General features: G+C 60.4%; 51 protein-coding genes and 1 tRNA gene (2 of these 52 running past the window's edge). 10 read left to right on the forward strand and 42 right to left on the reverse strand.

What is annotated here, in order from left to right; all coding sequences use genetic code 11:
* The 9 genes from AAAX72_RS04785 to AAAX72_RS04825 all read right to left on the reverse strand — a co-directional run.
* Window positions 1-588, reverse strand: partial view of an FctA domain-containing protein gene (locus AAAX72_RS04785; protein ID WP_349129313.1) — the beginning only. 5,706 nt of this gene lie to the left of the window's left edge; only the first 588 of its 6,294 coding nucleotides appear in the window; the start codon lies at window positions 586-588; its stop codon lies off the left edge, out of view.
* Window positions 589-1,307: 719 nt separating this feature from the next.
* Window positions 1,308-1,649, reverse strand: coding sequence for a 4Fe-4S dicluster domain-containing protein (locus tag AAAX72_RS04790; protein WP_349129314.1), 342 nt, complete (start codon window positions 1,647-1,649; stop codon window positions 1,308-1,310).
* A gap of 7 nt (window positions 1,650-1,656) precedes the next feature.
* Window positions 1,657-2,745, reverse strand: a complete 1,089-nt coding sequence (locus tag AAAX72_RS04795; protein ID WP_349129315.1) for a nickel-dependent hydrogenase large subunit — start codon at window positions 2,743-2,745, stop codon at window positions 1,657-1,659.
* Between the two features lie 5 nt (window positions 2,746-2,750).
* Window positions 2,751-3,470, reverse strand: coding sequence for an NADH-quinone oxidoreductase subunit C (locus AAAX72_RS04800; RefSeq protein ID WP_349129316.1), 720 nt, complete (start codon window positions 3,468-3,470; stop codon window positions 2,751-2,753).
* Window positions 3,470-4,045, reverse strand: a complete 576-nt coding sequence (gene nuoB / locus AAAX72_RS04805; protein WP_349129317.1) for an NADH-quinone oxidoreductase subunit NuoB — start codon at window positions 4,043-4,045, stop codon at window positions 3,470-3,472. Before nuoB ends, AAAX72_RS04800 begins: the two co-directional genes overlap by 1 nt.
* A 12-nt stretch (window positions 4,046-4,057) precedes the next feature.
* On the reverse strand, window positions 4,058-6,940 hold the full coding sequence (locus AAAX72_RS04810; RefSeq protein ID WP_349129319.1) for a proton-conducting transporter membrane subunit: 2,883 nt from the start codon (window positions 6,938-6,940) through the stop codon (window positions 4,058-4,060).
* A 286-nt stretch (window positions 6,941-7,226) separates the two neighbouring features.
* Window positions 7,227-7,622: a helix-turn-helix domain-containing protein gene (locus AAAX72_RS04815; RefSeq protein ID WP_035136573.1), complete on the reverse strand. Its 396-nt coding sequence runs from the start codon at window positions 7,620-7,622 to the stop codon at window positions 7,227-7,229.
* Between the two features lie 448 nt (window positions 7,623-8,070).
* Window positions 8,071-10,101, reverse strand: coding sequence for a bilirubin reductase, long form (gene bilR, locus AAAX72_RS04820; RefSeq protein WP_349129321.1), 2,031 nt, complete (start codon window positions 10,099-10,101; stop codon window positions 8,071-8,073).
* 528 nt (window positions 10,102-10,629) lie between these two features.
* Window positions 10,630-10,706: transfer RNA gene (locus AAAX72_RS04825), tRNA-Met, on the reverse strand.
* A 196-nt stretch (window positions 10,707-10,902) separates the two neighbouring features.
* Here AAAX72_RS04825 and AAAX72_RS04830 point away from each other — a divergent pair.
* Complete coding sequence (locus AAAX72_RS04830; protein WP_349129323.1) at window positions 10,903-11,676, forward strand: type III pantothenate kinase; 774 nt, start codon at window positions 10,903-10,905, stop codon at window positions 11,674-11,676.
* Window positions 11,677-11,863: 187 nt separating this feature from the next.
* Here the strand turns inward: AAAX72_RS04830 and AAAX72_RS04835 are convergent, their stop codons facing one another.
* From AAAX72_RS04835 to AAAX72_RS04845, 3 genes are all read right to left on the reverse strand, one after another.
* Window positions 11,864-12,565, reverse strand: a complete 702-nt coding sequence (locus tag AAAX72_RS04835; protein ID WP_349129325.1) for a hypothetical protein — start codon at window positions 12,563-12,565, stop codon at window positions 11,864-11,866.
* Window positions 12,566-14,308, reverse strand: a complete 1,743-nt coding sequence (gene folP / locus AAAX72_RS04840; protein ID WP_349129327.1) for a dihydropteroate synthase — start codon at window positions 14,306-14,308, stop codon at window positions 12,566-12,568.
* Between the two features lie 95 nt (window positions 14,309-14,403).
* Window positions 14,404-15,156, reverse strand: a complete 753-nt coding sequence (locus tag AAAX72_RS04845) for an NAD-dependent protein deacylase (RefSeq protein WP_238022987.1) — start codon at window positions 15,154-15,156, stop codon at window positions 14,404-14,406.
* Window positions 15,157-15,269: 113 nt separating this feature from the next.
* Between AAAX72_RS04845 and AAAX72_RS04850 the strand changes: the two genes are divergently transcribed.
* Entirely contained in the window at window positions 15,270-16,088 is an 819-nt protein-coding gene (locus tag AAAX72_RS04850) for an exodeoxyribonuclease III (protein WP_346964965.1), read from the forward strand.
* A gap of 149 nt (window positions 16,089-16,237) precedes the next feature.
* Here the strand turns inward: AAAX72_RS04850 and AAAX72_RS04855 are convergent, their stop codons facing one another.
* From AAAX72_RS04855 to AAAX72_RS04865, 3 genes are read right to left on the reverse strand one after another with little or no spacing between them, the layout of a single operon-like run.
* On the reverse strand, window positions 16,238-16,951 hold the full coding sequence (locus AAAX72_RS04855) for a DUF6580 family putative transport protein (protein WP_349129329.1): 714 nt from the start codon (window positions 16,949-16,951) through the stop codon (window positions 16,238-16,240).
* Between the two features lie 4 nt (window positions 16,952-16,955).
* Window positions 16,956-18,599 (reverse strand): ATP-binding cassette domain-containing protein, encoded by a 1,644-nt coding sequence (locus AAAX72_RS04860; RefSeq protein WP_349129331.1) that lies wholly within the window; start codon window positions 18,597-18,599, stop codon window positions 16,956-16,958.
* Entirely contained in the window at window positions 18,599-19,588 is a 990-nt protein-coding gene (locus tag AAAX72_RS04865; protein WP_349129333.1) for an energy-coupling factor transporter transmembrane component T, read from the reverse strand. Before AAAX72_RS04865 ends, AAAX72_RS04860 begins: the two co-directional genes overlap by 1 nt.
* 96 nt (window positions 19,589-19,684) lie before the next feature.
* On the opposite strand from AAAX72_RS04865, the gene glmU reads away from it, so the two are divergent.
* The 6 genes from glmU to gltA all read left to right on the forward strand — a co-directional run bounded on the left by glmU (window position 19,685) and on the right by gltA (window position 27,437).
* Window positions 19,685-21,097 (forward strand): bifunctional UDP-N-acetylglucosamine diphosphorylase/glucosamine-1-phosphate N-acetyltransferase GlmU, encoded by a 1,413-nt coding sequence (gene glmU, locus AAAX72_RS04870; protein WP_349129334.1) that lies wholly within the window; start codon window positions 19,685-19,687, stop codon window positions 21,095-21,097.
* Window positions 21,098-21,290: 193 nt separating this feature from the next.
* Window positions 21,291-22,277: a ribose-phosphate pyrophosphokinase gene (locus AAAX72_RS04875; RefSeq protein WP_022094252.1), complete on the forward strand. Its 987-nt coding sequence runs from the start codon at window positions 21,291-21,293 to the stop codon at window positions 22,275-22,277.
* Between the two features lie 437 nt (window positions 22,278-22,714).
* On the forward strand, window positions 22,715-23,842 hold the full coding sequence (locus tag AAAX72_RS04880) for a hypothetical protein (protein WP_349129336.1): 1,128 nt from the start codon (window positions 22,715-22,717) through the stop codon (window positions 23,840-23,842).
* Window positions 23,843-24,193: 351 nt separating this feature from the next.
* Window positions 24,194-24,823, forward strand: coding sequence for an aminoacyl-tRNA hydrolase (gene pth, locus AAAX72_RS04885; RefSeq protein WP_260699060.1), 630 nt, complete (start codon window positions 24,194-24,196; stop codon window positions 24,821-24,823).
* Between the two features lie 374 nt (window positions 24,824-25,197).
* The gene (locus tag AAAX72_RS04890) at window positions 25,198-26,037 is read left to right on the forward strand and encodes a sulfide/dihydroorotate dehydrogenase-like FAD/NAD-binding protein (RefSeq protein ID WP_349129338.1); all 840 of its coding nucleotides are present in this window, start codon (window positions 25,198-25,200) and stop codon (window positions 26,035-26,037) included.
* Complete coding sequence (gene gltA / locus AAAX72_RS04895) at window positions 26,028-27,437, forward strand: NADPH-dependent glutamate synthase (RefSeq protein ID WP_006235794.1); 1,410 nt, start codon at window positions 26,028-26,030, stop codon at window positions 27,435-27,437. The genes AAAX72_RS04890 and gltA overlap by 10 nt, the downstream gene beginning before the upstream one ends.
* 126 nt (window positions 27,438-27,563) lie before the next feature.
* On the opposite strand, the gene AAAX72_RS04900 is transcribed toward gltA, so the two are convergent.
* The 11 genes from AAAX72_RS04900 to purF form a co-directional block, all read right to left on the reverse strand.
* On the reverse strand, window positions 27,564-28,187 hold the full coding sequence (locus AAAX72_RS04900) for a cytidylate kinase-like family protein (RefSeq protein ID WP_195239942.1): 624 nt from the start codon (window positions 28,185-28,187) through the stop codon (window positions 27,564-27,566).
* A 48-nt stretch (window positions 28,188-28,235) separates the two neighbouring features.
* Window positions 28,236-28,874, reverse strand: a complete 639-nt coding sequence (locus AAAX72_RS04905; RefSeq protein ID WP_006235796.1) for an amino acid ABC transporter permease — start codon at window positions 28,872-28,874, stop codon at window positions 28,236-28,238.
* Window positions 28,875-28,877: 3 nt separating this feature from the next.
* Window positions 28,878-29,624, reverse strand: a complete 747-nt coding sequence (locus AAAX72_RS04910) for an amino acid ABC transporter permease (RefSeq protein ID WP_035136546.1) — start codon at window positions 29,622-29,624, stop codon at window positions 28,878-28,880.
* A gap of 25 nt (window positions 29,625-29,649) precedes the next feature.
* Complete coding sequence (locus AAAX72_RS04915) at window positions 29,650-30,525, reverse strand: transporter substrate-binding domain-containing protein (RefSeq protein ID WP_349104358.1); 876 nt, start codon at window positions 30,523-30,525, stop codon at window positions 29,650-29,652.
* A gap of 8 nt (window positions 30,526-30,533) precedes the next feature.
* Window positions 30,534-31,265 carry an amino acid ABC transporter ATP-binding protein gene (locus AAAX72_RS04920; RefSeq protein ID WP_349087578.1) on the reverse strand — a complete coding sequence of 244 codons (732 nt, stop codon included), beginning with the start codon at window positions 31,263-31,265 and terminating at the stop codon, window positions 30,534-30,536.
* Window positions 31,266-31,511: 246 nt separating this feature from the next.
* Window positions 31,512-31,955 carry a GatB/YqeY domain-containing protein gene (locus AAAX72_RS04925; protein ID WP_349104360.1) on the reverse strand — a complete coding sequence of 148 codons (444 nt, stop codon included), beginning with the start codon at window positions 31,953-31,955 and terminating at the stop codon, window positions 31,512-31,514.
* A gap of 54 nt (window positions 31,956-32,009) precedes the next feature.
* Window positions 32,010-33,230, reverse strand: coding sequence for a peptidylprolyl isomerase (locus AAAX72_RS04930; RefSeq protein WP_349104363.1), 1,221 nt, complete (start codon window positions 33,228-33,230; stop codon window positions 32,010-32,012).
* 226 nt (window positions 33,231-33,456) lie between these two features.
* Window positions 33,457-33,921, reverse strand: a complete 465-nt coding sequence (locus tag AAAX72_RS04935; RefSeq protein ID WP_195193289.1) for a PTS sugar transporter subunit IIA — start codon at window positions 33,919-33,921, stop codon at window positions 33,457-33,459.
* A gap of 154 nt (window positions 33,922-34,075) precedes the next feature.
* Entirely contained in the window at window positions 34,076-34,777 is a 702-nt protein-coding gene (purN, locus tag AAAX72_RS04940; protein WP_349104366.1) for a phosphoribosylglycinamide formyltransferase, read from the reverse strand.
* A complete protein-coding gene (gene purM, locus AAAX72_RS04945; RefSeq protein WP_055251557.1) occupies window positions 34,767-35,870 on the reverse strand; it encodes a phosphoribosylformylglycinamidine cyclo-ligase in 1,104 nt (367 codons plus the stop codon). Before purM ends, purN begins: the two co-directional genes overlap by 11 nt.
* 156 nt (window positions 35,871-36,026) lie before the next feature.
* Window positions 36,027-37,697 carry an amidophosphoribosyltransferase gene (gene purF / locus AAAX72_RS04950; RefSeq protein ID WP_349104369.1) on the reverse strand — a complete coding sequence of 557 codons (1,671 nt, stop codon included), beginning with the start codon at window positions 37,695-37,697 and terminating at the stop codon, window positions 36,027-36,029.
* Window positions 37,698-37,991: 294 nt separating this feature from the next.
* On the opposite strand from purF, the gene AAAX72_RS04955 reads away from it, so the two are divergent.
* Window positions 37,992-39,221, forward strand: coding sequence for a putative ABC transporter permease (locus AAAX72_RS04955; RefSeq protein ID WP_349104372.1), 1,230 nt, complete (start codon window positions 37,992-37,994; stop codon window positions 39,219-39,221).
* Window positions 39,222-39,311: 90 nt separating this feature from the next.
* Here the strand turns inward: AAAX72_RS04955 and AAAX72_RS04960 are convergent, their stop codons facing one another.
* From AAAX72_RS04960 to AAAX72_RS04985, 6 genes are all read right to left on the reverse strand, one after another.
* Window positions 39,312-39,728: a molybdenum cofactor biosynthesis protein MoaE gene (locus AAAX72_RS04960; RefSeq protein ID WP_055285387.1), complete on the reverse strand. Its 417-nt coding sequence runs from the start codon at window positions 39,726-39,728 to the stop codon at window positions 39,312-39,314.
* A gap of 66 nt (window positions 39,729-39,794) precedes the next feature.
* Entirely contained in the window at window positions 39,795-40,793 is a 999-nt protein-coding gene (locus AAAX72_RS04965; protein ID WP_349104374.1) for a sortase, read from the reverse strand.
* A 35-nt stretch (window positions 40,794-40,828) separates the two neighbouring features.
* Window positions 40,829-41,293 (reverse strand): 5-(carboxyamino)imidazole ribonucleotide mutase, encoded by a 465-nt coding sequence (gene purE, locus AAAX72_RS04970; protein ID WP_006235810.1) that lies wholly within the window; start codon window positions 41,291-41,293, stop codon window positions 40,829-40,831.
* Between the two features lie 336 nt (window positions 41,294-41,629).
* Window positions 41,630-41,980, reverse strand: a complete 351-nt coding sequence (locus AAAX72_RS04975) for a toxin RelE (RefSeq protein ID WP_006235811.1) — start codon at window positions 41,978-41,980, stop codon at window positions 41,630-41,632.
* The gene (locus AAAX72_RS04980; protein WP_055287606.1) at window positions 41,977-42,297 is read right to left on the reverse strand and encodes a type II toxin-antitoxin system prevent-host-death family antitoxin; all 321 of its coding nucleotides are present in this window, start codon (window positions 42,295-42,297) and stop codon (window positions 41,977-41,979) included. The genes AAAX72_RS04975 and AAAX72_RS04980 overlap by 4 nt, the downstream gene beginning before the upstream one ends.
* A 332-nt stretch (window positions 42,298-42,629) precedes the next feature.
* A complete protein-coding gene (locus AAAX72_RS04985) occupies window positions 42,630-43,697 on the reverse strand; it encodes an alpha/beta hydrolase (RefSeq protein ID WP_055287608.1) in 1,068 nt (355 codons plus the stop codon).
* Window positions 43,698-43,821: 124 nt separating this feature from the next.
* On the opposite strand from AAAX72_RS04985, the gene AAAX72_RS04990 reads away from it, so the two are divergent.
* Window positions 43,822-44,577, forward strand: a complete 756-nt coding sequence (locus tag AAAX72_RS04990; RefSeq protein ID WP_055287610.1) for a GntR family transcriptional regulator — start codon at window positions 43,822-43,824, stop codon at window positions 44,575-44,577.
* Here AAAX72_RS04990 and AAAX72_RS04995 read toward each other — a convergent pair.
* The 10 genes from AAAX72_RS04995 to AAAX72_RS05040 all read right to left on the reverse strand — a co-directional run.
* A complete protein-coding gene (locus AAAX72_RS04995) occupies window positions 44,574-45,434 on the reverse strand; it encodes a PTS system mannose/fructose/sorbose family transporter subunit IID (protein ID WP_349129340.1) in 861 nt (286 codons plus the stop codon). The two genes, AAAX72_RS04990 and AAAX72_RS04995, sit on opposite strands and share 4 nt — an antisense overlap.
* Window positions 45,418-46,194, reverse strand: a complete 777-nt coding sequence (locus AAAX72_RS05000; RefSeq protein ID WP_006235817.1) for a PTS sugar transporter subunit IIC — start codon at window positions 46,192-46,194, stop codon at window positions 45,418-45,420. The genes AAAX72_RS04995 and AAAX72_RS05000 overlap by 17 nt, the downstream gene beginning before the upstream one ends.
* A gap of 14 nt (window positions 46,195-46,208) precedes the next feature.
* Complete coding sequence (locus tag AAAX72_RS05005; RefSeq protein ID WP_006235818.1) at window positions 46,209-46,685, reverse strand: PTS sugar transporter subunit IIB; 477 nt, start codon at window positions 46,683-46,685, stop codon at window positions 46,209-46,211.
* A gap of 267 nt (window positions 46,686-46,952) precedes the next feature.
* The gene (carB, locus tag AAAX72_RS05010) at window positions 46,953-50,267 is read right to left on the reverse strand and encodes a carbamoyl-phosphate synthase large subunit (RefSeq protein ID WP_349129342.1); all 3,315 of its coding nucleotides are present in this window, start codon (window positions 50,265-50,267) and stop codon (window positions 46,953-46,955) included.
* Window position 50,268: 1 nt separating this feature from the next.
* Window positions 50,269-51,708: a glutamine-hydrolyzing carbamoyl-phosphate synthase small subunit gene (gene carA, locus AAAX72_RS05015; RefSeq protein ID WP_349129343.1), complete on the reverse strand. Its 1,440-nt coding sequence runs from the start codon at window positions 51,706-51,708 to the stop codon at window positions 50,269-50,271.
* Between the two features lie 206 nt (window positions 51,709-51,914).
* Complete coding sequence (locus AAAX72_RS05020; RefSeq protein ID WP_117817445.1) at window positions 51,915-52,880, reverse strand: hypothetical protein; 966 nt, start codon at window positions 52,878-52,880, stop codon at window positions 51,915-51,917.
* A 19-nt stretch (window positions 52,881-52,899) separates the two neighbouring features.
* Window positions 52,900-54,672 (reverse strand): ABC transporter ATP-binding protein, encoded by a 1,773-nt coding sequence (locus tag AAAX72_RS05025; RefSeq protein WP_349129345.1) that lies wholly within the window; start codon window positions 54,670-54,672, stop codon window positions 52,900-52,902.
* An 82-nt stretch (window positions 54,673-54,754) separates the two neighbouring features.
* Window positions 54,755-55,450: an NUDIX hydrolase gene (locus AAAX72_RS05030; RefSeq protein ID WP_349129346.1), complete on the reverse strand. Its 696-nt coding sequence runs from the start codon at window positions 55,448-55,450 to the stop codon at window positions 54,755-54,757.
* 21 nt (window positions 55,451-55,471) lie between these two features.
* Window positions 55,472-56,776 (reverse strand): phosphoribosylamine--glycine ligase, encoded by a 1,305-nt coding sequence (gene purD, locus AAAX72_RS05035; RefSeq protein ID WP_035136518.1) that lies wholly within the window; start codon window positions 56,774-56,776, stop codon window positions 55,472-55,474.
* A gap of 118 nt (window positions 56,777-56,894) precedes the next feature.
* Window positions 56,895-57,671, reverse strand: partial view of an adenylosuccinate synthase gene (locus tag AAAX72_RS05040; RefSeq protein ID WP_349129347.1) — the 3' portion only. 510 nt of this gene lie beyond the right edge of the window; the window shows 777 of its 1,287 coding nt (coding positions 511-1,287); its start codon lies off the right edge, out of view — the gene reads right to left on this strand; the stop codon is at window positions 56,895-56,897.

Genomic DNA, 57,671 nt, shown 5'->3' on the forward strand with positions numbered 1-57,671 from the left:
ATTAGTTCTACCAAATTCGCGTTTATCGTACGTGTTATTGCCGACCTTATCAGTCTTATCACCCGCAAACTTAACAATGGCAACCCTATGCTGCCTATCAACACCCTCGATAGCCTCGTTTTGTTTGGCGATGGTATCGATAAAGCTGTTCGCAGCGCCCTTCAGTGCATCGATACGCTTGGTGCGATCTCCGCCACCCATAGGATCATCCATCGAGCCGGAGGCATCCAACACCATCACGATGTCGAGTGGCGTGGTGACCGTCACGGTCGAATTAGACGTTGAGGACATCGCCGAAAGCGTAGTCACAAAATCTGACGCTTTGTTTTCTCCAGTTTCCTTAACCGTCTTGTCGGTCCAGATTCGACCGACGTTTTGGGTCGTTACCTTATTGCCACCGTGGCCTGCCGCCCAGATTTCCCAGCGACCGCTGGTGTCGGGGTCGACGACCTTTCCGGTCATTATCGGTCCGTCCATTCCTGTGCTGGACCTGGCGTTGGCCTCGGGCAGCATGGCGAATGCTGCGGCTGGCAACACCAGCACTACGGCCAGTATCACCGCCAAGAGACCCCTCGTGTACTTACTCATCGCGTCTCCCTTCTCGCAGGCTCAGACCTTGCATCAGCCTAAAGTTACGGAATGAGACACAATTTGGGCAGGTGACACACGTTCCAGATTCGGTTTTGGGCGTGAGACAAATGTCTCACCAAAGTTGAGACACGAGGGTTTTCGCAGGAAAACGGGTGCGACTCGGAGCCAACAGGTCAAAATGATCCGTTTTCCTCCGTCCCCGGGGGATCAGTTGGTAACGCTCGCCACGAAACCGGCCCATCTACTACGTTTAACCCGATACCCCTGACCATAACCGTGTTTTACGAAAAATCGCAGGCGTTCTACCTGCGGTTTTCTTTTCGCATTTTTTGCCGTGGTTGAGGGACGCCGCCCAAACGTAGTAGATAGGCCCATTTCATGGCGAACGGGCCACACGGATGTCCTCGCGAGGCCAAAATGATCCGTTTCCCTCTGTCCACGGGAGATCAAGTGCTGTTACGAATATGGTGTCATTTCAAAACTATGCCGGTTTACTACGATAAAAACGAGATTCCCGACCACGCGTGATTTTTTCGCAAAACTACAAGCCGTCTACCTGCGGTTTTGATTTTGCCAAATGCGGTGTGGTTGGAGGTGGGCGATTTATCGTAGTAATCCGGCATAGTTTTGTTCGCGACGGCACAACCGCACGTTTAAGCGCGGGGCCGGTGGGGCAAAATTGCCCCACCGGCCCCTATTCCAGTTCTATCCCAGCGTTACTCCGGCTTGGTTTCTACCGTGGGAGTCTTATCCGCCGCAACTGGAGTACGGGCGGTGTCCATAGTCAGGCAGTGCTTGGGGCAGCTCTCGATGCACTCGCCGCACACCACGCAGGCATACGGGTCGATCGACCACGTTCCGCCCTTGCGATCGACCACGAGCGCGCCCGCCGGGCAGCGGCGCGCGCACATGCCACAGCAAATGCACACGTCCATGTCGTTAACGATATGCCCGCGCAGGCGTTCGGGCGCCGTCAGCTTCTCCTGCGGATAGCACACCGTGACCGGCTGCTTGACCATAGAGCCCAAGGCCGTCTTGGCAAATGTCAGCAAACTCATGCCGCGCCTACCTTTCCGTGCAGCTAATGCAGGGGTCGATGGTCAGGATAATCATGGGCACGTTGGCAAGGAGCACGCCCTGCAGCGCATGCGTCAGACCCGCCAGGTTTTGCGACGTCGGCGTGCGCACGCGAAAACGGTCCAGATTCTTGGTGCCGTTACCGCGCACATAGTAATACGCCTCGCCGCGCGGCTGCTCAATCACAACCTCGCCGCGTGCGCCGTCGGCCGGTGTAAGCTTGGTGCGCCCGCCTATCCCGTCGTGCGGAATCTTGCCCACAAGCTCCTTAATGATGTCCATGGCCTGCGCGACCTCGGCACAGCGCACCTGGCAGCGGGCATAGCAATCGCCATCGGTAGCAACGATGGGCTCAAACGCAGCCAGATCCGCATAGGCACCGTCGTCAAACATGCGCACGTCGTAATCCACGCCCGATGCGCGCCCAAACGGACCGACCATCGAAAGCTCCAGCGCGTCTTTCTTGCTAATCACGCCCACGCCATGCAGGCGCTCGCCGCAGCTGTTGTCGTCCAAAAACGTATGCAGCAGGGCCTCGTAGTCAGGACGCATGGCATCGAGCGTCTGGACAATGCCCGCCAGCTCGGAGTCCTCGATATCGTGCTTAAGGCCGCCGATCTCGTTAATCGACAGAATCACGCGCCCGCCGCAAGTGCTCTCAAAAATCTTGAGTATCTGCTCGCGCAGGGTCCATGACCGATAGAACAGCGCCTCGAAGCCAAAGGCGTCGGCGAGCAGGCCCAGCCACAGCAGATGCGAGTGGATGCGCGAAAGCTCGTGCAAAATGGTGCGGATATACTGCACGCGGCCGGGCACCTCGATGTCGAGCATGCGCTCGCAGGCGCTGGCATAGCCGCAGCTGTGGCCCACGGCGCAAATGCCGCAGATGCGCTCGGCGATGTAGCCAAACTGATGCATGTCGCGCTTTTCGGTGAGCTTCTCGAGTCCGCGGTGCACAAAGCCGATCTGCGGAATTGCCTCGAGAACGCGGTCGTCCTCGATCACCAGGTCCAGATGAAGCGGCTCGGGCAGCACCGGGTGCTGTGGGCCAAACGGAATAACGGAGCGATATGCCATGGACCTTACGCCTCCTTTTTCTGCTTGTCGCGGGCGGCCTTTGCGGCAAGCGCCGCGCGGACCTTGGCCGCCTTCTCGGGATCCATGGCGGCGAGCTTTGCCTCCATCTCGGCGGCCTTGAGCGCGGCCTTCGCAGCAGCCTCATCGTGCTGAGCATCGGAGCCGGCAGCCGCAGCGGGCTGGGCGGCATCAGCGCTCGCAGCATCGCCGGCACCCGCGGCGCCCTCCCCCGCAGCGGGTGCGGCAGCGACGGCCTTCTCGGCCGCGGCCTTGCGCGCCTTGGCCTCGGCAGCGGCACGCACCTTCATGGCCTTCTCGCGTGCGGCCTTCACCTCGGGCGTGATAACGCTCATGGGTTCGGCAGTCGAGACCTGGTAGAAAAAGCCCTTAAAGTCAATCTGCATATCGGTGATGGCAAGACCGAATAGGTCGTGCGCTTCGTTTTCAAACGGAAATACCGCCGGATAGTACGAGCTGATGGACGGAATCTCCTGATACTGATCAATTCCCTCAACCATCAGGTTCTCGATCGCATAGCTGCCGTCCTGCGCAATATGCTCCTGAGTAGCACGAACGTCGATAAACGTATAGACCAGGCGATACGATCCGTCGTCCACACAGCGCTCGGCGTGCATCTGCACAAAGCGCGCGCCGACGCCCTTGAGCGCTTGGACATGCGACAGGAGCTCGTCAATCCCGACGGTGGTATAGATAGCCTTTTGCATTACTCGGCCTCCTTTGCAGCGGCGGGCACGACGGGCGTCCCAGCGGCCGTGTCGCCGGCCCCCGCAGCAGCCACAAACCCGTCCTCGCCCAGCTCAACGCCACCGTCCCAGGTAGCAGCGCCGCCTACGGTGAGCGGATCGCCGCCGGCGCGCATCACGGCCTCCTTCTGGTCCAGGATGCCGCATGCCTCCACGATGGCATCGATCACCGTCTCGGGGCGAATGGCGCACCCGGGCGCGTACACGTCCACGGGAATCGCGCGGTCCACGCCGCCGATCACGTTATAGGCATCGCGGAACACGCCGCCCGAGCACGCGCAAATGCCGCACGCCACCACGCACTTGGGCTCGAGCATCTGATTGTAGATCTGGCGCACGACGGGCAGGTTCTGGGCATTGACCGACCCCGTCACCAAAAAGATGTCCGCATGCTTGGGGTTGCCGGTGTTGACCACGCCAAAGCGTTCCGCATCGAACAGCGGCGTGAGCGAGGCCAGCACCTCGATATCGCATCCGTTGCAGCTCGAGCCGTCGTAATGAATAACCCACGGCGAGCGCGACATTTTATGATCCATGGATGCCGCCTCCTAAATAAACACGTCGACGAGGATGGGCATAAGGTTGAGCAGGCCAAACACCAGCGCCACACCCCATCCGAGCCTAAAGCAGCTGCGCCAGGTGCTGCGTGCGAAGGTGTTGTCGATCAGAACCTCGACAAAATACGCCACAGCCATCACGACCAGGGCGACCACCCAGCTCACCGGGTTGTCCCAGACAAAGAACATGCCCACCCACATCAAAAACAGCACGGTCTCGCACCAGTGCATAAGGGTCATCTTGGCCAGCGTGCCGCCGCTCATCTCGGTGGCGACACCCTGGACAATCTCCTGATGCGCGTGATGCGAGTACGAAAGGTCAAACGGCGACTTGCGCAGCTTGATGGTAAGCACCGCGAGCAACGCGAGGAAAATGGGTGCGCTGTACACGATGATGGGGGCCGACTGCCCCGTCACGGCGATGGAATCAAAGCTATCGGTGGCGAGATACAGGCCCACGCTCATCAGCAGAACGGCGGGCTCGTAGCTCATAACCTGCAGCAACTCACGATCGGCGCCGACCTGCGCAAACGGGCTTTGCGTCGAGGCGGACGCCAGCACCACAAAGATCGCGGCGAGCGTCACCATAAAAGCGCACAGCAGCGTGTTGGAGCCCGACACAAAGATGCCACCGCCCACCACGGTAAAGATGAGCGCGCACGCCATATAGGTATCGTCCATGGTGTTTACGCTGGCAGGGGCTTTGCGCAGCAGCTTGGCAACGTCGTAGAATGGCTGGAGCAGGCGCGGGCCCACGCGGCCCTGCATGCGGGCCGAAAGTTTGCGGTCGAGGCCGTCGATCAGGCCGCCCACAAGCGGCGCCAGCAGGGCAAACGCCACGGTGCCAATAAAAATGCCCACGACACCCGAACCTTCAAAATACTTGCCGCGCAGCACCGAGGGCGCACTCATGGCAAGTCTCTCGGGCCCAATCCACGCGCAACACAGCAGCGCAAACAAGATAATGCTGCAGCACACGACGCTACCCGCGGGGCCAATACGCTTCTCGCCAAGGGCATCCTCCGAATACCAATTGCGCTTTTCGGCCTTCACCTCGCGTCCCATCGAGCCGCGGAAATGGCGATATTTGTCGGTTCCCACGCCCGAAAGGTACACGTTGACGTGCGGCTTATTGCTCACGCGGAATGAAGTCAGCAGCACCACGGCGATAAAAGCCACGATAACGACCATCAGATACATGGCATCCTTGCCGATAACGTATGGCACGCGGCCAAACACCATGGCCAAGTAAGGCGACACCAGACCACTCGAGATGAGCGGGAACGCCACGCAGCACAGAATCAGCAGCGCGGCGATGGTGTTGAGCGCCATCCATTCGGTCTTATGGACATTGACCTCAACGTTTTGAGCCGTGGGGTCGACACCCGAAAGCTTGGCGAGCCACTTACCCCAGAAGAAGAACGTCGCGGCAGAGCCAAAGGCCAGCACCATGATCATGAGCACGTTGCCGGTCTGCGCAAACGCCACCAGGGCGCCCCACTTGGACACGAGCATGCCAAATGGCGCCACAAACATGCCCATGATGCCCAGCATCATCAGGCGCGTCAGGTGCGGCATGCGGCTGAACATACCGTCCATGTCCTCGATATTGCGGCTGCCGATATGATGCTCGGCCGTGCCCACGCACAGGAACAGCAGCGACTTTGCCACCGTGTGGAACAGGATCAGAAAGATGGCCGCCCATACGGCCTCGGGCGCGCCGACACCCAGGCAGGCACTGATAAGGCCCAAGTTGGAAATGGTGGAGAATGCGAGCACGCGTTTGGCGTTGCTCTGCGAGATGGCCATGAGGGCAGCGAGCAAAAACGTGATGGCACCCACACTCGTGACCATAAAGCCCGTCACGGGATAGATGGCATAGAGCGGGCTCAGCTTGACCATTAGGAACACGCCGGCTTTAACCATGGTTGACGAGTGCAGCAGGGCGCTCGTGGGAGTGGGGGCAACCATGGCACCCAACAGCCAAGTGTGGAACGGCATCTGTGCGGCCTTGGTGAGTGCGGCGAGCGACAACAGGATGACCGGCATCACCAGCAGTGCGGATTGCGCGGTACCGGCGCCGGAAAGCTCGATCATGCCCGAGATGGTCAGCGGCATGCCGTTAACGTGCAAGAACATAAGGCCCGCCAAAAACGCGATACCGCCCAGCATGTTGAGGATGATCTGGGTAAAGGCGTTCTTGATGGCCTCGGGCGTGCGCGTGTAGCCAATCATAAGGAACGAGCACACGGTGGTGATTTCCCAGCCGCAGAACAGCCACTCAAGGTTATCGCTCGTCACGATGACGAACATGGCCGAGAGGAACAGAAACATAAGTGCCAGGAACTGCGGGCGACGGTCGGGCGCGGTCTGCCCGCGCAGCGCGGCCTCGTGCTCGTCATGAGCCTGGAAGTCCTTCATGTAGCCCAGGGCATACACGCAGATTAGGCTGCCGACGATACCGACGGCGAGGACCATGATCACACTCATGTAGTCCAGGTAGAGCGGCGTCGCCGTGACGGCTTCGGCCGCGGGCAACGTCATGGCTGCAAAGGCGAGCGAGCCCACCAGCTGGACTATGCCGAGCACCGTGGTGAGCGCGTTCCTGTATTTGTACGCGTTGTACAGGATGACGGCGCACAGAATTACGTCGATGACGGAGCTGACGATCGAGAGCACATGCGAGGTGCCGGGGGCAACCTCAAAGCTCTGCGGACCCGTGCCAAAAAACATGACGGCGACTACAACTGTCACCGCCATAATAATGCCGGAGCCTATGAGCCCTACCGCATCGCGGGCTCGCTCACCGCGCGCGAGCAGCATACCCAGCGCCGGTACCAGCGGAAACAGGGTAAGGAAATACAGTAGCGTCATACCATCACTCCCCCGTGCAAAAACGCTGCAATTGTTTAACGTTATAGCTCAATTGAGGAGTAGCGACGGCAGGTTTTCGGTCAACTGGGGAGTTTTAGGCGTACGGGGTAAGGAGTCTGTCCGCATTGGAGTAGAGGGGTGACGTTCCCTTACCGCAGCGACGGACGCGCGGGCCACTGCGCGCGGTTTATTGGCCACGTTGGAGGATGTCCCGATAGGCTCGCGCCGGTCCAAAAAGTTGGCGCGGCAAGAAAAATGCGCCCCTGTGGGCGCACCATCCCGTTTGCTATTCCGCCTTTTTAACGCGCGGCTTGCGACCGCGCGGCTTATCGACCAGTGCGGCCTCACCGCTCTCGCGGTACTGACGGCACCAAGCCTTGACCGAAGACTCGCTGGGAATCTTGTGCTTGATCATGGCCTCGCGAACCGTCAAGCCGTTTTCCAGACGGTCCTTAACCACAGCGAGCTTTACGTCGTACGAATAGGTGTGATGATGCGAACCGGCATTGAGAACGGCGTCGGCACCGCCCACGGCATACGCGCGGGCCCACTGACGAGCCGTGGCCTGGGGAATGCCAAGCTCCGCAGCGAGGGCGCGATGACCGACCCCCTCTTGGAGGATCTCGACGGCGCGCTGCCTAACCTCGGGCGCATGCGTGCGAGTCCTAGTTGCTTCCGACATACCTGCCACTTCTTAGCCTTAACCGTTAATCTGCTTTCTTACGTGCAAGTTAGATAGTAGCATTTTACTGTTTGCTCAAAGCAGTTAATTAAAATAGACGCGGCGTTATCTGGGCATTTGGCACCAAATTACGACATTTCTTTATCGATTATTTACGCTGGTAGCCGACTCGCAGCTAATCGTCATTCGCTTGTCAACAAAATTGGCATCTCTTTATGTCCTTTGGTATAGAGGATATAGTTATTAACCCCTCCCCCAATAATTTTGAGTGATCTGCAAGGCAGTAGACGTCCTCACTCCTCATGATTACCGCGCATTGCCATCCACCGGAGCAAAACAAAAGGGCGGGACCTGCTGCGCTTGCAGGCCCCGCACCGATTGACACCCGACGGGACACAGCCGGGCGAAACGGATCCGTGCTACCGTCCCGCCTGGCCGCGATGTTCAACTACAGCTCGTTGGCCGCGTGATACGCCGTGCGAATGGCGCTCGCAATGTCGGCGGTGCGCTCGCCCGAGCAGTCGCCCACGCAGGTCACGGGCACCGTCACGCCGTCCAGGTCAAACGCGTTGGCCTTGGAGCCCACGGCCATCACCACGTAATCGCAGGCGATCTTCACCGGCTCCTCGGCGCCGTCCTCGGTGGTGCGCACGGCCTCCACGCCCTCGTCGGTAATGGCGGTCAGGCGGGTCTTCACGTGCTGCTCCACGTTGTGCTCGGCAAAGTCGCTCATAATCAGCGGCAGAATGGTCTCGGACTCGCCCGCGGCAATCTTGTCGAGCATCTCCACAATCGCCACCTCGCAGCCGTGCTGCAGCAGGTACTCGGCAGTCTCGGTGCCCACCAGGCCACCGCCAATAACGGCGACGCGCCCGCTGAGCTCTACCTTGCCGGCCAGCACGTCCCAGCTCGAGACGACCTTGTCCGAGTCGGCGCCCGGAACGGGGATGACCACGTCGTGTGCGCCCACGGCCACAATCGCAGCGTCGGCGGCGTTGAGGTCCTCAGCGGTAGCGGCATGGCTGAGCTCAACCTTCACGCCCAGGCCAGGCAGAATCTTCTCGTAGTACTCGACCGAGCGCATGATCTCGTCCTTGCGCGGAGGCGCAGCCGCCAGCACAATCTGGCCGCCCAAGTGATCGCTCGCCTCGTAGATGGTCACGTCGTAGCCGCGCTTGGCCGCCACGCGTGCGGCCTCCAGGCCGGCGATGCCACCGCCCACCACGGCGATCTTCTTGTCGCCCTCGCCCGGCTTGATGGCGATGGTCGCCTCGTCACCGTTCTCGGCATTAAGCACGCACGAGATGTACTTGCGGTTTTGAATCGCGTCGACGCAACCTTTGTTGCAGTTGAGGCACTCGCGGATGGGTTCGCCCGTGGCGGCCTTCAGCGCAATGTCGGGGTCGCACATGAGCGAGCGGCCATAGGCGATGATGTCGGCGGCGCCGTCTTCCAGAATCTTCTCGCCGGCCTCGACCGAGACAACACGGCCGACGGTTGCCACCGGCACGGAGACCAGGGCCTTGACGCGCTCGGCCACGGGCAGCGTCCAGTTGTAGGGCATGGCGCCCATGGGCGGAATGGTGTCGCCCATGTTGCCGGTGTGGTTGGCCTGTGCGACCTGGATCATATCGATGCCCGCGCCCTCGAGCAGCTTGGCGAACTCGCAGGCCTCGTCGGGCCGCAGGCCGCCCTTGCCGCGCGGCGTGCCGTCGGGGTTCTCCATGATCACGGGGAGCTTGTACTCCACCATCAGCTGCGGCGCAGCCTCCTTAATGGCGGCGACGACCTCCAGCGCATAACGGACGCGGTTCTCGAACGAGCCACCATACTCGTCGGTGCGCTGGTTGAGGATGGCCGAGCACAGCGAACCCACCAGGCGGTCGCCGTGGACCTCGATGGCATCGATTCCGGCCTGCTGCGCGCGGGCGGCCGAGGCGGCGATGGCCTCCTTAATCTGGGTGAGCTGCTCTACGCTCGCCTCGTTCACAAAGTGCTGCATGTCGTGATGCAGCTTGGCGTAGGCCTGGTTGCGGATCTCGTTGGACTCGGCCATCTTGGCGGCAAAGGTCTCCTCGTCGCCGGCGGCCTTGGCCTCCTGCGCGGCCTTGGCAGCGGCCATGGAGCCCATGACCATGCGGCCGACACCGGGCACGTCGTACTCGGGGTGGAACAGCTGCAGCGCGACCTTGGCGCCGTGCTTGTGGACGGCGTCGGCCAGCGCCTTAAACGTGGGGATCTGGGCGTCGGTTGCCAGCTTGGGCGTGGGGCTTGCGGTCATGACGGGAGCTACGTCGCCGATGACGATGTAGCTCACGCCGCCACGGGCCAGGCGCTCGTAAAAAGCCAGGCTGCGGTCGCCAATGGAACCGTCGCGCTCCTCGTAACCGGTGGTAAGCGGCGGGAACATAATGCGGTTCTTGAGCTCAAGGGGGCCAACCGTAATGGGCTGGAGCAGCTTGCATGCAGGTGCGGTCATGGATATTCCTCTCTTGTAGGCGCGGCGGCGATGATGCCGCGTAGTTGTCTAGAGGATATGGCATGGGAATACAACAGCGCAACGGAAATCGGCGGACAGCAGGTGGCGGCAGGTGGATGGGGCGAGGCGGCCCGTCGGTTTGTCTCAATCTGTAACAGTTACGCGACAAAACCGGGTCTTACTGTTACAGATCGAGACATTCCTCTTGGCCCATCCTCAACAGTCTAGATCTGTAACAGCTAGGCCCACTTTTGGCCCCTATCTGTTACAGATCGAGACAAACCAAACCCTCCTGCTAGAAAATCTAAATCTGTAACAACAACTCGGCAAAATCCGTCCCTCGTGTTACAGATTTAGACAAACACGACCCAAACCACCGGTATATCTCGATCTGTAACACCTAGCCGCCCAAATCGGGTCTAGATGTTACAGATCGAGATTTTGATTGAGAGGCCGAGAATTGGACCGAAAACACGATCCCGAAATAACAAAAAAGCTCGCCGGCTAGGCCGACGAGCTGCAAGTTCTTGGTCGCGGGGGCAGGATTTGAACCTACGACCTCCGGGTTATGAGCCCGGCGAGCTACCAGACTGCTCCACCCCGCAATGTCTGGGCGCCTCATGTGCGCAAGAAAGGATATTACGCGGGAGTTCGGTAAACGGCAAGGAAAATCTCGTAGAGCATAATTCCTTCATATTTAAACCCCTCAGCCCCTATCACCGTAAACGAATCGCAGCCGAGCGCCGTCGACGGCACGTATACAATGGTGCGCGTCCTTTTATGCCAACACTGGGAGTAGACATGCTGCTCGCTATCGATATGGGAAACACGCAGACGGCCATGGGCCTGTTTGACGGAGACGAGCTGGTGCAGTCGTGGCGCATGCCCACCGACCGCTCCTATACCGCCGACGAGATCCACGTGCGCCTGATGGGCTTCTTTAAGATGTACGACCTCTCGCTCGGCGCGGTCGACGCGATCGCCTTTGCCGGCGTGGTGCCGCAGCTCTCGCGCGAATGGCACGCCGTGGCCGACCGCATTGCCGCAGACGCCATCGTCATCGGGCCGCAGACGGCCGCCGTGACCAAGCTGCGTGCGGCGCGACCCCAGGCCGTGGGCGCCGACCGCGTAGCTAACGCCGTCGCAGCCGAAGCTTTCTACGGCGCGCCGGCGATCGTGGTGGACTTTGGTACCGCGACCAATATCGACGTCATCGATGAGGACGGCTATTACATTGGCGGAGCGATCGCGCCGGGCATCCGCATCTCCATGGACGCGCTTGCCGCCCGTGCCGCCAAGCTCGCCAGCGTGCCGCTCGAGGCACCCGAGCATGCCATCGGCCGCGACACCGAGGAATGCATCAAAGTCGGCGCCGTGATGGGCGCCGCCGCCATGGCCGAAGGCCTGGTCGCGCGCATGAAGCGCGAGCTGGGGCGCGAGGACGCCACCGTTATCGCCACGGGCGGCCTCGCCAGCATCGTCGCCGATTCGACCGATGCCTTCGACGTGGTCGACGGACAGCTCACCATCAAGGGCATCTGCGAAATCTTCCGCCGCATGCAGGAGCTGGGATAGAGCAGGGGCTAAAGTCGAGCGCGAGCGGCGAACTAGGCAATGCATCGGTCCTATTCCTCAAAAACGAAAATTTTTCAGTTTTGAGGAATAGGATTAAGGCAGCTCGGCAGTCACGCAAAAGCCCTCCCCGGCACAGGCCGAAGAGGGCTTCGTTGTCATCGTTATCTTTGAGTGCGGGCGCTACGCGTTACAGTCCGCGAATTCGTACAGCCTCGGGCGGAAACTCTTGCTCGCCGGCATCGGTCTTGATAGTCGCACGACCCCAGATATCCAGGCCCGCAAACACACCGACCGCAAGCGGCAAACCGTTGGGCGACACCGCCGCAACTTGGCGGCCCAGCAGCGGCACCATGTCGAAGTACTCGCCCAGCACGGGAGCCAGCGGCCCTGCGGCGCCTTGCGGCGTGTTGGCAACAACCGCCCAGGCGTCCACGCGGGCCAGCACGGCGGCGGCCAGCGTCTCGACCAGCGCTTCGTCAGCCACGTCCACACCAAGCTCGCTCAACGCCGAATGCTCAATATCAACCGTCACCGCGGCAAACATGCCCGCAGCACCGGCACCGCCGTTCACGGCAACACGCGCGAGCGACGTCTCAAACGCAGGCGCACCGCACACGATATCGCTCGGCCACTGGATGCCCACTTTGCCGGCAAGCCCCAGGCCCGGCGTTGCGGCCGTGCCCGCGAGCGCGTCCATCATACCCATTGCGGCCACAAACGGCAGGCCGTGGAAGGCGTGCATGTTCACATCGGGGCGCACGACCAGCGAAAACATCAGCGATGCATCGCCCGCGCTCCACGCGCACCAGCCCGCGGACATGCCCTCGCGGCCCGCGTCGCGCGCCGCGTCGAGCTCGGTGCCAGCGGCAACAGCATTCATCTCGATCATCTACATACGCCCCAATTCGCCCACGATATGGCCCACGCGGTCCTCGGGCTCCTTGACCTCGACGCCGTTGTAGCGGAAGAACCGCGCCGGGTCGTGCATCAGGTCCTCGAGCGGCACCAGCACAAAATCGCGTTCGCCGATCAGCGGATGCGGCAGGCGCAGCTTTTTGCCGCCGTGGGTCTCGCCGTCCATCCACAGCAGGTCCAGGTCGATGGTGCGCGGACCGTTGGCCTTGGCCTTTTTGGAGCGGTCGCGTCCCAGCTCGGCCTCGATCTTCATGAGCTCGTCGAGCAGCACCAGCGGCGCAAGCTCGGTCTTGATCTCGATGACGGCGTTGGCAAACGCGTCCTGGCGCGTCTCGTAGGCAGGCTCGCTCTCGTAAATCTTGGAGGAGTTAGACACGCAGGTGAGTGGAATCTCGGCGATCATCTCGCGTGCGGCGCGGATGTTGTCGCAGCGATGCCCCAGGTTGGAGCCCACGGCCACAAACGCGCGGCGCGGCTGTGGCTTGGCAACCGCCCAGTAGCCGCTCAGGAACTGCGCAAAACCCGCGGCGTCGTGCACGCGCACGATGTTGGCACCGGCCTGGATAGCGCCCAGGCACACGCCAAACGTAGCGGCATCGCGCTCGGCGGCCTCGGTCACGCCCGAGACGGCGCCCACAAAGCGCTTGCGCGACACGGCGCACATGAGCGGATAGCCCAGTGACGCCATCTTGGCAGTCTCGCGCTGGATGACGATGTCCTCGTTAGCCGACTTACCAAAGCCCGGACCAGGATCGATGCAGATACGGTCGCGCGACACGCCGGCATGGATGAGTGTGCGGGCCTGGTCGGATAGAAAGCCCATGACGCGGCGCATGATGGGCGCAGAATCGGGCAGGGTAAAGCGGCGGAGCTGCGAGGTGGGCACGTAGGCCTCCTCGCGGCGGGCGCTGCGGCGCATCATGGCGGCCAGGCGGTCATTGGACTCCGATGCGGCCTCGGTGGCCTCGGGCGCAGCCTCGGGCGCGGGCGCAACGGTCTCGGCGGCAGCAGCCCGCTCGGCGGCGGGCGTCTCCTGCTCGCTTGCAGGCTCGGACGTGGGCTCCGGTTCGCCAAACGGCAACGAGGGCTGCACCACGCCGCCCGGAAGCTTGGCCTCCGACTTAGGCTCACCCAGCAACTTGCCGCGACGGCGGCGAGCCGGCTTCTCGGCCTCACGCGCGGCCTCGGCAGCCGCCTCGCGCGCCTTCTCGGCAACAAACGCCGCTGCCGAGGTATCGAGCTGCACCGTTGCGTGCGTGCGGGTGGGCGCGGCGACCTCGCCGGCATGCATCACGATGACGCCGCAGGTGCTCGTCTTAACAAACTCGACCATCTTGGGATCGGTGAAGCCGGTCACGTCGTTGACGATCGAGGCGCCGCAGCGCACGGCCGCCTTGGCAACCGCCACATGACGCGTGTCGATCGAGACGATGGCGCCCTCCTTGGCCAGCGCGCGCACCACGGGCAGCACGCGGCGAGCCTCCTCGTCGGGGTTGACCGGGGTAAAACCAGGGCGCGTGGACTCGCCGCCCACGTCGATGATGTCGGCGCCGGCGTCGAGCATCGCTAGGCCGTACTCGATGGCGGCATCCGGGTCGAAGTGCTCCCCGCCATCGCTAAACGAATCGGGCGTCACGTTGAGGACGCCCATGATGCGCGGACGGTCAAAGCTGAGCTCGTACTTTCCGCACCGCCATGTCTTGCTGTCGTTCGCCATGAACATCCTCCTAAAATGCCCACGCCGCCGAGCTTGGGGAGCTGGCGGCGGGGTCGCTTTGCACTCAGTCTTTCTATTGTATCCGCGCGCGCGGGCTAGAACGCAAACGCGGCCGCGATGTCGCAAGAAATCAGCAGGTCGGCATTTGCATCCTGATCGGTGGGAGCAAGGTTGCATATGGCCAGCGTATCGCCGGTAAAGTAACGCGTAAGGCCTGCCGCCGGATACACCACGAGCGAGGTCCCGCCCACAATGAGGGCATCGGCCGCGGCGATGGCGGCAACGGCACCGGTCAGCACGTGCTCGTCGAGCGGCTCCTCGTAGAGCACCACATCGGGCTTAATGCGCCCGCCGCACGCGGGGCACACGGGCACGCCCGCGGCGTCCTCGTGCTCGCGCGAGCGAATCCACTCGGCGCTATAGACCGCGCCGCACGACTGGCAAATGTTGCGATGGACCGATCCGTGCAGCTCGAACACGCGCTGTGAGCCGGCCATCTGATGCAGACCGTCGATATTTTGCGTCACCACGGCATCAAGCTTGCCGGCGCGCTCCAGCTCGGCCAGCTTGGTGTGGCAGCGGTTGGGCTTGGCGCCAAGCGCGATCATCTTGGTGCGGTAAAAGTCGAAGAACTCCGCAGGATGCGCCTCGTAAAAGCTATGCGACAGCATGGTCTCGGGCGGATAGGCAAACTGCTGGTGATACAGGCCGTCCACGCTGCGGAAATCGGGGATGCCGCTCGCCGTGGAAACACCCGCGCCGCCAAAGAAGACCACGCGCTTGTGGGTGTCAAACAGATCCGCCAGCGCGGCGGAGGCCTGTTTGGAGTCCGTTATCGCCTGCGTCATATGAGTCCTCCGTCCTTGTCTCCGGGACGGCGGCGTTCGCACTATCACTCGCGGACTCCGCCCCGCTCTTGTTGCGTTAATCTTAAGCCTGCCAACCCCGTCGAAAGGACACCATGCCTCAGACTTACACTTTCGCCTCGTGGAACGTCAACGGCCTGCGCGCCGTGCTCAAAAAGGACCCGAGCTTTATCCAGATCGCGCAAGAACTCGACGTCGATATCCTGGCGCTGCAAGAGACCAAGCTGCAGGAGGGCCAGGTCGATATCGACCTGCCCGGCTATCACCAAACCTGGAGCTACGCCGAGCGCAAGGGCTACTCGGGCACCGCGGTCTTTAGCCGCCAGGAACCGCTGCGCGTACTGCGCGCCGATGCGCTGCTGCCCTACGCCGGCGAGGGCGAGGCGGCCGAGCTCGTCGCCCAAGCCGCGACCGAGGGCCGCGTCTGCGCGCTGGAGTTCGACAAGTTCTGGTTTGTGGATGTCTACACTCCCAACGCGCAAAACGAACTCGCCCGCATCGACGTGCGCATGGCCTGGGACGATGCCTACCGCGGCTTTTTGAACGCGCTCGAGTGCGAGACCGGCAAACCCGTCGTAACTTGCGGCGACTTTAACGTGGCGCACGAGGAGATCGACCTTAAGAACCCCAAGTCCAACCGCGGCAATGCAGGCTTTTCGGACGAGGAGCGCGGCAAGTTTACCGAGCTGCTCAACGGCGGGTTTACCGATACCTGGCGCGCGGCAAACCCCGACGTCGAGGGCGTCTACAGCTGGTGGAGCTACCGCTTTAATGCCCGTAAGAACAACGCAGGCTGGCGCATCGATTACTTTCTGGTAAGCGATTCGATCGCCGCCAACGTTCGCGACACCGGTATCCGTGGCGATATCTTCGGCAGCGACCACTGCCCCGTCACCCTCACGCTAGAGCTCTAGCCCCAAGTAATTTCCTGGGGGACAGAGGAAAACAGATCATGTGACCCCTCTCCCCCTATAAGTTGCAGTGGAATAGTTCCTGTTTGGGCAGCAAATTGCCAAAAACGAGAACTATTCCACCGCAAGTTCGTGAGGGAACGCAAAATGCCTTACAGCCCGTATTTCACGACGACACGGTTAATGCGACGGCACCAAGGCTTGTACAAGGCGGCCAAGAACACGCAGGTCGCAAGGCCGTGCGTAATGTCGAACGGCACCGCCGTGGCAAGACGCGCCACGGCGCCCGCCCACGTGAGCGGCTGCACAAAACCGATGATATCGTAGGCGTTGATCACCACGCCGTAGAGCAGGCCCGATGCAAAGCCGTACGCCATCAGCGACGGCATGCGCACGGTTCCATCCGCACGGTCGAACGCGCCCGCATGCGCCAACTCACCGCCAACATAGCCAACCAGACCCCAGGCATACATCTGCCATGGCGTCCACATGCCCTGCCCAAAAAAGAAGTTGCTGGTCAGCGCCGCCAGCGCGCCGACCATAAAGCCGTTACGACGACCGAGTGTCGCCCCGGCGATAATGGCGATGGCGCTCACGGGTTTAAAGTCAGGAATGGGTCCAAACAAGATGCGCCCCGCTGCGGCCAACGCCGCCAGAACCAGCGTTGGCATAATCTGGCGCAGGCCCGGTCGCGACGCCTCGTAGCCCGCAAAGAACAACGCAAGCACCAGCGCCACCACGACAAGCATGGCAAGCGCCGCCTGCTCAACGCCCGCCAGCAACGCCGCAGCCATCACTGCGGGAACCGCCAGCAGCAGCGGGATCTCCAGTTTTGCGAGTAGGCGCGCGACGCGATAATCCGTCATCCCATCACGCCCTATAAAACACATTGTCGGCAAAGAAGTCGGACGGCGGCTCCATGCAGGCAATCTCGCCGTCGAACATCATGGCAATGTCATCGGCAACCTGCTCGGCAAAATCCAGATCGTGCGTGGCCATGATGACGGTGCCGCCAGCCTTCGCATGGTCACGCAGGGCGCGAGCGATGATACGGCGGCTGGCCAGGTCCAAGCCCTTGGTGGGCTCATCGAGCAACAGCAGCTCGGGGCCAATCAGAAGCAGTTTTGCCAACGCAAGCAGTTGACGCTGCCCGCCCGAAAGATCGTACGGGTGGCGCCCATCCAGGCCGTCCAATCCCAGCTGCGCCGCGCGCTCCTGGGCCGCGCCCTCGTCATACCCGCAGGTCGAAGCCCATTCCATCAGCTCATCGCGCACTGTCTCGGCAACCAGCAACGCCTTGGGATTCTGAGGCAGCAGTGCCGCCGAGGCAGCCCCGCGCTCCATATGCCCACGCTGCAACTTGACCGTCTTGGCCAGCACCGAAAGCATTGTCGACTTACCACAGCCGTTACCGCCCACAACCGCATGCACCGCGCCTGCCGAAAACGACGCATCGAGCCCGCGCAGCACCCAGCCGGACGCCCGATCGTAGCGAAACCAGCTCCCTGCCAGGGTGGTAGCCGACCCAGCGTGCATTTTTGGGAGAATTCGGCATCCACCGGCGCGCGATGGCGCCCCCGAGTCGTCTTGCGGCGGTATTTGCGCTTCAAATTCACCAGATTTGTCCGATTTCAGCCATTTTTCTGCACCCGGAGCGCCCGCGCGCGGGTCCAAAGAGCCCAGCTGGCCACTGGCGCTGCTGAAAACTCCGTTTTTTGCACGCCGCGAGGCACCCCACCCTGACGCCTCGCCAGAAAACAGCTCTTCACGATGCCCCAGGGAGGCAATGTCGGCCACCTCGCACACGCGTCCGTCTTCAATCCGATACGCGCACGTCGCGTATTCGAGCATCGGACGTGGCTGATGCGTTGCCACGACAACCGTGCAGCCCAGCTCGCGATTCACGCGGAACAGCGCATGCAGAAAACTCTTCTCGGCAACGGGATCCAGTTGGGACGTGGGCTCGTCGAGCAGCAGCACGCGTGGGCGCAGCGCCAGCACAGCCGCCAGCGACAGCAGCTGTTTGCGTCCACCCGAAAGCGTATCGGTATCGCGGTGGAGCCAATCCTCCAACCCAAAGAAATAGCTGGTCTCGGCCACGCGACGGCGCATCTCGTCGCGCGACATGCCTAAGTTTTCCAGACCAAACGCCATCTCGTGCCACACGGTTTCGCACACGATCTGGTTCTCGGGGTCCTGAAACACATAGCCCACGCGCTCCGCGGACGCCCGAACATCCATGTCGGCAACGCTCTCGCCCAGCACGCGCAGCTCGCCAGCGCATTCGCCCGTCGGCGAAATCTCGGGTTTGAGCAGCGAGAGCAGCGTTGACTTACCCGACCCCGTACCACCTACCAGCAGTGCAAACGCCCCTTGGGGAACAGACCAGTCGAGCCCGTCGAGCACCGGCGCCTCGGCCCCGGGGTAGGCAAAGCGCAGACCCCGCGCTTCAATCGCCGGCGTATCCGAGCCGCACACCATGCCCGCCATCATGCTTCCGTCCAACCGGGTCATCAGCCAAACCTCTTCTCGTCAATCGCGTGCAGCACACAGGGCGGCGCCATCCAGGCCGCGTATACAACATAGCCCGGCCACGGCGCCGGCGCCGATAGCTGCGGGTAAAACGAATACTGCGTCGTCGCGGTCCATGCCACCGCCACCGCGGCGGCACCAAACAGCGCAAGCCCAACCAGCGCGGCAATATCGCCGCGCCCCAGCCGATACCGCGCATACGTCGTGCGACGCGTCACGGCGCCCCACCCACGGGAGCGCATGGCGTCCGCGCGCTCCAGCGAATCCTCCATGCCCCAGCCCATCAACACACTCGATGCGCGCAAACGCGAGCGCACGGGGTCGGCCGGCGCGCGGCCAGGCACATCAATCGCATCCTGCACCGCCAGCACCGTACGACCGCGGCGCAAAAACTGCGGGATAAGCCGCATGCACATCGAGATCATGAGCGCGATCACCGGCGCGGCGTTACCCAAAAGCGCAAGCACCTTGTCGTAGCCAAGCATCGATGCCGCCGCCTCAAACCACAGCACGCTCGCCACAAACAGCCCACCCATGCACAGGCCGTAAACCATGCTCTCTAGATACACCGCACGCATGCCAATACGGAACAGCTCCGTCGAGCCCGAGGCGCTAAACAGCGGATTGAGCACCGCGATGATCAAAATCACCGGCAGCTGCCAGCGAAGCGCCCCCAACGCGCGCGCGACGCCGCGCGTCGCAAACCCGTACGCCAACCCGCCCGCAAGCGACAGCGCAATCAGCACCGGTTGCATCGAGAACATGGTGAGTCCCAGCGTCAGCACCGTGTAGAGCGCCGGCACCGCCGGATGCGACATCGAAAATGCCGCGACGGGTTCGTTGCCCGATTCCTCTCGCATGATATCCACGGGCACCTCCCATCCCCTCGTGCAAAACGCCAACGCCGCAGCGCCGCCGCCATGCACAACCAGCGCAAACACCACGCCGGCGGCAGCGACACCGGCCGTCACGCGTCAATCGTTACGCGCTCATCATATGCCTGCGGTATCATATTGTGCCGTGTATCGTTTCCAAACACACGTCTCTATAACGTAACAGGAGATCACATGGACGCAACCGCAATTATCCTCGCCGCCGGCGAGGGCACCCGCATGAAGTCGAACCACTGCAAGGTTTCGCACAAGATCCTGGGCAAGCCCATGGTCCAGTGGATCGTCGACGCCACCATCAAGGCCGGCTGCAGCCGCGTCGTGGTCGTCATCGGCAGCCACGCCGACGAGATGCGCGCCCTTATCAACGGCGCCTACGCCAACAGCGCCACCAAGGTCGAGTGCGTCGAGCAGACCGAGCGCCTGGGCACCGGCCACGCCGTCAAGGTCGCGCTCGAGGCCTGCGGCATCACGCAAGGCCCCGTCGTCGTGCTCAACGGCGACCTGCCGCTCATTACCGCCGACACCGTCGCCAAGTTCGCGCAGACCGTCGCCACCGGCGAGCTCGCCTGCACCGTCATGACCATGACCCCGCCCGACCCCTTCGGCTACGGCCGCATCAAGCTGGGCGCCGACGGCCAGATCGAGCGCATCATCGAGCAGAAGGACTGCACGCCCGAGCAGGCCGCCACGCTGCTGGAGTGCAACGCCGGCTGCTACGCCTTCGACGGCGCGCAGCTCGCCGCCCACATTGACGAGATCGGCAACGACAACGCGCAGTCCGAGTACTATCTGCCCGACATGCTCGAGATCCTCAAGGGCCACGGCCAGGCAGTCTCCATCTTCCACTGCGACGACTACCGCGACGGCCTGGGCGTCAACAGCCGCATCCAGCTCGCGCAGCTCACCGCCATCGCGCGCGACCGCATCAACGAGCACTGGATGGCCGAGGGCGTTACCTTCATCGATCCCACGCAGGCCTGGATCGGCCCCGATGCCGTTATCGGCCGCGATACCGTCGTGTGGCCGCAGACGCACCTGATCGGCCACGTCACCGTGGGCGAGGAGTGCCAGCTCGGCCCCAACAGCCGCCTCACCGACACCACCGTCGGCAGTGGCTGCACCATCGATGAGACCATCGCCATCGAGGCCGTCATCGAGAACGGCGTCGACTGCGGCCCGCGCGCCTACCTGCGCCCGGGCACTCATATGCTCGACGGTTCCAAGGCCGGCACGCACGTGGAGATCAAGAAGTCCACGATCGGTGAGGGCTCCAAGGTGCCCCACCTGTCCTACATCGGCGATACCACCATGGGCTCCGGCGTCAACGTGGGCGCGGGCTCCATCACCTGCAACTATGACGGCGTGCACAAGCACAAGACCGTCATCGGCAAGGATGCCTTCATCGGTTCCGACACCATGATGGTCGCGCCCGCTCAGATCGGCGACGGCGCGCTCGTTGCCGCCGGCTCCGTCATCACCGAGCCGGTTCCGGCCGACGCACTCGGTCTGGGCCGCGCCCGTCAGGTAAATATTGAGGGCTGGGCCGCCGATTACCGCCGCCGCCTGCACGAGGACGACGAGGTATAACGTTTTACCAAGCATCTAAGGAGCTGTTCCCATGGGGACGGCTCCTTTTTCTATGCTGACCTGCGTGACAGAATGAGTGGTCGGTTCGTGTCCGTTGACGGTAAAGACGTTATCAAGACCCGATTAACCCCGCCGCGCGGTTACAATGCAAAAAGGCATCTATATGGCATTCGATGTATAAAGGAGAAGGGTAATGCCGATTAATGATCCCGAGAAGTCGGAGAATATGCGCAAGTCCATCCGCGTGTATTCCGGTTCCTCCAACCGTCCCCTCGCTCAGAAGATCGCTGAGTACCTTGGGGTCGAGCTTTCGGGCCTTACGCTAAAGCAGTTCGCCAATGGTGAGATTTACGCCCGCTACGACGAGACCGTCCGCGGCGCCGACGTCTTCCTGATTCAGTCCGTGGCCGGCGGCAACGTCAACGACATGCTCATGGAGCTGCTCATCGCCACCGACGCTGCCAAGCGCGCATCCGCCCGCTCCATCACCGCCGTCATCACCCACTACGGCTATGCCCGCCAGGACCGCAAGGCCGGCCCGCGCGAGCCCATCACCGCCCGCCTCGTCGCCAACCTGCTCGAGCGCGCCGGCGTCAACCGTATCATCACCCTCGACCTGCACCAGGGTCAGATCCAGGGCTTCTTCGATATCCCGGTTAACCACCTGTCCGCGCTGCCGCTGTTTGGCCAGTACTACAACGACATGCACTTCGACACCGACAACCTGGTTGTCGTCTCCCCCGACGTGGGTCGCGCCAAGGCCGCCAAGAAGCTGTCCGACATGCTCGGCTGCGACCTGGCCATCGCCCACAAGGGCCGTCCGCGCCACAACGCCGCCGAGGTCATGGGCATCATCGGTGACATCAAGGGCAAGACCTGCATCATCAACGACGACATGATCGACACCGCTGGCACCCTGTGCGCCAACGTCAAGGAGCTCAAGGCTATGGGCGCTGGCGACATCTACGTCTGCGCCACCCACGGCATCTTCTCCGGTCCGGCCATCGAGCGTCTGAACGACGCCCCGATCGTCGAGTGCCTCGTCACCGACGCCATTCCCGTCGAGGTCGGCGGCAAGATCAAGACCATCTCGGTCGCCGAGGAGTTCGCTCAGGCCATCTCCGCCGTTTACCACGAGGAGCCCGTCTCCACGCTCGTCGGCGGCGATTTCGCGCTGTAGCCTGCCGCGCATCATCTTTGATGCTTTTAAAGGGTCGGAAGCGAGCTTCCGACCCTTTTTCTATCCCTCGCCAACCTTCCCTGGACAATTAGTTCAGATACGTATTTTTTTAAAGCTCCAAAGGACCGTTCGGAGCCTTCTGAGCTCCCCAGCGGATGCCATGCCGTCCAAATCTCATCGTTCTCGAGTACAACCGCTGCATATTTACCCTCAAATCGCCCTCAAGGGCCTTAGGCACGCCTCGAACGCCCGCCGCCTTATACGTATCTGAATTAACCGTCCAGTAGCTATCGTCAACCTTCGCGGCAGAGCTCAATTTCCTGCAATCCCCTCAACCGATTTCATAACACCCAGCCGTTCATGGCGCGCAGCGCCCCGCTGAGCGAAAAGAACGGTATGGGGGTCGCATTCTGCCGCCAACTTAGTACGTTATAGCTATGACGACCGTGATTTCACATTTCTCCGCCCTCCGCGCAATTCGTCGCGCACGACGGGCGTACTCTGCCCCATCCTGGGACTCCGTTGATAGTGAACAGCAAGCACAGGCCTTGGCTAGCTGCATTCCCAATAATGACGCGATAGACTTTGGCGCACTTTCGATACTCGATGCCTGGAATGAAGATGATTCCGAACTACTCGATCTTCTCGTTTCAGACGAAGACAACAGACGCCCCGACAAGCGGCTTCTTCAGCATATTCTCACCGCTCCGCTTCCTGAAGGTGCAATTATGCACGTCGAGGCCGACATCTACGCAACGTCTCCTGCCGTGACAGCCATGCTTTGTTCCAAAAATGAATCAGTCGCCAAAACCTTGATGCTTCTCATGGAACTGCTCGGAACCTACTCCCTTCCTCCCGGGGCAACATACCCCATTGCCCATGACGACATCTGGCCCAAGGGCGATGGCTGCGCAGCGACGGGCGATCTTGATTGCTTGGGCAACCAGTCGGTGGTCGAGCAACAGAACGAAACCCGCTATGAACAGGCACACTACAAATGCGAGCCCGCCACAACTATCGAAGAGCTTGAGGCGGTTGCACGCTTCGCCAAAAGTAGCTCATACACATCGTTTCGCACGGCAGTCAAACTTGCCCGACCCGGATCTGCATCCCCAGCCGAATCCCTAATGTTTGCCGTTCTCGGAGCGCCCATGCGCTTTGGAGGATTCGGATGTTGCAGTCTGCCCATGGGAGGCCTGCTACTCAACTATCGAATCGACTTCGACACTCTTGCGGTCAATATGTCCTCGGGCATCCCCTATGCCATCTGCGACCTATATTGCCCGGCAGCCGGAGTCGACAACGAATACAACGGAATTGGGCATGAGCTTCAAAACGCTCGCATCCACGATGGCAATCGAAATAATGGCCTCAAGGCAATGGGCATCCACGTCCTGGTTATCAATCGCGACCAAATGAAAGACCTTGTTGCACTCGAAGCCTTCGCCCAAACGATGCATCGACTCGCGGGAGTCCGATTCCGATACCGTATCAAGGGCTATCGCAAGCGTCAGGCCGCTTGGCTCAACGCTCTGCGGGCCGGAATCGGCCTTGCGCCGGTCTAAACGGCGAATCACCCGCGCGCCGCCGAACAGGACTGGACAGTTAGTTTAAATACGTATAAATGGACACATTGAATTAGGCTGTTTTGCAGCTATCTCTATACCATTCGCCCTATTTGAAGGCAGGGTAGACTTCAAAACAGCGCCATATGGACTAACTAAAGCTCCAAAACAACGTATCGGCATTGAATTGAGCACTTCGAGTCCTCAGAACTTATACGTATCTGAACTAACTGTCCACCTCTGATTTCGACGGCCGTCCAAACGCCCCTAAACGCCCTCAATTACCCTCCATTTGACAGCGGCAGCAGGGTCGCTCACCATAGCAGGCGACAAATCAACGAAAGGATAAACATGGCAGCTGCACAGCCGCTTAAGATTCGCATGGTTGCCGGGCTTGGCAACCCGGGCGAGGAATATGCCGAGACCCGCCACAACGCCGGCTTTAAGGCAATCGACGAGCTGGCCCGTCAGGCCGGCGTCACGTACTGGAAAAACCAAGCAGGCGCCGAGGTCGCGCTCATCAATATCAACGATGCTGAGGAAGAGGGTGGCAAGCGCCAGATTGTGCTGGTCAAGCCGCAGTCGTACATGAATACCTCGGGCGGCCCCATCTCCAAGCTCTGTCGCGAGTACAAGATCAAGGCCGAGGAGCTGCTCGTAATCCACGACGAGCTCGATATTCCCGCCGGCGACGTGCGTGTTAAGGTGGGCGGCGGCCATGCCGGTCACAACGGCCTGCGTTCCATCATCGACAAGATGGGCAGCCGCGACTTCAGCCGCATCCGCACCGGCATCGGCAACCCTCCCGGCAAGATGGCCGTCGCCGACTACGTTCTTAAGCAGCTGCGCGCCCGCGAGGCCGAAGATTTCCAGGACACCTGCGCCCGCGCGGCCGACGCCGCCGGCCTGGCGATCGTGCACGGCGTGGTCTATGCCCGCGACCATGTCAACGGCGCCGCCTCCGCCAACGGCAAGCACTAAAACCTATCATTTAGGAACAGGTTTATTTTGGCAGGTTTTACCTGCGGAAACGCCCCAGTTGCGGCATCGCAATCAACCGCGCGCCGACATACATGCATAGCACCCCAAAGGGGGCCGGCCTCATCACAACCCGAGGCCGGCCCCATTTGCCGTTTTACCTGATAAAACCGACCAAAATAAACCTCTCCCCCTTTGGTAGGCCAAAGTGGATAAACCCTGCTCCCAACAGCCGAAGACACACGTAAGTGACATGTCCATGAGGGTATAATTTGCACCGTATGTCTGCACAACGCCTGTGCGCGTACGGTTTTATTCGGGCTACCGTCCATTTCCGTGGAGGCACGGTTCGGCGGCCCTAACAAGAGAGGGGTTCTATGTATAAAATCCTGGAGAAGACGCAGTTCTCGGAGAAGGTGTTCAAGTTCCGCATCGAGGCGCCTGTAATCGCCAAGCATGCGCACGCTGGACAGTTCCTCATGGTTCGCGCCAACGAGACGGGCGAGCGCGTCCCGTTTACCCTGGCCGGCTGGAACGGTGACGAGGGCTGGGTCGAGTTCATCTTCATGGTGATCGGCAAGACCACCGAAATGCTTTCCACCTACGAGGCCGGCGAGTCGCTGCGCGACGTCGTGGGCCCGCTGGGCGTTCCCACCGAGATGGCCGAGGGCCCCTGCGCCGTCATTGGCGGCGGCGTCGGCCTGGCAATTGCCTTCCCGGTCGCCAAGCACCTGGTCGAGACCGGCCACGAGGTGCACGCCATCATGGGCGCCCGCACCAAGGACCTCCTGCTCATGGAGGACCAGTTCCGCGAGCTCCTCGACGAGGACCACATCCACATCACCACCGACGACGGCTCCTACGGCGAGCAGGGCGTTGTCACCGCTCCGCTGGAGCGCTTGCTGCAGGACAAGGCCGTGAGCCAGGTCTTCTGCGTCGGCCCCGTTCCGATGATGAAGTTCTCGACCCTCACCGCCCAGAAGTACGACACCCCCATCACCGCGTCGCTCAACCCCATCATGGTTGACGGCACCGGCATGTGCGGCTGCTGCCGCGTCGAGGTGGGCGGCGTGACCAAGTTCGCTTGCGTCGACGGCCCCGACTTCGATGCCACCCTGGTCGACTGGGATGACCTTCGTGCCCGCCAGGCCGCTTACCGTTCCGAAGAGGGCGAGTCCCTCAAGGCCTATGAGGAAAAGAGCTGCGCATGCCACTAGTTAACGGTCGTTTCGTTGCCGATATGAAGTCGCCCCGCACCCCCGATAACGAGGAGCCGGCTGCCGAGCGCGCCTGCGACTTCCGCCCCGTCGACAAGGGCTTCACCGAGGAGATGGCGCTGGCCGAGGCCGAGCGCTGCCTCAACTGCAAGAAGCCGTTCTGTGTTGAGGGCTGCCCCGTCAACATCAACATCCCCCGCTTTATCGAGCAGATCCGCGAGAAGGACTTCGGCGGCGCTCTCGATACCATCCGCGAGGACTCCATGCTTCCCGCCATCTGCGGCCGCGTCTGCCCGCAGGAGAACCAGTGCGAGGGCAAGTGCATCCGTGGTAAGAAGTCCGAGCCCGTGGCCATCGGCCAGCTCGAGCGCTTCCTGGGTGACCGCCCCGAGCTCGCCTCCACGCCCAAGATGGCCCCCAAGAACGGCAAGAAGGTCGCTGTCGTCGGCTCCGGTCCGTCCGGCATCACCTGCGCCGGCGAGCTCGCCCGCAACGGCTTTGACGTCACCGTCTTTGAGGCCTTCTTCACCGGCGGCGGCGTGCTGGTCTACGGCATCCCCGAGTTCCGTCTGCCCAAGGCAGTCGTCAAGCGCGAGATTGACGGCCTGGAGGACATGGGCGTCAAGTTTGAGTACAACTCCGTCGTGGGCAACATGGCCACGGCCGAGGAGCTGTTCGAGCAGGGCTTCGACGCCATCTACGTGGCGACCGGCGCTGGCCTGCCCAAGTTCCTCAACGTCCCCGGCGAGAACCTGCCCAACGTCTTCTTCGCTAACGAGTACCTCACCCGCGTGAACCTGATGAAGGCCAACAAGTTCCCCGAGTACGACACCCCCACCAAGCACGGCAAGAACGTCGTCGTCTTTGGTGGCGGCAACGTGGCTATGGACGCCGTCCGTACCGCCAAGCGTCTGGGCGCCGAGCACGCCATCATCGCTTACCGCCGTACCGAGGACGAGATGCCCTGCCGTCGCGCCGAGCTGCACCATGCCAAGGCCGAGGGCGTCGAGGTTCTGCCGCTCGTCTCCCCGCTCGAGTTTGTCGCTGGCGAGGACGGCTCCGTGTGCGCCGTCAAGGTCCAGAAGATGGAGCTCGGCGAGCCCGACGAGTCCGGCCGTCGTCGCCCGGTGCCCATCGAGGGCGCCATCGAGGAGATTCCCTGCGACGTCGCGATCTCGGCTATCGGTACCAACGCCAACCCCTTCGCAAAGAAGATCGGCGGCAAGATGGAGCTCAACAAGTGGGGCTACATCGTCGCCGACGAGGAGACCGGCCAGACCACCGATCCCCGCATCTGGGCCGGCGGCGACATCGTCACCGGTGCCGCTACGGTCATTCTGGCGATGGGCGCCGGCAAGAAGGCCGCCGCTTCCATCACCAAGAGCCTGCTGGGCGAGTAATCACCTACAGCGCTAGCTACCAAACGGCAAAGTCCCCGTCGAGCACACGCCCGGCGGGGACTTTTTCTATGCCGATCGCCCGACCACCACGATGGGGACAGGCACCTTTGTGATGGTTTTGATCGGCTAGCCTTCGAGCTGCGCTGCCTTGTAGCGGTAGGCTGCGGCGATGACATCCTTGCAGCCCTCGCGGCCCAGCTTGGCGCGGTTGACGACGATATCCTTGCCGCTCGTCATCTTCCACTTGCCGGCACTGTAGCGCTTATAGAACGCCTCGCGCGCCTTCTGCTGCTGCTTGACCAGCTTGGCACCCTTCTTTTTGTTGAGGCCGCGCTTCTTGCGCACGATCTCGACGCGGTCCTCAAAGGGTGCGGTCACCAGCACGGCAATGTGGTTGGGGTTGTTACGCAACAGGTAATCGGACAGGCGACCTTCGATAATGCAGCTCTCGGTCTCACCCAGATCCAAAATCACCTGGCTCATCTTTTGGAACAACTTGTCCGAGTACGAGCGTGCATCGTAACGGTCGGGCAGAAACGCCATGTTCTCCACGGCCAGGCGCTCGTCGTAGGCGGCCATCTTATCGAGCGACTCGCCCGCGCGCAGCGACGCACGCACCAGCAGCTCGTTATCGTACAGCGGAATCCCCAACTCGTCGGCAAGCATGCGACCAATCTCGTGGCCCTCGGCGCCAAAGTCGCGCGCGATGGTAATGACCACAGGATTCTTCTTGTTCTCCAGATCGCTCATCGCGATTCCTTTCTCTATGTGACAAAGGGGCTGTCCCTTTGCCACATTCTACGCTGCCACCATTCGCCTCTGATAAGCTCTCACCAGCAGCGAGATACCAAAGTTGAGCACAAAGTACATCGCAAACACCAGGCCGTAGAGCATAAGAACCTGCGACAGGTCGATCGCGTGGGCCATCACGACATTTGCCGTGTACATGAGCTCGGCCACGTTAATGCCCGAAAGATACGAGCTGTCCTTAATGACGGTCGTGCACTGGCTAAACAGCGCCGGAATGATCGTCTTAAACGTCTGCGGCAGAATGATGTAGCGCATGGTGGCAAAGAAGCCAAAGCCCTGGCTCTGCGCTGCCTCAAACTGGCCACGCGGAATCGAGTTGAGGCCGCCGCGCACAATCTCGGCCATAACAGCGCTGGTAAACAGCGTAAAGGCGATGGTCGAAATCACAATGTCCAAACCCTGCACCGTAAAGTAGATAAACAGGATCCACAGCAGGTTTGGCGTGCAACGGAACAGCTCGATATAGGCGCTCACCAAAATACGGAACGGGCGGGGCGCATAGCTCTTAACGAGCGCCAGCACCGTGCCAAAGATGAGCGAGAAAAAGATCGACAGCGCCGAGATCTCGATTGTCTTAACAAAGCCGCCCCAAATGTAGAGCAGGTTGGTCGCGTTGAAGATTTCCATGCGCTAGGCCTCCTCTACGTTGTCGAGCCCCAGCTCGGCCAGGCTCACGCCGCGCGGACGCTCCTTGGAGCGGCGCTCGAGCCACTGCACCAGCATGGCGAGCGGAAAGCAGATGATGAAGTACATAAGGCAGCAGACGATGTATCCCTGCAGGTAACCGTACAGACTCACAAAGTTGTCGGAACGGTACATAAGGTCGCCGCCGGCCACGAGCGCCAGCACCGACGTGTTCTTGACCAGGTTGAGCGCCTGGTTACACAGCGGCGGCAGAATGATCTTGAATGTCTGGGGCAGCACGATGTACCAGTATGCCTGCGCACGGGTGAAGCCCTGGCTCTGGGCCGCCTCCATCTGGCCGCGCGGAACTGCCTCGATACCAGTGCGGATGACCTCCGAAATGTAGGCCGCGTGATACAGGCCCACACCCAAGAAGCCCAGCACGAACGGCGCAATGCGCACCGGCTGGTCGGCACCGGTTATGGCCTGCAAAAACTGCGGACCGGCCATGTACATAAAGAGCACCTGCACGGGCAACGGGGTGTTCTGGTAAAACTCCACGTACACGCGGCTTATGGCGCGCAGCACGCGCGAGCGAGTGGTAGAGAACACGCCCAGTAGCGTGCCCAGCACCAGCGACAGCAGCAGACCGGCAACGACTACCTGTAGCGTCACGCCAAAGCCCTCCCAGAAGGGCCCCATGTTTTGAAATGTCGTCGACCAACGGTCGGCGTCAAATAATCCTTCGAGCATTTGATTCCTTCCTTGGACGATGCGCCTATACAAGACCCCAGGTCTTGACCTCTTGGTCGAGCCAGCCGTCGGCCAGGCGATCGCAAATCACCTGATCGACCACGGCCGAAAGGTCGCAGCCCTTCTTGGTCGCCACGCCGTAGCCCTGCTCGCCAAACTTGACCTCGGGCTGCAGCAGCTCAACGGTCTCGTTCATGTAACCGGCCAGCGTGGAGCGGTCCATGGCAAAGACGTCGATATTGCCGGCGTCGAGCGAACTCTTGATGATGGGATAGCCGCTAAAGGCCCTAAACTCGGGCTTGCAGCTAAAGCCGTTGTCCTTGATCATCTGCTCGATCAGGCCCTGCGTGGTGGCACCCTGGCTCACACCAATGACCTTGCCATCCAGATCCTCAATCGAGGTAAAGCCCGAACGCTTCTTGACCATGAGTCCCACGTAGTCGGTGCGGTACGGCGTCGAGAAATCCCAGCTCTTCTTGCGCTCGTCGGTGATGGTGTAAGTCGCCGCGACAACGTCAAGTTGGCCGTTATCGATCAGCGGGCCGCGCGTCTTGGGCGTTACGTCGGTAAACTCGACAAGCTCCTGGGCGCGGGCCTCCTTGTAGCTCACGCCAAAGACGGCAGCGGCGATCTGGTAGCACAAATCGACTTCCATGCCCTCAAAGCGGCCCTTGGCGGTGTCGTAATAGCCATAGCCGGGAACGTCCTTCTTAACGCCGGCATTCAGATGGCCACGCGACTTGATGGCCGCAAGCTTGGACCCCTTGTCGGAGCCCTCGCCGCTGGTGGAGTTGCCGCAACCGGTAAGCGCGGACCCCGTCAGCGCAAGCATACCGGCGCCCGCCAGCTTCAAAAAGTGACGGCGCGACACGGCCGCCCTCGTCATATCCGTCATGTCCATCACCGCGCCTAGTGCAGAATCTTGGACAGGAACTCGCGGCAACGCGGGTTCTCGGGGTTATCGAAGAAGTGCTCGGGCGTACCCTCCTCCAGGATGCGGCCGTCCTCCATAAAGATGACGCGGTCGGCCACCTGGCGCGCAAAGCCCATCTCGTGCGTCACGCAGATCATGGTGATGTCCTCCTGCGCGAGCTCAATCATAACGTCCAGAACCTCCTGGACCATCTCGGGGTCGAGCGCCGAGGTCGGCTCGTCAAACAGGATAATAGGCTGCTTGGTGCACAGGGCACGGGCGATGGCGATGCGCTGCTGCTGACCGCCCGAGAGGTTCTGCGGATACTCGCCGGCCTTATGCGCCATGCCGACGCGCTTGAGCGCGGCGATGGCGACCTCGGTCGCCTCCTCCTTGCTCTTCTTTTGCAGCTTGATGGGCGCGAGCGTCAGGTTGCCGAGCACCGTCATGTTGGGATACAGGTTGAACTGCTGAAACACCATGGAACTATACTTGCGAGCCATCTCCAGGTGATTCTTTTTGGTGAGCGGCGTACCGTCGATGACGACCTCGCCCGACGTGGGCTCCTCCAGATAATCGACGCAACGGATGAGCGTCGACTTACCCGAGCCGGAAGGCCCGATCATTACGAGCTTCTCGCCGCGCTTGACGGTGAGATTGATATCTTTGAGCACATGCAGGTCGCCAAAGTACTTGTTGAGATGCTTGATCTCGATCATGTCTGCCATGAATGTCCCTTCCCTGCGTTTACACGAGTTGAACTATTGTACGGAAAGAACCGCGTTTCCGCAGCCCACACTACATTCCCGTAAAGAACCCGCAACCTTCCACCCACTCATTGGGGACAGGTTTAAATGAGTACCCGCTCATTGGGCACTCATTTAAGCCTGTCCCCAATGAGCACCGCCCAGCAAAAAAGGGGCGCGACCGCAATGGTCACGCCCCCTCAGCCTCAACTGTGTACCGCTCGGCCCTTACGCAAGCTTTGCTCCGACGATCTTTGCCGCGGCCGGCTTGTCGAAGTTGCCGCCGGTGGCCTTGCCGAGTGCACCCATGACCTGGCCCATCTGCTTCTTGGACGTAGCGCCCAGCTCGGCGATAACCTGCTCGATCAGAGCCTCGAGCTCCTCGCCCGAAACCTGCGCGGGCAGCAGGCTCTCCAGAATCTTGACCTGCTCGTTCAGGTTGTCGGTACGCTCCTGGTCGGTGCCGGCCTTGATGGACATCTCCAGCGTCTCACTCGTCTGCTTAATCAGACGCTTAATCATGCTGTTGACGTCTTCCTCGGTCACGTCGCGGCGCTCGTTGACCTCGATATTCTTCACCTCGGCCTTAACCTGGCGAATGATGGACAGGCGAACCTTGTCCTTGGCCTTCATGGCCGCGATCATTTCCTTCTGCAGCTCTTCGTTGGTCATCTGCAAATCCTCTCTAATAGCGTGGGCGGCGCTCGCGCGAGCACCGCCCCATGATTACTCAGTCGTCGACGAATCGTCGGTCGAGCTCTTGGTGACGCCCTTCAGACTCACGTTATAGGGTACGTCCTTGGGCATGGGGTTGACGGTGATGTCGGCATCCTTCTTGTACTGCTCCAGCCACTCGCTGTACGCGGTGCTGGCCGCCTGCGTCTTCACCACGTTGGAGACGTACTTTTTGATGTCCTTGGGCACCTGGTTGATGTCATCAACCTGATTATCGACATGGAAGTAGTCGGTGCACTTGATGATGTGGTAGCCATAGGTCGACTCGACGACTTCGCTCACGTCGCCCTTGTTGAGTCCCTCGAGCGCCGTCTGGTAGCTGTCGACAAAGGTGGTGAGCTTATCCCAGCCCACATCGCCCTTCTTCTCCTTGGAACCTGTGTCCTCGGAGTACTGCTCAACGGCGTCCTCAAAGCTCAGCTCACCGGAGTTGATCTTGTCCAGGCACTCCTGCGCCTTGGCCTTGGCGGCAGCCTTGTCCTCGTCGGAAGCGTCGGAATCAACCTTGATCAGGATGTTCGACGAGCGTCGGGCATCGTTGTAGCTGGACAGGTTTTCGTTGATGTAATCGACAATCTCGCTGTCCTTGGGCTTGCTTGTGGGCGCTACCGCATCCTTGAGTTTCTGCTGCGCCAGACTCTCCTTGAGCGAGTCCTTGTAGGTGTCCTCGGTATAGCCGTAGGTCTTGAGGGTCTTCTTAAAGGCCTTGGCACCGCCCGCGCTCTTGCACGCGTCCTTCCAAGCCTTCTCGACCTCCTCATCCGACACCGTCACGCCGTTCTCCTTCTGTGCCTGTTGAAGCAGAATCTGCTGCGTGTAGGAGTCGATGAGTTGCTTGCGGTACTTCTTGGGCGTGAGGTCGTTGTCGACCAGATACTGCGCCCAGTCCTTGTCCTTGGTGTAGCCGTAGGACGTGCGCATGCTCATGATCTGCTTGGTCACGGTGTCCTCGGTGAGGTTGGTGCCGTTGATAGTAGCAGCAACACCGCCGGTCAGCTTGTAGCCCGAGGTGTCCTCAGCCCGCGACATAAGGCCGGAGCACGCCATCGCCGAGACGGAAAGCAGCATCGCCAGCACGCCGATGACCACCAGGACGATCTTGACGGTCTTAGACACGTACGTCTTGCGCTGCTTCTTGCGAGAGCTGGAGGCAGCGCGAGCCTGCTGCTCGGGCGTCGGCGCGGCCTCGGAGTTCTTTTTCTTATTTGCCATAGTCGGCCTTTCGCATAACGAATCGAACAAACGCCATTGTGTCACAACGCGGCCCCCGCGGCACGCTTGGTACATTGGGGGCAGGTTAATCTGCACCATTTTGGTGCAAAGGGGGCAGATGCGGCACTTGGCAGTTGGGGACGTTCTTTATGTGCCGGCAGTTAGGGACAGTCCCCCAAGTGCCGACAGAAAAGGAACGTCCCCCAAGTGCCGACTCAGCCCCACCTTAGAAGTGGCGGCGGATGGCGTCGACCATACCCTGGGGCGTGGTCTGGCCGAGCACGTCGGCTGCGGCATCGGCGCCCATAAAGATGTTCATGAGCGCTTGCAGGGCCTCGACTTGGCCGCCCGGCTCGGCAATGCCCAGATTAATGACGATCTGCGCCGGCACCGGAGCGCCCATGCCAGCCATAGCGTTAAATGTCACGGGCGCGGCGGGCTTCACCACCGCGATATAGGGCTTGGCCACAAACCCCGGGTCGGTGTGCGGGATAGCGATGTTGGCCGCCGGCATGGCAAGGCCCGTGGGATAGGCATCTTCACGCGTGCGGACGGCGTCGAGCCAACCGGATGCAATGTAGCCACGTGGTGCAAGCTCGCCCTCAAGCCGCGCGAACACCTCATCCGGCGTCGCACACTCCCAATCAAAAAACACCAGCTCAGGCGTAAACAGCGCTTCGTTATCCGCCATGCGCTCACCTCTCTCTCACCTAGCCATCGGGGACGTTCTTAAATGACTAGTCGTTAAAGAACGTCGCAGGTGACTACCCAAAACAAAGGGTGGCCACGTGCGCCTTGGCGCCAATGACCACCCTGACTACTCGGCTAAATTGTACTGTGCGCCGCTAGCCGCGAGGCGCGTCAATTGCGACCTTGCCGCTCTCCAGCACGTGGACGCGGCCGTCGGCGAGCATTTGCACGACCTCGGGATACAGCACGTGCTCAATCGCGTGGATGTGCTCCTCGAGCGTGTCGACATCCCAGCCCTCCTCAACAGCCAGCGCACGCTGGGCGATGATGGGACCGTTGTCGTAGATCTCGTTGGCAAAATGCACGGTCACGCCAGTTACCTTGACGCCGCGCGCAAAGGCATCGTCAATCGCATGCGCACCGGTAAAGCTCGGCAGCAGCGCCGGATGCAAGTTGACCACGCGGTTGGGAAACGCCGCCAGCAGCGGCGTGTGCACCATGCGCATGTAGCCGGCCATGACCACATACTCGCAGCCGCGTTCGAGCAGTTCGTGCGCGATGATCTCGTCGGCGGCGATGGGGTCGGCGTAGACATCCTTAGACAGCGTGAGCGTCTGGATGTCCGCGCGCTCAGCGCGCTGCAAACCCTTAGCCGAAGGACGGCTCGACACCACAAGCTCAATCGAAGCGTTGAGTTTGCCGGCAGCGATCAGATCGATCAGCGCCTGCAGGTTGGTACCCGAACCGCTGATGAGCACACCGATCTTGAGCGGCTCGGCCGTATCGGTACCGGTCGGACGGGTATAGGGCACAAAATCCAGGCCCTCGGCAGCAGTCATCTGCTCGTTAGCGCTCATCGGAGTACACGACCTTACCGGAGCCCTCGACGCACTCGCCCACGCGGAACGGCTTCTCGCCCAGCGCGACCAGGGCCTCGGTCACGGCAGCCTCGTCCTCGGGGGCGACGATCAGGCACAGGCCAACGCCCATGTTGAAGGTCTTGCATGCCTCGTTGGGCGCGAGCTCGGCCTGGCGCGACACGTAGGTGATGACGGGCGGAACGTCCCAACCCATCTCGGCGCCGTTGCGGGTGACCACGGCGTCGACGTCGTCGGCAAGCGCGCGGTTGAGGTTCTCGGTAATACCGCCGCCAGTGATGTGGGCGATAGCGTGCACGTTGGCGCCGCCGCGCAGCAGCTCCAGAATCGGCTTGACGTAGATGCGCGTGGGAGCCAGCAGGGCGTCTGCCAGCGATGCGCCGCCGAGTTCCTCGAGCGGACGGCTCAGCTCCTCGGCCTTAGCGGCGGCCTCGGGCGTGCCCGGCTTAATGCCGTCGACGCCAATGACCTTGCGCACGAGCGAGTAGCCGTTGGAGTGCACGCCAGTGGAAGGCAGGCCCAGGATCACGTCGCCGGGGCGGACGTTCGCGGGGTCGAGCATCTTGGGACGGTCGACGACGCCCACGGTAAATCCGGCAAGGTCGTAGTCGGCAGGAGCCATAACGCCTGGGTGCTCGGCCATCTCGCCGCCCACGAGCGCGCAGCCCGCGAGCTTGCAGCCGTCGGCCACACCCTTGATGATCTTTGCCATGTGCTCGGCCTCGATGTGACCGATGGCAACGTAGTCCAGGAAGAACAGCGGCTCGGCGCCCGAAGCCAAAATGTCGTTGACGCACATAGCAACCAGGTCCTGGCCCACCGTCTCGTGACGGTCCATAATCTGGGCGAGCACGAGCTTGGTGCCCACGCCGTCGGTACCGCTAATCAGAATCGGGTCTTCCATATCCTTAAGCGCGGCGGCCGAGAACAGACCACCGAAGCCGCCGATGCCGCCGATAACCTCGGGGCGATTGGTGTCCTTAACCATCTGCTTAATCGCGTCGACGGCACGGCCGCCCTCGGCGGTATCGACGCCGGCATCCTCATACGTCACATGCTTGCTGTCGCTCATCTGAGCCTTCCTCTCCCACTACCGTCCGCCGCGCGGGCGCCAAACGGTGCTCATAGTTGCGTTCATTTCGGCGCGCGCCATAACAACGCGCGCCGCTCAATCAACAAAACAGCAGGTAAAACCTACCAAAATAAACCTATCCCCACATGGCAGGTTTTAGGCCTCACCGTGCTTCTCTTCCCAGCTGCGGTCGTCGTATTTCTCGACCACGGCGTCGTCATCAAAGTGCAACGGCTTGTCCAGGTTGCGGGGCTTAAAGCCCTCCATGAACTTGTCGCGGCCAAAACTCTCGGGAATCGCCACGGGGTAGCGGCCGGTAAAGCACGCATCGCAGTAACCGCCCTTGGGCATGACCTTAAGCAGGCCCTCGACCGAAAGGAAGGCCAGCGAATCGGCGCCGATATACTCGCAAATCTCGTCGACCGTCTTGTTGGCGCTGATAAGCTGCGACTGCACGTCGGTATCGATACCGTAGAAGCACGGCCAGATGACCTCGGGTGAGTTGATGCGGATATGAATCTCCTTGGCGCCAGCGTTGCGTAGCATCTTGACGAGCTGCACCATGGTGGTGCCGCGCACGATGGAGTCGTCGATGACGACCAGGCGCTTGCCCTCGATGTTGTCGCGCAGCGGGTTGAGTTTCATACGCACGCCCATGGCGCGCAACTCCTGCGTAGGCTCAATAAACGTACGGCCCACGTAGCGGTTCTTGATAAGGCCCTCGCCAAAGGGAATACCGCTCTCGTGCGAATACCCCTCCGCGGGCGGCAGGCCGGAGTCGGGCACGCCGATGACCAGGTCAGCCTCGACGGGCTCCTCGTGTGCCAGCTGACGACCCATGTCATAACGGCAGGCATAGACGCTCTTGCCGTTCATGATGGAGTCGGGGCGGGCAAAGTAGACCTGCTCAAAGATGCAGTTTGCGGGCTCTTCGGCGGCAGGCACGCCCTGCTCGGACACCAGACCCTCGGCGCTGATGCGCAAGATCTCGCCGGGACGGACGTCACGGACGTACTCGGCGCCCACGATATCGAGCGCGCACGTCTCGGAGGCGACGACCCAGCCGTCGGCGCGCGTGACATGGACGGCGGAGTCGACCGTCGCGGCACCGTCCTGCGACGGCAGCTGCGAAACGGATGCGGCATCGGCCTGGTCCAGGCCCTCGTCCACCAGCTTGCCCAGCACGAGCGGGCGAATGCCGTGCGGATCGCGGAATGCGTAGAGCGCCTGCTCGTTGATGAGCGTCATGGCGTAGCCGCCGCGCACAAGCTCCATGGTCTTGCGAATGCCCTCGCGCAGGTGGCCCGTACGCTGGGTAAAGTAGCCGATAAGCTTGGTCGCGACCTCGGAATCCGAATTGGAGAGGAACGGCACGCCCAGCTCGATCAGCTGGCGGCGCAGCTCGTCGGTGTTGACCAGAGTGCCGTTGTGAGCAAGCGCGATAATGACGCTGTTGATGGTGGAAAGGTGCGGCTGCGAGGCTTCCCAGCTCTTGGCGCCGGCGGTGCCATAGCGCACGTGGCCCACGGCCAGCTGGCCGGAGAGTGTCGACAGGTCGGCGTTGGAGAACACGCGGTCGAGCAGTCCCAGGTCCTTGCGGACCATAACCGTGCCGCCATCACCCACGGCGATTCCCGCCGATTCCTGGCCGCGATGCTGTAGCGCGCGCAGACCAAAGTACGTCAGTCGAGCCACATCGCGATCGGGTGCCCACACACCAAAAATGCCGCATTCCTCATGCAGCTGGTCGGAGTCCGGATCATACGTCGACATGGTCTTCACCTGTCCCGCGGCACGCTCGGCCGCGCGGATGGTTTCTTGAGACATGGCATCCCCTCAGAGCCTCGTTATTTGGCGTTACCTGCCCTATTATACGCACGGCAAGACAAGCACTCCCGCGCATGAACAGCGCTTTTTAAAAGCCCACCGAGCTTATAATCCGTTTTGCAGCCAAACATTTTATTGGGCAGGCGCCTCGGGACCGACGATCCCGCATGCTTCCGTCGCGACGCGTCTCGCCCGCCGTTAGGGCTTACATTGCTGCAATTGGGTCGTTTGTCCTGTCTTTTAGCAGGTCGGCGGCGTATCCTTGTACCTACAGCAAAACGAGAAAGGTTATGTATGGATCGAAACGAACTCGACCCCAGCGTCCCCAGCGCCACGGAGGTCAAGAAGATCCCCCTCATCATTAAGGTGTACGCCGTCCTGTGCATCCTTTCCGGCGTGGGCACGCTCCCGTCGGTCGGCGCCTTTATGTGGCAGGTCATTACCGCGCTCATCAACGGCAACGCCGTCGACAAACTTGGCGACAACACGCTCGTCGCAGTCGGCCTTATCGTCGCCGGCATCATGCTCTCGGCTGCCAGTGCCGTCATCCTGATCATCTTTGGCCTGGACCTCATCAAGAACCAGCGCCGCAACGCCGCCCGCCTGTCCTACATCCTTATCGCATTTACCGTCGTCGAGCTTTTGGTCGACGTGATGCTCCAGGGTATCGGGCCGTTCTTGCTGCGCCCCGCCATCCAACTCGGCATCCTCGTCGCGCTTTCGGCCACCGTCGACCCCACGCTTCGTCAGGAGCGCGAGCTGCAGCGCCGACTGCAGGAGATGCTCGATCGCGACGCCGCCGACGAGGGTATGCTCGGCCGCGATGAGACCGGCGAAGGCTACATCAAGCTCAACTACTTCAACCTGTTCTGGGTATTCTTTGTCTGCTGCATACTCGGCCTGATCGCCGAGGACATCTGGCACATGACGGTCGACGACCCGGGCGTCTACCAGAACCGCGCCGGCATGCTGTTTGGCCCCTTCAGCCCCATCTACGGATTTGGCGCCGTGCTCATGACCATGGTGCTCAACCGCTTCTACAAAAAGAACCCCATCATCATTTTCCTGGTAAGCGCTGTGCTCGGCGCAAGCTTTGAAGTGTTCGTGGGCTGGTTTATGCAGACCTCGTTTGGCGTAGTCTCGTGGAGCTACTCGCATATGAAGCTCTTTGGCATGCCCGATCCGCTCGCCGTCCTTACCGGCGGACGTACCTGCACGGGCTTTGCCTGCCTGTGGGGCCTGGGCGGACTCATCTGGATCAAGCTGCTGCTGCCGAGGCTGCTCAAGCTCATCAACATGATTCCGTGGAAGAGTCGCTACTCGGCTACTGTCATCTTCACCATCATTATGCTGGTCGATGGCGTTATGACGCTGCAGTCGCTCGATTATTGGTATCAGCGCGTCAACGGCACGGAACCGGATATTCCCGTTGCGCAGTTCTACGGCAAGTACTTCGATAATGACTTTATGGAGAATCGCTTCCAGAGCATGACCATGAGCCCCAAGGATGCGACGCGCGTGTAGCGCCAACCGCGTCCAAAACGCAAAATGCCCGCCGGTATCACACGTACCGGCGGGCATTTTTATAAACGAGTCTTCTATCGACGCAAGCCTCTACGCCTCGCGCTCGACCTCACTCACACATTCGTTCTTGATGGTGCCAACGAGCGCCTGCAGCGCATCGACCACGTGCGGGCGAATGTCCCCGCCGATGAGCACGAGCATGATGTCGTCACCCACGGCGAGTTCGCCGCTTGCCAGCCACACGCGCACATAGCCGATACCCGGCATCGCGCTCGTGGCCTCGATAGCAGCCTGCACCTTCTGAGCATCGAAGCCGAACACCATGCCGCCCACCTTGTGGCCCGGCGCCACGCCATCGGTCTCGACACCGCGCGCCTCGGCCTTGGGCGTCGCGCGCACCACACCGTTATGTGTCAGATACATACCGCACGCAGGTGCCGACGAATCGGCCTTGGCCTCGCGCAGCCAAGCATCAACCGAAGGCATCGTTTTGCCATTCTCGAGCATCATTTCTCCCTTACCGTCGTCGAGTAGCCAATTTGGAACGGGGCTTTTTAGCTACTCTCGAACAACTTATTCCTCGACCGGCGTGAGCACCATGACGGCACGCGTGTTGCTCAGCGATAACGAACGACAGGTCACAAGCGTTACGACCTTGGTTGCCGAAGCAGCACGATCGGTGGCATCACTCGCCACGGCAGAAGCCCCGTCGAGCATCTCGGACAGGTAGTTCTTGAGCCCGTCGTCGCCCTCAAAATTGGTCGTGCGCGCCTTGGCATACGTGTCCTCGACAACTTTGGTCGCCAGTGGTCGCAGTTTATACGTAGCATCCCGTGTGATGTAATACACGAACTCGATGCTATCGAACGTTGCCTGATCAGTGGTGTCCGAAATCACGTTGAACATCGACCCGTCATTCATGTGGTGGCCGTAGATCGTGGTCTGCTGGTCAACCATTCCCGGCGCGGTGTCGTCGCTGTCCAAGAAGATCGCACCCGATGCATTGGACGTACCGTCAAACAGCGTGTTGAGGTATTTGGAGTTGTTATTGGTCTGCACCACGGGATAGTTGATGTTGGTTCCCGGCGCGTAAATCCAACCCACAACCTCGGGATTTGTCTGGGCAAGTGCATCGAAGTCGATAATCGGCACGCCGCTGGCGTCCTTATCGCTTACATATTGCTTCTCGATTTTCTGGTACGAATCGCTTGCCTGCTTATAGCCAATCTGAGCATTGATAAAGATGGCAGCGGCGGCAACAATCAGGCCGATGCCGATGATGATGAGCAGAATGGGAATAATGGAGCGGCGCTTTTTGCGCGGCGGCTCGGTGTAATCCGACGGCGCGGCATGCGATGAAGACCGGGGCGGCTTCTTAGCGTTGCTATAAGATGAAGGTCGATATGCGGCTGGCGCGTCCTGTCGACGATGCGTCGCCGGCGTCACGGGGCGCGGCGCGCGCGGCTGCTGAGGAGAGGATGTCCGACCCTGCTGTGCCCCATGGGCAGCACTCGGCTTGGACGGATCGGGGATCTGAGAAGCCTTGAATCGTTTTCCCTGATAGTCGGACATGGCTCTCCTTATACTGCGGCGAAACGGCGGAACGCCTAGGCGTCGGCCATCTCCTGCTTCATCTTCTCGATAACCTTGCGGTACTCGGGGTCGCAAGCGCCTAGAATCTGCGTGGCGTAGATGGCGGCGTTCTTGGCGCCGTTGATGGCAACGCAGGCCACGGGCACGCCCGAAGGCATCTGCACCATCGACAGCAGCGAATCCATACCGCCCAGGTCACTCGTCTTCATAGGCACGCCGATAACCGGCAGCGGCGTAAAGGCAGCCACGACACCACCCAGGTGAGCGGCCTTGCCAGCGGCGGCGATAATCACCTTGATACCGCGATCGGCAGCAGTCGAAGCCCACTCGTGGACCTTCGCCGGCGTGCGGTGTGCGCTCGCAATGACAAGCTCATAGGGCACACCCAGCGCCTCGAGCTCGGCGGTGCAGCCTTCCATAACGCCCAGATCGGACTTGGAACCCATGATAATCCCGACAACCGGCTTTTGATCTGCCATAAACAAAGACCTCCTGTTGAGAGCGGCGACGCGGCGGATCCGCGACCCTTAACTACTGAGAGTAGTATAGCTGCTCCCGTCCCTGCGGTCTTTGTGGCGCTTCGCGGGCGGGCCAGGCTTTATCTTCACTCCGGTTGCTTCGCAAAGTCGTTCAGATAAAGCCTGGCCCGCCCGCGAAGCGCCCTGCGACCTACCGGGGATTGCCATGACGTACGTTGGCTGATGAATTGGAAGGAAAGGTCAACGGAGGCTGAAGGCAATTGGTTCAGCGAAAAACCCTGACGAATCTAATTCGTCAGGGCCCCACCAACGCTCACTCGTCGTTCATCGTTAAAGCTAGATATTCTCTTCCGCCCATTTCTCGAAATCGAGTTCTCGTCTCTGAGCAGTTCGGTAGACTTCCATGTCTTCGCGAGCGCCTACCACTACGATGGCCATCTTTTCTTTAATTCTGATGAGGCGGTACACGATTCGAATGCCACTTCCCCTGAGCTTGATCTTCATAAAGCCAGTCAAATCCGTACCTGCCTTGTTTCCAAGAGGCTTGCCGAATCCACCTTCGTTCTGCGGCAATGGGTTCGTTCTGATTTTTTCTATAGCCTTAAGGACGATCTTTCGTTGGGAGCCGTCCAGACGCTTAATATCCTTGAGAGCATCCGGGTAGAAAGCGACTTCGTACCCACTCATTCAAACTCGACCTCATCCATCTGATCGAGTTCGTCCTGGCTCACACCCAGCTCTTCCATAACATCAGACAGGGAAACAAGCGCATCGTCACTTGCCACAGCCATTCTCTTAAGCGCCAACGTTAACAAGGTGAGGTCCTCCTCCGCTTGCTTCGCTTCCCTATATTCATCGGGTGTAACAATCACAAACGCTGGCTTGTTGTGTTTGAGAACCACAACAGGATTGTCGTCCCCAACCTTCGAAAATGCAGCCGAGCCCTTACCGTGGCTGAAATCGCTAATTGGAACAAGGTTGTCGAGCATCTGCAAAGCAGGCATACATACCTCCTAAAAATGAATTCTTTTTCGAATTCATTTTATCATTCTTTTTTGCTATATTGTACCGCGCAACCGAAACAACCTTTTTAGAATACGAATCCGAGCTTAGAATGACTGTTGGCCCTCGCACCGCCCTTGCCTCTTTTATTACGTCAAGTGGTATACAGCGAAGCAAAATGGCGATCTAAAGTGCGCGGCACTCGCCTCGCATCGCTACAAAAAACAAACTGCTCCCCACCCACTCGGGCAAGGAGCAAGCCTCATTTTTAATCAGACTGAGAACCACGAATGCAGAAACACAGGCGACTTCAGTCCCTTATCGCCGAGAGACGTTATTGTGCAGCCATTTCTTTAAGCTTCTCAGCCATCAACAAACACACGTCTTCCGATTGCGGGTACACGCCAAAATGATCGAAGAAACCATGGTCACATCCGGCATATTCGATGACCTCGACATCGATTCCTGAAGACCGTAATTTTGTAGCCCATTTTTCATCGGGGATACGAAGCGGATCGTATTCGGATGTCACGATAGTCACCGGGGGGAAATCAGTGCAGTCCTCAAGCATTAGCGCAGAAATCAACGGGTCATGAGGAGACATTTTTCCGTGTGCACAAAGTTCGACCATCGGGCCGTCCGAATCGCGAAGATGGTCGATGCGAAAACGCGCAACGTCCTCTTGATCGGCTATCGCAGGAAAATCCTCATATCCCTCGCCCTGTTCGCCCGCAAGGTCGACTTCAGGATAGATTTCGAAGGCATGGGCTACAGCTCCAGCACCCCTGAGCTGAACACACGCATTAGTAAGGCTTCCTCCTGCGGAGTCGCCGGCGACCATTATTTTATGAGGATTGATTCCGAGATCCCCGGCATGCTCGCACACATAATCAAGAGCAAGAACGCAATCCTCGATCTGCCCGGGAAATGCCGTCTCCGGCGCCAAGCGGTATTCTGGATAAACCACCACTGCACCAGACTTTTCGGCGATGAACTCGAGCTGATGTTCAAATTGCAGAACATTCCCCGCCATAAACGCGCCGCCATGCAGGTAAACAAGCGCTGGACTTGCCTTCTTATGATTTGGTGGCGTCCAGACGAATAAATCTATATAGCGATCGGCCGCCTCCATGAGGATCTCATCGCGCTGAACCTCACCATCGAGTAGGCGGTATGTCGGCTTATCCGGGCGATGGCGCATTCCAATAAGGCTCGTCCAGCTCGGAGACATGCTAACATTCCGCATCTTCTTGCGAGATACCTCGAGAATTCGTGGGTCAAGCACATGCTCTCTTTCATCATCAGGAACCGGACGAATTTGAACCTCGAGCCCCCTCTTCTCGGTTATAAACGAGCGACCGGAGATGGCGCCAATCAACGCCTCGTCGTATTGTCTGCCCATCTTAAATCCCCTCTCGGCGATAACGCCAAATCGATATTTCCATAACTTTTGAGATAACGGCTTATGATGTCCTCAGTTGTCGTATATCTATGTACTAAAGAAACTGAAGACCAAGGGGTCCACCATGCCTGCAGCAAAAGACGAGCTCACTCAGCCAGAGCTTCTCTATCAGACCGTTGAAAACGATATCCTCAAGAAAATAGTTTCTGGCGAACTCCCCGGCGGCAGTCAGATTCCCACCGAAACCGAGCTTTGCAAGCAATACAAAGTAAGCAGGATCACCGTAAGACGCGCCGTACAGAATCTCATTGACCAAAACTTGCTCTACCGCCTGCGAGGCAAGGGAACATTCGTAAACCCATCGAAGCTCACCCTGAAACGAGGAACAAGCACCATTTTCAATTTGAGCTCCGACCCCCAATACGGCGATAAAACAACCAAGTCCATCTTGGAAACAGGCTTGATCAAGGCTGATGCCCACATTGCACGGGAGCTCAAAATTGACAACGGAACCGTAGTGCAACGAGTTGCGCGCTTGGTTTATATCGAAAATGCCCCCTGCGCCATCGACACCGTTTATGCAACGCAGGGCACTCTGCCCGGACTACTGGAGCTTCTCACAGACAATGCCAGTCTTTTCGACCTGATCGCCAACCATTACAGCATCGCAACCGGTATTGAGAAGCTCAAAATCACCGCAGGAATAGCGGGGCTCCAAGAAGCAAACCTTCTCGGTTATATCGTTGGAGCCCCCGTGAGCGTTGTCGAGCACGTCACATATGCCTGCGATGAAATGCCGCTCCACTATTCAAAAACCGTTTGGCGAGCAGACGCATCGTCCTTCGAGTTCAGCATCTCAAAAGATGGACGCCTTCTCTAGCCCAAAATCCCCAGGACGCCGAGCACAATACCCGCAGCGAGAATGCCCACAATCTGCCAAATAATTTTGACCTGTTTCTTATTGCAAAGACACATGATCCCGAACGCGCAGAGCGGCAAAAGAGCCGGGAATATCCCATCGAGCGTTTCCTGCAACTTAAACGCGGTGTCGCCGAAGTTAAGAGCGAGCGGAGTGGTAACTGCAACGGTGGTCGCCACCATTCCACCAACTACCATTAGTCCCACAATCGCCAGGCCGGACGTAACTTTGTGCATTACATCAGAATCGTTCAGCTTCGAAATCATGCCACTGCCAAGCGAATAACCATACTGAAGCCCAAACCAGCGGATCAGGATCGTTGGGACATTATAAAGAAGCAGGAACAGGATTGGGCCGAGCAGACTGCCCGAAAGGCAAAGTCCTGTCACAACGCCCGTCGCAATCATGCGAAGCGTACTGGCAATCAGTGAATCTCCAATACCGGAAATCGGAGCCATAAGCGATGCTTTCATGGCGTTAATTGAGGCGGTGTCAAAGTCCTGATTGTTGGCGTTCTCCTCCTCCATGGAGGCCACAATGCCGGCGACCAGAGGATTAAACGTAACTTGAATATTGTAGAACTCAAGATGACGCTTATATGCCTCGATCCGGTCTTCAGGCTTATCGTATAACCGCTTGATTACCGGAATCATGTCGTAGCAGAAACCAACGTTCATTTGTCGGTCAAAGCTCCACATGATGTTGAGTGGAAAGCTACGCCAAAATAACGCCTTTAAGTCTTTCTTGGTTATTCTCTTATCGGTCGATTTATTTGACTCCGGCGAGAGCTCAAGAACATCATTAGAATTCGTTGTCATCGTCAACCTCCTTAGCGACCGCCGCACTGGCAGGCATAAAAATGTGAGCCATATTGAGAATCCCAATCAGGATCAGCGAAAACGCCACGATACCGATCGTCGGAATGTTTAGATAGGCACTCAGCAAGAAGCCTCCAAAGAATAGGAAGCTCAGCTCCTTGGTGGACAGGATTGACATAAGCTGCGCAAATCCAAGCGCGGGCAGAATACCCGTTGCGATCGTAAGCCCATTCGTAAGCCAATCAGGAATGGCGTCAATCAGTGCCTGAACAGCATCATTTCCAACGTAAAAAGCCACGCCGCAAATCAAGCCAAGCGCAATGATGTAGAGAATTCCATTGGTCCACATAGCGGCTGCAATCGTTTTGGGGTCGTCTTTTTCGGCGCCACGATCAGCCCAGACAGCCATAGGAGGCGTAACAACGCTATACATAAGGCTGTCAAACATGCCGGCAAGCACCGCAGTGGGCATAGCAATAGTCAGAGCGGTCTCGGGACCCGCACCCATAGTAATCGCAAAGGCTGTTCCCAAAACTGAACCAACAATTACGTTGGGCGGCACGGCAGCACCAACCTGCCAGACCCCCATGAACGCGAGTTCGAGCTGGAAACCAACAATAACGCCAGTCGGAATATCACCCAAAAAAATACCGACAATCGCTCCGAGGACAATCGGCCGCTCGACCATCGCAGTACCGAGTAAATAATCCGATTGACCTATCGCAGCGGCAAGACCAACCAGAAAAGCTTGAAGCAGCATATTTCTCCCTCTTCCTACAAATCAAAACTTGTTACGATGCGTTTTTTCTCGCTAGCAACCTGCCTTACCTCGAATTCGATTCCATCAGCCATGGCTTTCTTAATTTCATTAATATCGGATTGGGAAAGGCGCACAGCAGGGCCAAGCTCCTTTACGCTATCCCCCAACGGTCGAGCGCCGCCTAAATTCACAGACGTTATTTTTGGACACGCACGCGCAACTTCACAGGCATCATGTACATTTCCCGCAACAACAATTAGCTCGTATTTATCCACCGCGCTTCCGTTAAGGGCCACGATGGAATCTTCTACACTTTTGACAACCAATTTGGCATCAGCGGGTTTTGCAATTCGCAGCGCTTGAATTCGCTCTTTGCTTGCGGCGTACTCATCTGAAACCACAAGAATAGCGTTTGCTTCAAGCGTTGGATACCAAGAGAACACGGTCTGCCCATGCACTAACCGGCTATCGACGCGACACAGTTTAATCATTTTGCCCCTTTCTCGACTTGAACACAGACAGTCATCCTTGACTGCTAATGGCATATTACGTCATATGACGTAATATGCCATTACATAATATCTTGAACGGTTGAATATCACCGCTAAATGGTATTTATCTCTAAAAACAGGAGGTGCAATCCGTCTAGACACAGTGCGTCGGGGCAAGAGGGGCCGAGTTTCCTCCTGAGCGACTCTGCTTGCAGCCGGAGCGAAAGGGGGAAACTCGGCCCCTCCCGCCCCGGCCGGCCAGGTCAACTACACCGTGTACTGCGGCAGGTCCTGCAGGGCGATGACGTCCATGCCCATGTCGTTGGCGCTGCCGTGACCCTGCTGGTCTTCGCGCACGGCCTCGATGGCACTCACGTACGTGTTGGCGGCAGACATCGCCGTCACGCAGGTCACGCCGCGGCGCACCGCCTCGGTACGCAACAGATAGCCGTCGCCACGCGAACCCGGGCCGTACGGCGTGTTGATGATTACCGCAATCTTGCCATCGGCGATCAGGTCACCGATGTTGGGACGCTCGCCGTCGTGCGGGCCGCTAATCTTCTCCACGACCTCGCAGGTCACGTTGCCGCCGCGCAGCACGCGCGCCGTGCCCTCGGTGGAGCAGATATCAAAGCCCAGGTAGCGCAGGATACGCGCGACCGAAAGGATGTGGCGCTTGTCACGGTCGCACACGCTGATGAACACCTTGCCGGCGCTCGGGTCGGGCAGCTTGTAGTCAATCGCCAGCTGCGTCTTGGCATATGCCTCGGGATAGCTCTTGGCGATACCCATGACCTCGCCCGTCGACTTCATCTCGGGCCCCAGGATAACGTCGGCACCGGGGAAACGACCCCAGGGCATAACGGCTTCCTTCATGCAGAACCAATCGAGCTGACGCTCGTCGCTCGGCAGGCCCAGGATGGCGATGGAATCGCCCGCCATGATACGCGCCGCACACTTGGCCAGCGGCACGCCGGTGGCCTTGGAGATAAACGGCACGGTGCGGCTGGCACGCGGGTTGGCCTCGATCACGTAAACGGTCTCGCCCTTGATGGCGTACTGCACGTTGACCAGGCCGCGTACGCCCAGCGCCATCGCGATGCGGCGCGTGGTCTCGCGAAGCTTTGCCTGCAGGCTCTCGCTAAAGCTGAACGGCGGGATGCAGGTCGCAGAGTCGCCGGAGTGAATACCGGCCTCCTCGATATGCTCCAGAATGCCGCCGATGTAGACCTCTTCGCCATCGCACAGGGCGTCGACATCGGACTCGATCGCACCCTCCAGGAAGCGGTCCAGATACACCGGGTAGTCGGGGCTAATGCGCGCGGCCTCGGCCATGTAATCGCGCAGATGCTCGGCATCGTAGGCGATCATCATGCCGCGGCCGCCCAGCACGTAGCTCGGACGCACCAGCAGCGGGTAGCCAATGTGTGCGGCAACGGCCTCGGCCTCCTCAAACGAGGTGGCCTGACCCGCCGACGGGTACATGATGCCCAGCTTGTCGAGCAGAGCAGCGAAGCGCTCGCGGTCCTCGGCAAAGTCGATGGCATCGGGCTTGGTGCCCATGATGTTGACGCCACTCTCCTCGAGCATGCGCGCCAGCTTAAGCGGGGTCTGGCCGCCGAGCGTCACCACGACGCCATCGGGGCGCTCAACGTCGATAACGTCCATGACGTCCTCGTAGGTGAGCGGCTCAAAGTACAGGCGGTCTGACGTGTCGTAGTCGGTCGAAACGGTCTCGGGATTGCAGTTGACCATGATGGTCTCGAAGCCGCGGGCCGCCAGCGCGTAGCTCGCGTGCACGCAGCAGTAATCGAACTCGATACCCTGGCCAATACGGTTGGGGCCGGCGCCCAGGACCATCGCCTTGGGCTTGTCCGCCGGCGTGGTCTCGTCGGGAGCCACGCACTTCTTGGCATCCGGACTCGTGCGGTAGATGTTCTCGTACGTCTTGTAGTGGTACTCCGTGGCGCTCGAGAACTCCGCAGCGCAGGTATCGACCGTCTTCATGCTGGGAACCACGCCCAGGCCCTTGCGATAGGCGCGCACAAAGCGCTCGTCCGAGCCGGTCAGCGCGGCAATCTCGGCGTCGCTCGTGCCGTACTGCTTGAGCAAGCGCATCGCGTCGGCGTCGATATCCTCCACACGCAGGCCGCGGATGCTCTCCTGGACCTGCACCATGTCGTTGATGCGGTTGAGGTACCACGGGTCGATGCCGCAGGTGGCATGGATGCGAGCGATGTCCCAGCCGCGACGCAGGGCCTCGACCACAAAGAAGATGCGGTGCTCGGTCGGCGTGGCCACGGCTTGAGCGAGCTCGTCGTCGCTCAGCTTATCGGCACCCTCCTTGCCACCGGCGCAGATACCCTGGTGACCGTCCTCCAGCGAGCGCATGGCTTTGCCAAAGGCCTCCTCAAAGGTGCGGCCAATCGCCATGATCTCGCCCACGGCCTTCATGCGTGTGGTAAGCGTGGGGTCGGTACCCTTGAACTTCTCGAAGGCAAAGCGCGGCACCTTGACCACACAGTAGTCGATTGTGGGCTCAAAGCAGGCGGGCGTTGCCTTGGTAATGTCGTTGACGATCTCGTCGAGCGTGCAGCCCACTGCCAGGCGCGCGGCGGCCTTGGCAATGGGGAAACCCGTGGCCTTGGAGGCCAGCGCGGACGAACGGCTCACGCGCGGGTTCATCTCGATGACGATCAGGCGGCCGGTCTGGGGGTTCACGGCAAACTGCACGTTGGAGCCGCCGGTCTCGACGCCGATCTTCTCCAAGATGGCGAGCGAGGCGACACGCATGCGCTGATACTCCAGGTCGGAAAGGGTCTGCGCCGGCGCCACGGTGATGGAGTCGCCGGTATGCACGCCCATGGGGTCGAGGTTCTCGATGGAGCACACGATGATGCCGTTGCCGGCGTGGTCACGCATGACCTCCATCTCGTACTCTTTCCAACCCTCGATGGACTCCTCGACCAGCACCTCGTGGGCGGGCGAGAGCTCCAGGCCCTGACTCACGATGGAAACGAGCTCCTCGTGGGTGTGAGCGATGCCGCCGCCGGCGCCACCGAGGGTAAAGCTCGGACGCAGCACGCAGGGATATCCCACGCGGTCGGCGATAGCCTCGGCGTCAGCCACGCTGTAGGCATAGCCCGAGCGCGCGACCTCCAGGCCGATCTCGGCCATGGCCTCGTTAAAGAGTTTGCGGTCCTCGCCGCGCTCGATGGCGGCCAGGTCGCAGCCGATCATCTCGACGCCGTACTTGTCGAGCGTGCCGTCTTTCGCCAGCTCGACGGCGGCGTTCAGACCGGTCTGGCCGCCCAGCGTGGGCAGCAGCGCGTCCGGGCGCTCTTTCTTGATTACGCGCTCGATAAACTCGGCAGTGATGGGCTCGACATAGGTGCGGTCGGCCAAGCCCGGGTCGGTCATGATGGTCGCCGGGTTGGAGTTGACCAGGATGACCTCAAAGCCATCCTCCTTGAGCACCTTGCAGGCCTGGGCGCCGGAGTAGTCGAACTCGCAGGCCTGGCCAATAACAATGGGGCCCGAACCGATAACGAGGATGCGCTTGATGTCAGTACGTTTCGGCATGTTAGTTCTCCTCGGTCTCAGCGGTCTCGGACTCAGCAAAGTTCCAGCCGGCAAGGCGGTCCTTCGCGGTATCGATGTCCAGGTAGTTCTCCTCGCCGTCCATGAGTCGCGTAAAGGCGGTAAAGAGATAGTGGGCATCGGTGGGGCCAGGCGAAGCCTCGGGGTGGTACTGGACCGAGAAGCACGGGGCGTCGAGCAGCTGGATGCCCTCGGCGGTGCCGTCGTTGAGGTTCACATGCGTCAGGCGAATGCGACCAAAGCGCTCGTTCATCACGACCGGCGCGATTCCGCGGCGCACCCAGGCGCGCAGATCTCCATCGGCCGCATGCTCGGTCTCGCCGCCCGAAAGCTCGGGGACAAGCTTGCCCAGACTGGGGAACAGCAGGCCAAAGCCGTGGTTTTGCGCGGTGATCTCCACGCGGCGGCTCACCAGGTTCATGACCGGCTGGTTGCCGCCGCGGTGACCGAACTTAAGCTTTTCCATCTGGGCGCCGCAGGCCAGGCTGATCATCTGGTGACCAAGACAAATACCAAAGACCGGCACCTTGCCGATCAGCTGCTGCACCTGCTCGTAGGTCTCCACCACGGCGTCGGGGTCGCCGGGGCCATTGGACAAAAAGACACCGTCGGGATTCATGTCGAGCACCTGCTGGGCGGGCGTATCCCACGGCACGACGGTAAGGTCGCAGCCGGCGCGGACCAGCCCCTCCAGAATACCGCGCTTCACACCGCAGTCGTAGGCGACCACCTTGTGACGGGCAGGAGCGGCAGCCGCAAGTGCAAAGTCATGCGTGGCAGGCAGGTCGACGGCGGCAAAGGCGTGGGGCTCAGGGCAGCTCACGGTCTTGACCAGGTTCTCGCCTACCAGCGTGGGCGCTGCGGCCAGACGCTCGGCAAGCTCGTCGACGTCGAAGATCTCGGTCGAGATAATGCCCATCTTGGAACCATTATCGCGCAGATGGCGCACCAGGGCGCGGGTGTCGACACCCTCGATAGCGACGATGCCGTGAGCGCGCAGGTACTCCGGCACGCTGACGGCCGAGCGCCAGTTAGAAGGCGTGGCGCACATGTCGCGAACGATCATGCCGCGCATAGCCGGAGCGCTCGCAGGGCGCACGGCGTCGCCGGGGAAGGCCGACTGGACGTCGGTCTCGTCGATACCGTAATTGCCGATCTGCGGATAGGTCATGGTTACGATTTGGCCGGCATAACTCGGGTCGGTCATGACCTCAAAGTAGCCCTCGAGCGAGGTGTTGAAGCAGACTTCGCCGGTCGCGGTGCCCTCGGCGCCGCATGCACGTCCATAAAAAATGGTCCCATCCTCAAGATACAGGATGCAGGGACCACAGGTGCCCTTGCTGGTTTTGGCCAGCATACGCTGGCAAAGCTCGCTGGGCGCGAAGGTGCGGGCGGCAGCGCCCGCGGTATGGTTGTTCGCCATAGTTCTCCTTCCCGGTCTCACAGGACCGGCTTAAAGGTGTGTAGTTAGGCCTCGCGGTATTGTAACCGTAAGCATGCCTCATGGCGTTAATTTCATCGAAATGTTTACGAAATGATAATTATGACTTTCTATGCATAATGATTTTTCTAGGACGAGGATTAAAAATCATCCCGCGGGGCTTGTGGCTCACGCGGGATGATGACGTCTTACTTTTTCTTATCCTGCTCCAGCAGTTTGGACGGTGTGCGATCGGGCTTGCCGCCGCGGAAAATCTCGCGGCCATGCAGACGATGCTCCAGGTCACGTTCGGCCTTTTCCTCGTCAATCTTGGTCTGGCTCACCACCGGGTCCTCAATCAACGACGACACCGAGTTCACCTGCTTCTGAATGCGCTCGGCGATGGTGTCATCCATACTCACGATGCGCATCTTCCAGTCGATACTCGTGGCGTTGGATGAGCTCTTGGTCCACACGAACGTCAAAATGGCGCTCTGGTGGCCGCGCGCGGGGAACATGCCAAAGAAGGAATCGTGCTGAATGTTGCTATTCTCGTCGATATAGGCGTGAACGTTATACACCACGCGGTCGATCTTATCGTTGAGCAACGCGTTGGTCGCAAGCGCCGCGGCCTGAATCTGCCCGTTGGACAGCAGCTCGAGCTCGTTGGCAGACGATGTGTCCAACACCGTCACCTCGACCGTGCCCGTGCGTTCATCGGCTTCATCGACGGTAAAATCGAGCGGGAACTGCGTAAAGCCATTGCCCCACTCAAGGCCGCCCTTCAGCGCGGTCGAAACGGTATCGACCGAAACGCTCTCGGACAGGTTGGCGGTGTTCAGACGACGCATCACGCCGTAGCCAATCTGCATGCCCACGATCAGCACCAAAATACCGATGACCACGGCCATCGCGGTCTTCGTAATGGTATGGCTCACCTGCGAGCCCGAAGGATCGTCCTCGGACAGCGGGTCGATATGTTTTGCCTGGCTCGCGCGGTCCTCGCTGCGCAGCTGCGCTAGCGCCGCTTTGTCACCGCGCTTGACGGCGGCCTCTTTCTCGCGCATGCGCTCGGTACGCTTTTTGGCAAGCGTAGGATCCAAGACGCCGGATGCATCGATTTCGGAGAATAACTCCGTCACTTCTTCCGGAGTCAAAGGGTTCTTATCAGCCATGATCTTCCTGTCATATCAATCAGTCGAGCTCGTGCGCACGCGCACCTTCGAACTGCATTCGATAGTAACGGGCATAGGTGCCGCCACGGGCGAGAAGCTCCTCGTGCGTGCCACGCTCCACAACGCGACCATGCTCAACGGTCGCAATCTCATCGGCATGCTTAATGGTCGAAAGACGGTGGGCGATGATAATCGTGGTGCGGCCGCGTGCCAGCTCTTCGAGTGACTCCTGCACCGCCTCCTCGCTCTCGTTATCCAAAGCACTCGTCGCCTCGTCCAAAATCAGGATCTTGGGGTTCTTGAGAAACACGCGCGCGATGGCAACGCGCTGCTTCTGTCCGCCCGAAAGACGGCTGCCGCGCTCGCCCACCACGGTGTCGTAGCCCTGCGGAAGCGACTCGATAAAGGCATCGATGTTGGCGCGACGGGCGGCCTCGGCGATCTCTTCTGCCGTAGCGCCCGGCTTGCCGTAGGCGATGTTCTCGCCAATCGTACCGTCAAACAGGTAGACATCCTGCTGCACCAGGCCGATGGCGCGACGCAGGCTCTGCTGCGTCACATCACGCACGTCCTGGCCGTCGATGCTAATGGATCCGGCAGCCACGTCATAAAAGCGCGGCAGCAGCGAACAGGTCGTGGACTTGCCACCGCCCGAAGGGCCAACCAAAGCGATGGTCTGCCCGGGCTTGATGGACAGGTCCATATGGTCGATAACGGGACGCTCGTCGGCATCGCCCTCGCCCAGCTCAACATCCTCGTAGTTAAAGCACACGTCGTGATACTCCACGGCGCCGGCAGTCACCTGCAGATCCGTAGCGCCCGGCTTGTCCTGGATATCCGGCGCGGTCGAAAGCACCTCGTCCATACGCTTAAAGCCGGCGATAGCCTTCTGATACGTTTCGGCCGAATTGACGAGTGTCTCGAGCGGCGTGCAGAACAGCGAAATATAGAGTGCAAAGGTCGCCATATCGACCGCCTGCAGCTGTCCCTGGGCGACCAGCCAGCCGCCCAGCAGCACCACGATCACATAGAGCACACCAGAGAGCAGGCCATACGTCGCGGTATAGACGCCCATGGCGTGATACATGTTCTCCTTGGACGAAAGATAGCGATTGTTGGAGGCGCGGAACTTGGCACGCTCGGTCTCCTCGTTGGCAAAGCTCTTGACTACGCGCATGCCCGCCAGCGAATCCTGCAGCTGCGCATTGATGCCACTGATCTTTTTGCGGTTGTCGCTAAAGACCTCGCGCATACGCATGTTCTGCCAAAACATGATGACCGCAAACGCCGCCGTCACCACAGCCATGGCAAGTGCCAGCACCGGGGCGATGGTAAAGAGGATCACAAACGAGCCGATAATCTCGATGCCGCAGATGATGATCCACTCGGGCACGTGATGCGCCGCCTCGCAGATATCGAACAGATCGTTGACCACGCGGCTCATCATGTCGCCCGAACTGTTGCGGTCGAAGTACGCAAAGCTAAAGCGCTCATACTGGTCGAACAGGTCCTCGCGCATTTTGGACTCCATGCGCGCACCCATCACGTGACCCCAATAGCTCACAAAGTAGCGGCAGGCGCAGCGGACGGCATACATCAGCACCAAGCCCACCGCGATCATGCCGAGCGCCTGCATAATGGCAGCCTGACCCTGAGTAAACAGCCCACCGGTCAAATTGCGCAGGATAATGGGAAACGCCAGGTCAATGGCGGCAAGCACCAGAGCACAAACAGTATCAGCAACAAAAAGCCCCATCTGGGGCTCGTAATACGAAAGAAACCTCTTCAGCATGTGATCCTCAAAGAAATATCAGCAACGTAAGGCCCTGGAACAAAGCAATCAGTAGTACTTGTCCCAGGGCTATCCCCACTCGTTAAAACTCCGTGCCCCCAAGGCGGTGCGCGATGCTATCGCAGGCCAAGGCGCCTACGACGGTCTTGGCGTCTTCGATCTTGCCGTCGAGCACGGCGTCGATCAGCTCGTGCAGCGGCACGAGGTCCACGTTGACAAACTCGTCATCATCGGGGTTGGGTGCATCGAACTCGAGCTTGGTGGCCAGGTAGATGTGAATGATCTCGTCACAGAAGCCACAGGACGTGACAATCGACGTCAAAAAGCGAATGCGACCAGCCCTAAAGCCCGTCTCCTCATGCAGCTCGCGCTTGGCGCAATCGAGCGGGTCCTCGCCTGGATCGAGCTTGCCGGCGGGAATCTCGACCGTCACGCGGTCGATGGCGGTGCGGTACTGACGCACCAGTACGATCTTGCCGCTCTCGGTCAGTGCCACAACAGCCGCCGCACCCGGATGGCGAACGATATCGCGGGCGCTGCGGCGACCGTTGGGCAGCTCAACCTCAAGACGGTGGACATCGAGGATCTTGCCCTTCCAGGCGCACTCCTCCGAAAGAATCTTCTCGTGCAGCTCGGCATCGTGCGGGTCGTCATCGCCCAGCACCAGCGCCGGCTCGTCAGCGACCTCGCCACCAGGCTCGCCCTCGGCGTGCCCATACACGCGGCTGTCCTCTTCGACGATCTGCGCGTCCACGAGCTCTTCGTTCTTCTCGTCCATCCGTCTCATTCCTCTCGGATTTTAGGCATCCCAAGCGTCGCGGCCGCGCAGCGCGCGCAGGCCGATGTCGTGACGCAGGGTCTTGCCCTCAAAATCAATCTTCTCGCAGGCCTCGTAGGCAAGGTTGCGGGCGTTCTCAAACGTATCGCCCAGCGCGGTCACGGCAAGCACACGGCCGCCGTTGGTCACGAGTTGGCCGTCCACCACGGCGGTGCCGGCATGGTACACGGTCACGTTCTCCATGGCCTCGGCGTCGGCGATGCCGGTGATGACTTTGCCCTTCTCGTAGCTGCCGGGATAGCCCGCGCTCGTCAGAACAACAGCCACGGCCCACTCGTCACGCCAGTCGAGCTCAATCTGATCAAGCTCGCAGTTGGCGCAGGCGAGCATAACCTCGACCAGGTCGTTCTTGAGGCGCGGCAGCACGACCTGAGTCTCGGGATCACCAAAGCGGGCATTGAACTCCAGTACCTTGGGACCGGCAGGCGTGAGCATAAAGCCGCCGTACAGGCAGCCGCGGTAGTCGATACCCTCGGCAGCGAGCTCGGCCACGGTCTGCTCCATGACCTTCACCATGGTGGCGTGCTCCTCGTCGGTCACGATGGGCACCGGGCTGTAGACGCCCATGCCGCCGGTGTTGGGGCCCTTGTCGCCCTCGAGCGCGCGCTTGTGGTCCTGCGAGGTGGCCATGGGGCGCACGGTCTTGCCGTCGGTAAAGGCCAACAGCGAGCACTCGGGGCCGGTCAGCATCTCCTCGATAACCACGGTGTTGCCGGCATCGCCAAAGGTGCCGCCAAAGCACTCGCGCACGGCCTCCTCGGCCTGCTCAAGTTCGGTCGCCACGATAACGCCCTTGCCCGCGGCAAGGCCGTCGGCCTTGACGACCAGCGGGGCGCCCTGCTCGCGCACGTAGGCGAGAGCCGAAGCCTCGTCGGTAAACGAGCCGTAGGCTGCCGTCGGAATACCCGCGCGCTCCATGAGCTGCTTGGAGAACAGCTTGGAGCCCTCCATCTGGGCGCCCTCGGCACCCGGGCCAAAGCAGGGAATACCCGCCGCGCGCACGGCGTCGGCCACGCCCGCCACGAGCGGAGCCTCGGGGCCAATTACCACGAGTCCGCATCCGTGGCTCTGCGCAAACGCCGCCACAGCCGCAGGATCGCAGTCGTCGAGAACAACGTTCTCGCCGCAGCTCGCGGTGCCGCCGTTGCCCGGCGCGATGTAGAGCTTGCCGGCGCGCGGTGATGCCGCGAGCTTAGCTGCCAAAGCATGCTCACGGCCGCCGCTGCCCAACAACAGGATGTCGATGGTTTGAGTGTCCGCCTTCAAGGGTGCCTCCTCTATGGATGAACGGCCCGCTCCGCGCGAGCCCTTTGTAAGCAAATATACCCCTCGGCCGCCCGTCCGGGCTGCAAAGGGGTATATCGCAATAACCAAATAGTCCCGATTACTTCCAGAATCGGTTGATGATCTGCTCGCGACCAGCGCCAACGCCAATGAACGTCACGCGGGTGTGTGCCAGATCCTCGATAAACGCCACGTAGTCCTGAGCCTCCTGCGGCAGCTCCTCAAAGCTGCGGCAGCCGGTGATATCGCACTTCCAACCAGGAAGCTCCTCGTAGATGGGCTTGGCGTGCTCAAAGCGAACCTGATGCTCGGGCACGCTGGTATAGCGCTCGCCATCGACGTCGTAGGCCACGCACACCTTGATGGTGTCGAAAGCCGAAAGCACGTCGAGCTTGGTCATGGCGATATCGGTGAGGCCGTTGACGCGCGAAGCATAGTTGGCGATGGGGCCGTCGAACCAGCCGCAGCGACGACGACGACCGGTGGTCACGCCGTACTCGTAGCCCTCCTCGGTCAGCGTGTGACCGGCCTCGGACTCATAGGAAAGCTCGGTGGGCATGGGGCCCGAACCGACGCGGGTGATATAGGCCTTCATGACGCCCAGCACGCGGTCGACATTCTTCATACCGACGCCGGATCCGGTGATGGCACCGCCGGCGGTGCAGTTGGAAGACGTCACGTACGGATAGGTGCCGTGATCGATGTCGAGCAGCGTCGCCTGGGCGCCCTCAAACAGCAGGTCCTTGCCCCCGTCGATCATGTTGTTGAGCAGCAGGCTCGTCTCGGTGATGTAGGGGCGCAGGCGCTCGGCCATCGGCAGGTACTCGTCGCAAATCTGATCCACGGTGTAGGTGGGCAGGTTGTAGATGAGCTCGAG

It is taken from the genome of Collinsella sp. CLA-ER-H8, from assembly GCF_040092335.1.
Lineage (GTDB): Bacteria > Actinomycetota > Coriobacteriia > Coriobacteriales > Coriobacteriaceae > Collinsella.

What these genes read in the sequence shown, in the direction of transcription:
- AAAX72_RS04955 (WP_349104372.1), top strand. Translation starts at nt 37,992, where the DNA reads ATGGATCGAAACGAACTCGACCCCAGCGTCCCCAGCGCCACGGAGGTC.
- AAAX72_RS05020 (WP_117817445.1), bottom strand. Translation starts at nt 52,880, where the DNA reads ATGGCTGATAAGAACCCTTTGACTCCGGAAGAAGTGACGGAGTTATTC.
- purE (WP_006235810.1), bottom strand. Translation starts at nt 41,293, where the DNA reads ATGGCAGATCAAAAGCCGGTTGTCGGGATTATCATGGGTTCCAAGTCC.
- glmU (WP_349129334.1), top strand. Translation starts at nt 19,685, where the DNA reads ATGGACGCAACCGCAATTATCCTCGCCGCCGGCGAGGGCACCCGCATG.
- folP (WP_349129327.1), bottom strand. Translation starts at nt 14,308, where the DNA reads ATGGCGAACGACAGCAAGACATGGCGGTGCGGAAAGTACGAGCTCAGC.
- AAAX72_RS04915 (WP_349104358.1), bottom strand. Translation starts at nt 30,525, where the DNA reads ATGGACATGACGGATATGACGAGGGCGGCCGTGTCGCGCCGTCACTTT.
- nuoB (WP_349129317.1), bottom strand. Translation starts at nt 4,045, where the DNA reads ATGGATCATAAAATGTCGCGCTCGCCGTGGGTTATTCATTACGACGGC.
- AAAX72_RS04875 (WP_022094252.1), top strand. Translation starts at nt 21,291, where the DNA reads ATGCCGATTAATGATCCCGAGAAGTCGGAGAATATGCGCAAGTCCATC.
- AAAX72_RS04795 (WP_349129315.1), bottom strand. Translation starts at nt 2,745, where the DNA reads ATGGCATATCGCTCCGTTATTCCGTTTGGCCCACAGCACCCGGTGCTG.
- AAAX72_RS04810 (WP_349129319.1), bottom strand. Translation starts at nt 6,940, where the DNA reads ATGACGCTACTGTATTTCCTTACCCTGTTTCCGCTGGTACCGGCGCTG.
- AAAX72_RS04975 (WP_006235811.1), bottom strand. Translation starts at nt 41,980, where the DNA reads ATGAGTGGGTACGAAGTCGCTTTCTACCCGGATGCTCTCAAGGATATT.
- AAAX72_RS05025 (WP_349129345.1), bottom strand. Translation starts at nt 54,672, where the DNA reads ATGCTGAAGAGGTTTCTTTCGTATTACGAGCCCCAGATGGGGCTTTTT.
- purM (WP_055251557.1), bottom strand. Translation starts at nt 35,870, where the DNA reads ATGAGCGACAGCAAGCATGTGACGTATGAGGATGCCGGCGTCGATACC.
- AAAX72_RS04925 (WP_349104360.1), bottom strand. Translation starts at nt 31,955, where the DNA reads ATGACCAACGAAGAGCTGCAGAAGGAAATGATCGCGGCCATGAAGGCC.
- AAAX72_RS04845 (WP_238022987.1), bottom strand. Translation starts at nt 15,156, where the DNA reads ATGACGCAGGCGATAACGGACTCCAAACAGGCCTCCGCCGCGCTGGCG.
- gltA (WP_006235794.1), top strand. Translation starts at nt 26,028, where the DNA reads ATGCCACTAGTTAACGGTCGTTTCGTTGCCGATATGAAGTCGCCCCGC.
- AAAX72_RS05000 (WP_006235817.1), bottom strand. Translation starts at nt 46,194, where the DNA reads ATGCTGCTTCAAGCTTTTCTGGTTGGTCTTGCCGCTGCGATAGGTCAA.
- carA (WP_349129343.1), bottom strand. Translation starts at nt 51,708, where the DNA reads ATGGCGAACAACCATACCGCGGGCGCTGCCGCCCGCACCTTCGCGCCC.
- AAAX72_RS04985 (WP_055287608.1), bottom strand. Translation starts at nt 43,697, where the DNA reads ATGGGCAGACAATACGACGAGGCGTTGATTGGCGCCATCTCCGGTCGC.
- AAAX72_RS04930 (WP_349104363.1), bottom strand. Translation starts at nt 33,230, where the DNA reads ATGGCAAATAAGAAAAAGAACTCCGAGGCCGCGCCGACGCCCGAGCAG.
- AAAX72_RS04890 (WP_349129338.1), top strand. Translation starts at nt 25,198, where the DNA reads ATGTATAAAATCCTGGAGAAGACGCAGTTCTCGGAGAAGGTGTTCAAG.
- AAAX72_RS04880 (WP_349129336.1), top strand. Translation starts at nt 22,715, where the DNA reads ATGACGACCGTGATTTCACATTTCTCCGCCCTCCGCGCAATTCGTCGC.
- AAAX72_RS04860 (WP_349129331.1), bottom strand. Translation starts at nt 18,599, where the DNA reads ATGACCCGGTTGGACGGAAGCATGATGGCGGGCATGGTGTGCGGCTCG.
- AAAX72_RS04990 (WP_055287610.1), top strand. Translation starts at nt 43,822, where the DNA reads ATGCCTGCAGCAAAAGACGAGCTCACTCAGCCAGAGCTTCTCTATCAG.
- AAAX72_RS04900 (WP_195239942.1), bottom strand. Translation starts at nt 28,187, where the DNA reads ATGAGCGATCTGGAGAACAAGAAGAATCCTGTGGTCATTACCATCGCG.
- purF (WP_349104369.1), bottom strand. Translation starts at nt 37,697, where the DNA reads ATGTCTCAAGAAACCATCCGCGCGGCCGAGCGTGCCGCGGGACAGGTG.
- AAAX72_RS04960 (WP_055285387.1), bottom strand. Translation starts at nt 39,728, where the DNA reads ATGCTCGAGAATGGCAAAACGATGCCTTCGGTTGATGCTTGGCTGCGC.
- AAAX72_RS04855 (WP_349129329.1), bottom strand. Translation starts at nt 16,951, where the DNA reads ATGACGGATTATCGCGTCGCGCGCCTACTCGCAAAACTGGAGATCCCG.
- AAAX72_RS04850 (WP_346964965.1), top strand. Translation starts at nt 15,270, where the DNA reads ATGCCTCAGACTTACACTTTCGCCTCGTGGAACGTCAACGGCCTGCGC.
- AAAX72_RS04920 (WP_349087578.1), bottom strand. Translation starts at nt 31,265, where the DNA reads ATGGCAGACATGATCGAGATCAAGCATCTCAACAAGTACTTTGGCGAC.
- AAAX72_RS04800 (WP_349129316.1), bottom strand. Translation starts at nt 3,470, where the DNA reads ATGCAAAAGGCTATCTATACCACCGTCGGGATTGACGAGCTCCTGTCG.
- AAAX72_RS04830 (WP_349129323.1), top strand. Translation starts at nt 10,903, where the DNA reads ATGCTGCTCGCTATCGATATGGGAAACACGCAGACGGCCATGGGCCTG.
- AAAX72_RS04835 (WP_349129325.1), bottom strand. Translation starts at nt 12,565, where the DNA reads ATGATCGAGATGAATGCTGTTGCCGCTGGCACCGAGCTCGACGCGGCG.
- purN (WP_349104366.1), bottom strand. Translation starts at nt 34,777, where the DNA reads ATGAGCGCTAACGAGCAGATGACTGCTGCCGAGGGCCTGGATTTTGTG.
- bilR (WP_349129321.1), bottom strand. Translation starts at nt 10,101, where the DNA reads ATGACCGCACCTGCATGCAAGCTGCTCCAGCCCATTACGGTTGGCCCC.
- AAAX72_RS05005 (WP_006235818.1), bottom strand. Translation starts at nt 46,685, where the DNA reads ATGATTAAACTGTGTCGCGTCGATAGCCGGTTAGTGCATGGGCAGACC.
- AAAX72_RS04935 (WP_195193289.1), bottom strand. Translation starts at nt 33,921, where the DNA reads ATGGCGGATAACGAAGCGCTGTTTACGCCTGAGCTGGTGTTTTTTGAT.
- pth (WP_260699060.1), top strand. Translation starts at nt 24,194, where the DNA reads ATGGCAGCTGCACAGCCGCTTAAGATTCGCATGGTTGCCGGGCTTGGC.
- AAAX72_RS04980 (WP_055287606.1), bottom strand. Translation starts at nt 42,297, where the DNA reads ATGCCTGCTTTGCAGATGCTCGACAACCTTGTTCCAATTAGCGATTTC.
- AAAX72_RS04965 (WP_349104374.1), bottom strand. Translation starts at nt 40,793, where the DNA reads ATGTCCGACTATCAGGGAAAACGATTCAAGGCTTCTCAGATCCCCGAT.
- AAAX72_RS05030 (WP_349129346.1), bottom strand. Translation starts at nt 55,450, where the DNA reads ATGGACGAGAAGAACGAAGAGCTCGTGGACGCGCAGATCGTCGAAGAG.
- AAAX72_RS04815 (WP_035136573.1), bottom strand. Translation starts at nt 7,622, where the DNA reads ATGTCGGAAGCAACTAGGACTCGCACGCATGCGCCCGAGGTTAGGCAG.
- AAAX72_RS04995 (WP_349129340.1), bottom strand. Translation starts at nt 45,434, where the DNA reads ATGACAACGAATTCTAATGATGTTCTTGAGCTCTCGCCGGAGTCAAAT.
- carB (WP_349129342.1), bottom strand. Translation starts at nt 50,267, where the DNA reads ATGCCGAAACGTACTGACATCAAGCGCATCCTCGTTATCGGTTCGGGC.
- AAAX72_RS04910 (WP_035136546.1), bottom strand. Translation starts at nt 29,624, where the DNA reads ATGCTCGAAGGATTATTTGACGCCGACCGTTGGTCGACGACATTTCAA.
- AAAX72_RS04905 (WP_006235796.1), bottom strand. Translation starts at nt 28,874, where the DNA reads ATGGAAATCTTCAACGCGACCAACCTGCTCTACATTTGGGGCGGCTTT.
- AAAX72_RS04790 (WP_349129314.1), bottom strand. Translation starts at nt 1,649, where the DNA reads ATGAGTTTGCTGACATTTGCCAAGACGGCCTTGGGCTCTATGGTCAAG.